The 57,671-nt window shown below is 38.6% G+C and carries 59 protein-coding genes (2 of these 59 only partly in view); 39 read left to right on the forward strand and 20 right to left on the reverse strand.

Annotated features, from left to right (window positions below; genetic code table 11):
• The 5 genes from SHI21_RS04500 to SHI21_RS04520 form a co-directional block, all read left to right on the forward strand.
• Positions 1 to 646 carry the 3' end of a hypothetical protein gene (locus SHI21_RS04500; protein ID WP_323574997.1) on the forward strand. Its footprint begins 866 nt before the window's first position, so 646 of the gene's 1,512 nt are visible here — the last part of the coding sequence; its start codon lies off the left edge, out of view; it ends in the stop codon at positions 644 to 646.
• Positions 647 to 732: 86 nt separating this feature from the next.
• Positions 733 to 1,605 carry an AAA family ATPase gene (locus SHI21_RS04505; protein ID WP_323574999.1) on the forward strand — a complete coding sequence of 291 codons (873 nt, stop codon included), beginning with the start codon at positions 733 to 735 and terminating at the stop codon, positions 1,603 to 1,605.
• Positions 1,606 to 1,623: 18 nt separating this feature from the next.
• Positions 1,624 to 2,409, forward strand: a complete 786-nt coding sequence (locus tag SHI21_RS04510) for a FliA/WhiG family RNA polymerase sigma factor (protein WP_102244737.1) — start codon at positions 1,624 to 1,626, stop codon at positions 2,407 to 2,409.
• Between the two features lie 2 nt (positions 2,410 to 2,411).
• Entirely contained in the window at positions 2,412 to 3,350 is a 939-nt protein-coding gene (locus SHI21_RS04515) for a hypothetical protein (RefSeq protein WP_323575001.1), read from the forward strand.
• Positions 3,351 to 3,377: 27 nt separating this feature from the next.
• Positions 3,378 to 5,741 carry a hypothetical protein gene (locus SHI21_RS04520; protein WP_323575002.1) on the forward strand — a complete coding sequence of 788 codons (2,364 nt, stop codon included), beginning with the start codon at positions 3,378 to 3,380 and terminating at the stop codon, positions 5,739 to 5,741.
• A 58-nt stretch (positions 5,742 to 5,799) separates the two neighbouring features.
• Here SHI21_RS04520 and coaE read toward each other — a convergent pair whose 3' ends face one another.
• On the reverse strand, positions 5,800 to 6,441 hold the full coding sequence (coaE, locus tag SHI21_RS04525; protein WP_323575003.1) for a dephospho-CoA kinase: 642 nt from the start codon (positions 6,439 to 6,441) through the stop codon (positions 5,800 to 5,802).
• Positions 6,422 to 7,237, reverse strand: coding sequence for a nucleoside triphosphate pyrophosphohydrolase (gene mazG, locus SHI21_RS04530; protein WP_323575005.1), 816 nt, complete (start codon positions 7,235 to 7,237; stop codon positions 6,422 to 6,424). The genes coaE and mazG overlap by 20 nt, the downstream gene beginning before the upstream one ends.
• A gap of 47 nt (positions 7,238 to 7,284) precedes the next feature.
• On the opposite strand from mazG, the gene ybeY reads away from it, so the two are divergent.
• The 16 genes from ybeY (at position 7,285) to SHI21_RS04610 (ending at position 24,089) form a co-directional block, all read left to right on the forward strand.
• On the forward strand, positions 7,285 to 7,794 hold the full coding sequence (ybeY, locus tag SHI21_RS04535; RefSeq protein ID WP_323575006.1) for an rRNA maturation RNase YbeY: 510 nt from the start codon (positions 7,285 to 7,287) through the stop codon (positions 7,792 to 7,794).
• Between the two features lie 20 nt (positions 7,795 to 7,814).
• Positions 7,815 to 8,940 (forward strand): peptide chain release factor 2 gene (gene prfB, locus SHI21_RS04540; protein ID WP_323576257.1). Its coding sequence is split into 2 segments (ribosomal slippage): positions 7,815 to 7,886 and positions 7,888 to 8,940, totalling 1,125 coding nucleotides; the frame shifts between segments, so codons are not numbered across the junction.
• Entirely contained in the window at positions 8,927 to 10,129 is a 1,203-nt protein-coding gene (locus SHI21_RS04545) for an ABC transporter permease (RefSeq protein WP_323575007.1), read from the forward strand. Before prfB ends, SHI21_RS04545 begins: the two co-directional genes overlap by 14 nt.
• On the forward strand, positions 10,126 to 10,797 hold the full coding sequence (locus SHI21_RS04550; RefSeq protein ID WP_323575008.1) for an ABC transporter ATP-binding protein: 672 nt from the start codon (positions 10,126 to 10,128) through the stop codon (positions 10,795 to 10,797). Before SHI21_RS04545 ends, SHI21_RS04550 begins: the two co-directional genes overlap by 4 nt.
• 81 nt (positions 10,798 to 10,878) lie before the next feature.
• Positions 10,879 to 13,173, forward strand: coding sequence for an outer membrane protein assembly factor BamA (bamA, locus tag SHI21_RS04555; RefSeq protein ID WP_323575009.1), 2,295 nt, complete (start codon positions 10,879 to 10,881; stop codon positions 13,171 to 13,173).
• Positions 13,174 to 13,192: 19 nt separating this feature from the next.
• Positions 13,193 to 13,699: an OmpH/Skp family outer membrane protein gene (locus SHI21_RS04560; RefSeq protein ID WP_323575010.1), complete on the forward strand. Its 507-nt coding sequence runs from the start codon at positions 13,193 to 13,195 to the stop codon at positions 13,697 to 13,699.
• Between the two features lie 85 nt (positions 13,700 to 13,784).
• Complete coding sequence (lpxD, locus tag SHI21_RS04565) at positions 13,785 to 14,819, forward strand: UDP-3-O-(3-hydroxymyristoyl)glucosamine N-acyltransferase (RefSeq protein ID WP_323575011.1); 1,035 nt, start codon at positions 13,785 to 13,787, stop codon at positions 14,817 to 14,819.
• Positions 14,820 to 14,829: 10 nt separating this feature from the next.
• Positions 14,830 to 15,321, forward strand: coding sequence for a 3-hydroxyacyl-ACP dehydratase FabZ family protein (locus SHI21_RS04570; RefSeq protein WP_323575012.1), 492 nt, complete (start codon positions 14,830 to 14,832; stop codon positions 15,319 to 15,321).
• Between the two features lie 99 nt (positions 15,322 to 15,420).
• Positions 15,421 to 16,212, forward strand: coding sequence for an acyl-ACP--UDP-N-acetylglucosamine O-acyltransferase (lpxA, locus tag SHI21_RS04575; protein ID WP_323575013.1), 792 nt, complete (start codon positions 15,421 to 15,423; stop codon positions 16,210 to 16,212).
• Between the two features lie 8 nt (positions 16,213 to 16,220).
• A complete protein-coding gene (locus SHI21_RS04580) occupies positions 16,221 to 17,171 on the forward strand; it encodes a Gfo/Idh/MocA family protein (RefSeq protein ID WP_323575014.1) in 951 nt (316 codons plus the stop codon).
• Positions 17,171 to 18,322, forward strand: coding sequence for a lipid-A-disaccharide synthase (gene lpxB, locus SHI21_RS04585; protein ID WP_323575015.1), 1,152 nt, complete (start codon positions 17,171 to 17,173; stop codon positions 18,320 to 18,322). Before SHI21_RS04580 ends, lpxB begins: the two co-directional genes overlap by 1 nt.
• Positions 18,294 to 19,364 carry a tetraacyldisaccharide 4'-kinase gene (gene lpxK / locus SHI21_RS04590; RefSeq protein WP_323575016.1) on the forward strand — a complete coding sequence of 357 codons (1,071 nt, stop codon included), beginning with the start codon at positions 18,294 to 18,296 and terminating at the stop codon, positions 19,362 to 19,364. Before lpxB ends, lpxK begins: the two co-directional genes overlap by 29 nt.
• A gap of 9 nt (positions 19,365 to 19,373) precedes the next feature.
• Entirely contained in the window at positions 19,374 to 20,492 is a 1,119-nt protein-coding gene (locus SHI21_RS04595) for a DUF3108 domain-containing protein (protein WP_323575017.1), read from the forward strand.
• On the forward strand, positions 20,493 to 21,659 hold the full coding sequence (locus SHI21_RS04600) for a glycosyltransferase (RefSeq protein ID WP_323575018.1): 1,167 nt from the start codon (positions 20,493 to 20,495) through the stop codon (positions 21,657 to 21,659).
• A 122-nt stretch (positions 21,660 to 21,781) separates the two neighbouring features.
• Positions 21,782 to 23,497 carry a 30S ribosomal protein S1 gene (locus SHI21_RS04605; RefSeq protein ID WP_323575019.1) on the forward strand — a complete coding sequence of 572 codons (1,716 nt, stop codon included), beginning with the start codon at positions 21,782 to 21,784 and terminating at the stop codon, positions 23,495 to 23,497.
• Between the two features lie 178 nt (positions 23,498 to 23,675).
• Complete coding sequence (locus SHI21_RS04610; RefSeq protein WP_323575020.1) at positions 23,676 to 24,089, forward strand: hypothetical protein; 414 nt, start codon at positions 23,676 to 23,678, stop codon at positions 24,087 to 24,089.
• 32 nt (positions 24,090 to 24,121) lie between these two features.
• Here the strand turns inward: SHI21_RS04610 and SHI21_RS04615 are convergent, their stop codons facing one another.
• From SHI21_RS04615 to SHI21_RS04645, 7 genes are all read right to left on the reverse strand, one after another.
• Positions 24,122 to 24,730 (reverse strand): hypothetical protein, encoded by a 609-nt coding sequence (locus SHI21_RS04615; protein WP_323575021.1) that lies wholly within the window; start codon positions 24,728 to 24,730, stop codon positions 24,122 to 24,124.
• A 67-nt stretch (positions 24,731 to 24,797) separates the two neighbouring features.
• Entirely contained in the window at positions 24,798 to 25,370 is a 573-nt protein-coding gene (locus SHI21_RS04620) for a hypothetical protein (RefSeq protein WP_323575023.1), read from the reverse strand.
• A gap of 22 nt (positions 25,371 to 25,392) precedes the next feature.
• Positions 25,393 to 25,992, reverse strand: a complete 600-nt coding sequence (locus SHI21_RS04625) for a hypothetical protein (RefSeq protein WP_323575024.1) — start codon at positions 25,990 to 25,992, stop codon at positions 25,393 to 25,395.
• A gap of 205 nt (positions 25,993 to 26,197) precedes the next feature.
• Positions 26,198 to 26,470 (reverse strand): hypothetical protein, encoded by a 273-nt coding sequence (locus SHI21_RS04630; RefSeq protein ID WP_323575025.1) that lies wholly within the window; start codon positions 26,468 to 26,470, stop codon positions 26,198 to 26,200.
• A 147-nt stretch (positions 26,471 to 26,617) separates the two neighbouring features.
• Complete coding sequence (locus SHI21_RS04635; protein ID WP_323575026.1) at positions 26,618 to 27,307, reverse strand: L,D-transpeptidase; 690 nt, start codon at positions 27,305 to 27,307, stop codon at positions 26,618 to 26,620.
• Between the two features lie 185 nt (positions 27,308 to 27,492).
• A complete protein-coding gene (locus SHI21_RS04640; RefSeq protein WP_323575028.1) occupies positions 27,493 to 27,870 on the reverse strand; it encodes a hypothetical protein in 378 nt (125 codons plus the stop codon).
• A gap of 356 nt (positions 27,871 to 28,226) precedes the next feature.
• Entirely contained in the window at positions 28,227 to 28,739 is a 513-nt protein-coding gene (locus tag SHI21_RS04645) for a hypothetical protein (RefSeq protein WP_323575029.1), read from the reverse strand.
• 295 nt (positions 28,740 to 29,034) lie between these two features.
• Here SHI21_RS04645 and SHI21_RS04650 point away from each other — a divergent pair, with 295 nt between their 5' ends.
• Genes SHI21_RS04650 through SHI21_RS04660 form a run of 3 tightly spaced genes read left to right on the forward strand, consistent with a single transcriptional unit; the run spans position 29,035 to position 32,061 of the window.
• Positions 29,035 to 29,835: a TIGR02147 family protein gene (locus tag SHI21_RS04650; protein ID WP_323575030.1), complete on the forward strand. Its 801-nt coding sequence runs from the start codon at positions 29,035 to 29,037 to the stop codon at positions 29,833 to 29,835.
• Complete coding sequence (locus SHI21_RS04655) at positions 29,822 to 31,639, forward strand: hypothetical protein (protein ID WP_323575031.1); 1,818 nt, start codon at positions 29,822 to 29,824, stop codon at positions 31,637 to 31,639. Before SHI21_RS04650 ends, SHI21_RS04655 begins: the two co-directional genes overlap by 14 nt.
• On the forward strand, positions 31,639 to 32,061 hold the full coding sequence (locus tag SHI21_RS04660) for a hypothetical protein (RefSeq protein WP_323575032.1): 423 nt from the start codon (positions 31,639 to 31,641) through the stop codon (positions 32,059 to 32,061). The genes SHI21_RS04655 and SHI21_RS04660 overlap by 1 nt, the downstream gene beginning before the upstream one ends.
• A 42-nt stretch (positions 32,062 to 32,103) precedes the next feature.
• Here SHI21_RS04660 and SHI21_RS04665 read toward each other — a convergent pair whose 3' ends face one another.
• A complete protein-coding gene (locus SHI21_RS04665; RefSeq protein ID WP_323575033.1) occupies positions 32,104 to 32,913 on the reverse strand; it encodes a polysaccharide deacetylase family protein in 810 nt (269 codons plus the stop codon).
• A 213-nt stretch (positions 32,914 to 33,126) separates the two neighbouring features.
• On the opposite strand from SHI21_RS04665, the gene SHI21_RS04670 reads away from it, so the two are divergent.
• Genes SHI21_RS04670 through SHI21_RS04680 form a run of 3 tightly spaced genes read left to right on the forward strand, consistent with a single transcriptional unit; the run spans position 33,127 to position 35,696 of the window.
• Complete coding sequence (locus SHI21_RS04670) at positions 33,127 to 33,474, forward strand: hypothetical protein (RefSeq protein ID WP_323575034.1); 348 nt, start codon at positions 33,127 to 33,129, stop codon at positions 33,472 to 33,474.
• Positions 33,471 to 35,000, forward strand: coding sequence for a hypothetical protein (locus SHI21_RS04675; RefSeq protein ID WP_323575035.1), 1,530 nt, complete (start codon positions 33,471 to 33,473; stop codon positions 34,998 to 35,000). Before SHI21_RS04670 ends, SHI21_RS04675 begins: the two co-directional genes overlap by 4 nt.
• Positions 35,001 to 35,009: 9 nt before the next feature.
• Positions 35,010 to 35,696 (forward strand): class I SAM-dependent methyltransferase, encoded by a 687-nt coding sequence (locus tag SHI21_RS04680; RefSeq protein ID WP_323575036.1) that lies wholly within the window; start codon positions 35,010 to 35,012, stop codon positions 35,694 to 35,696.
• Here SHI21_RS04680 and SHI21_RS04685 read toward each other — a convergent pair.
• Positions 35,689 to 36,345 carry a M24 family metallopeptidase gene (locus SHI21_RS04685; protein ID WP_323575037.1) on the reverse strand — a complete coding sequence of 219 codons (657 nt, stop codon included), beginning with the start codon at positions 36,343 to 36,345 and terminating at the stop codon, positions 35,689 to 35,691. The two genes, SHI21_RS04680 and SHI21_RS04685, sit on opposite strands and share 8 nt — an antisense overlap.
• Positions 36,346 to 36,633 carry a hypothetical protein gene (locus SHI21_RS04690; protein WP_323575038.1) on the reverse strand — a complete coding sequence of 96 codons (288 nt, stop codon included), beginning with the start codon at positions 36,631 to 36,633 and terminating at the stop codon, positions 36,346 to 36,348.
• A 28-nt stretch (positions 36,634 to 36,661) separates the two neighbouring features.
• On the opposite strand from SHI21_RS04690, the gene SHI21_RS04695 reads away from it, so the two are divergent.
• The 6 genes from SHI21_RS04695 (at position 36,662) to SHI21_RS04720 (ending at position 44,415) form a co-directional block, all read left to right on the forward strand.
• Positions 36,662 to 37,009: a response regulator gene (locus SHI21_RS04695; protein ID WP_323575039.1), complete on the forward strand. Its 348-nt coding sequence runs from the start codon at positions 36,662 to 36,664 to the stop codon at positions 37,007 to 37,009.
• A gap of 73 nt (positions 37,010 to 37,082) precedes the next feature.
• A complete protein-coding gene (locus SHI21_RS04700; protein ID WP_323575040.1) occupies positions 37,083 to 38,309 on the forward strand; it encodes an MFS transporter in 1,227 nt (408 codons plus the stop codon).
• Complete coding sequence (locus tag SHI21_RS04705) at positions 38,306 to 39,472, forward strand: GNAT family N-acetyltransferase (RefSeq protein WP_323575041.1); 1,167 nt, start codon at positions 38,306 to 38,308, stop codon at positions 39,470 to 39,472. The genes SHI21_RS04700 and SHI21_RS04705 overlap by 4 nt, the downstream gene beginning before the upstream one ends.
• Positions 39,459 to 40,625 (forward strand): LuxE/PaaK family acyltransferase, encoded by a 1,167-nt coding sequence (locus tag SHI21_RS04710; protein WP_323575042.1) that lies wholly within the window; start codon positions 39,459 to 39,461, stop codon positions 40,623 to 40,625. Before SHI21_RS04705 ends, SHI21_RS04710 begins: the two co-directional genes overlap by 14 nt.
• Positions 40,625 to 43,156, forward strand: coding sequence for an acyl-CoA reductase (locus SHI21_RS04715; RefSeq protein ID WP_323575043.1), 2,532 nt, complete (start codon positions 40,625 to 40,627; stop codon positions 43,154 to 43,156). Before SHI21_RS04710 ends, SHI21_RS04715 begins: the two co-directional genes overlap by 1 nt.
• Positions 43,157 to 43,158: 2 nt before the next feature.
• Complete coding sequence (locus SHI21_RS04720; RefSeq protein WP_323575044.1) at positions 43,159 to 44,415, forward strand: phenylacetate--CoA ligase family protein; 1,257 nt, start codon at positions 43,159 to 43,161, stop codon at positions 44,413 to 44,415.
• Between the two features lie 218 nt (positions 44,416 to 44,633).
• Here the strand turns inward: SHI21_RS04720 and hflX are convergent, their stop codons facing one another.
• The 5 genes from hflX to SHI21_RS04745 are packed head-to-tail and all read right to left on the reverse strand — an operon-like array spanning position 44,634 to position 49,317.
• The gene (gene hflX / locus SHI21_RS04725; protein ID WP_323575045.1) at positions 44,634 to 45,968 is read right to left on the reverse strand and encodes a GTPase HflX; all 1,335 of its coding nucleotides are present in this window, start codon (positions 45,966 to 45,968) and stop codon (positions 44,634 to 44,636) included.
• Between the two features lie 5 nt (positions 45,969 to 45,973).
• Positions 45,974 to 46,837, reverse strand: a complete 864-nt coding sequence (panC, locus tag SHI21_RS04730; RefSeq protein WP_323575046.1) for a pantoate--beta-alanine ligase — start codon at positions 46,835 to 46,837, stop codon at positions 45,974 to 45,976.
• A gap of 2 nt (positions 46,838 to 46,839) precedes the next feature.
• Positions 46,840 to 48,066, reverse strand: coding sequence for a bifunctional phosphopantothenoylcysteine decarboxylase/phosphopantothenate--cysteine ligase CoaBC (gene coaBC, locus SHI21_RS04735; protein WP_323575047.1), 1,227 nt, complete (start codon positions 48,064 to 48,066; stop codon positions 46,840 to 46,842).
• A gap of 36 nt (positions 48,067 to 48,102) precedes the next feature.
• The gene (locus SHI21_RS04740; protein WP_323575048.1) at positions 48,103 to 48,369 is read right to left on the reverse strand and encodes a hypothetical protein; all 267 of its coding nucleotides are present in this window, start codon (positions 48,367 to 48,369) and stop codon (positions 48,103 to 48,105) included.
• 51 nt (positions 48,370 to 48,420) lie between these two features.
• Positions 48,421 to 49,317, reverse strand: a complete 897-nt coding sequence (locus SHI21_RS04745; RefSeq protein ID WP_323575049.1) for a radical SAM/SPASM domain-containing protein — start codon at positions 49,315 to 49,317, stop codon at positions 48,421 to 48,423.
• A 23-nt stretch (positions 49,318 to 49,340) separates the two neighbouring features.
• Here SHI21_RS04745 and SHI21_RS04750 point away from each other — a divergent pair, with 23 nt between their 5' ends.
• The 3 genes from SHI21_RS04750 (at position 49,341) to SHI21_RS04760 (ending at position 53,289) form a co-directional block, all read left to right on the forward strand.
• Positions 49,341 to 50,261, forward strand: a complete 921-nt coding sequence (locus SHI21_RS04750; protein ID WP_323575050.1) for an SAM-dependent methyltransferase — start codon at positions 49,341 to 49,343, stop codon at positions 50,259 to 50,261.
• A 175-nt stretch (positions 50,262 to 50,436) separates the two neighbouring features.
• Positions 50,437 to 51,102: a DedA family protein gene (locus tag SHI21_RS04755; RefSeq protein WP_323575051.1), complete on the forward strand. Its 666-nt coding sequence runs from the start codon at positions 50,437 to 50,439 to the stop codon at positions 51,100 to 51,102.
• 54 nt (positions 51,103 to 51,156) lie between these two features.
• Positions 51,157 to 53,289 (forward strand): phospholipase D-like domain-containing protein, encoded by a 2,133-nt coding sequence (locus SHI21_RS04760; protein ID WP_323575052.1) that lies wholly within the window; start codon positions 51,157 to 51,159, stop codon positions 53,287 to 53,289.
• Here SHI21_RS04760 and SHI21_RS04765 read toward each other — a convergent pair.
• Positions 53,284 to 53,784 (reverse strand): methylated-DNA--[protein]-cysteine S-methyltransferase, encoded by a 501-nt coding sequence (locus tag SHI21_RS04765; protein WP_323575053.1) that lies wholly within the window; start codon positions 53,782 to 53,784, stop codon positions 53,284 to 53,286. The genes SHI21_RS04760 and SHI21_RS04765 overlap by 6 nt on opposite strands.
• Positions 53,785 to 53,885: 101 nt before the next feature.
• On the opposite strand from SHI21_RS04765, the gene SHI21_RS04770 reads away from it, so the two are divergent.
• Both SHI21_RS04770 and SHI21_RS04775 read left to right on the forward strand, forming a co-directional pair.
• Positions 53,886 to 54,965 carry an OmpA family protein gene (locus tag SHI21_RS04770; RefSeq protein WP_323575054.1) on the forward strand — a complete coding sequence of 360 codons (1,080 nt, stop codon included), beginning with the start codon at positions 53,886 to 53,888 and terminating at the stop codon, positions 54,963 to 54,965.
• A 92-nt stretch (positions 54,966 to 55,057) separates the two neighbouring features.
• Positions 55,058 to 56,095: a hemolysin family protein gene (locus SHI21_RS04775; RefSeq protein ID WP_323575056.1), complete on the forward strand. Its 1,038-nt coding sequence runs from the start codon at positions 55,058 to 55,060 to the stop codon at positions 56,093 to 56,095.
• Positions 56,096 to 56,097: 2 nt separating this feature from the next.
• On the opposite strand, the gene SHI21_RS04780 is transcribed toward SHI21_RS04775, so the two are convergent.
• Entirely contained in the window at positions 56,098 to 56,502 is a 405-nt protein-coding gene (locus SHI21_RS04780) for a hypothetical protein (protein WP_323575057.1), read from the reverse strand.
• Between the two features lie 101 nt (positions 56,503 to 56,603).
• Entirely contained in the window at positions 56,604 to 56,864 is a 261-nt protein-coding gene (locus SHI21_RS04785) for a GlsB/YeaQ/YmgE family stress response membrane protein (protein WP_323575058.1), read from the reverse strand.
• Between the two features lie 157 nt (positions 56,865 to 57,021).
• Between SHI21_RS04785 and SHI21_RS04790 the strand changes: the two genes are divergently transcribed.
• On the forward strand, positions 57,022 to 57,671 hold the 5' portion of the coding sequence (locus SHI21_RS04790) for a phosphatase PAP2 family protein (protein ID WP_323575060.1). It continues 34 nt past the right edge of the window; the window shows 650 of its 684 coding nt (coding positions 1–650); its start codon is at positions 57,022 to 57,024; the stop codon falls past the right edge of the window.

Genomic DNA, 57,671 nt, shown 5'->3' on the forward strand with positions numbered 1-57,671 from the left:
TCGTGAAATGATGAGTACAGTAAGCACGGCAATGCCACTTTTCTCCAATGCAGACGCGAAAAAATCACCGGTCATCACGGTGTTTTTATCAGAGTCTTCATGTGGACAAACATCAATGGTTCAAAAGATTGCAACAGCTAAAACAGACGCTGTTATTATCAAAAATGCGATCACAACAATTAATCCAAAAATGGAAGCAAAAACACCATTTGCTGAAAAGATTTTTGGTATGAATGTAATTAAAACAAATTCAATCGCAGAAATGGTTGCTGAATGCCGTAAGGCCTTAGAAAGTGGCAAGTCAGTTTTCATCGATTACAAATGTTCAGAAGCTGAAGCAAATGAAACGAAAAAATTCATCGATGGATTAAGACGTGCATTTTCAAAAGTGGAAGTATTGATCACTCTTTCAGCAATTCACAGCGAATTGTACAATAGAAAAATCCTTGGCACGTACAGAAGACTTTCTGATGGTGCGGTAGTTTCACACGTTGATGCGTGTTTAAATTTTGGGTCGCTCTTTAACATCACACAAGATATTAAAGATCTTCCTTACAAGTTTTTTGGTACTGGAGAAGTGTGTCCAGACGATCTTGAGCCAGCGACAGCAGAGAGATTAATGGCAGGGATTTTTAAGTTAACGTAAGCAGTTTTAACATTTAAAGAATAGTAAATACCATGATGGAATTTACTTAAAGTTACGAAAAGAAATCTAAGGGAGACAGGAAGTCCATGCTTAGTTTAAAAAGGCCCAGTCCAAGTGATTGGCTAGTTTCTCAGAACAAGTACTCGTCAAAAAAGACGTCGCAAAAAGCAAAAACCATTTCAGTCACTGCTGGAAAGGGTGGAGTAGGAAAAACATCTGTAGCCGTTAAAATGGCAAAGATTATGGCCTCTCAAGGATATAAAGTTTTACTTCTGGACTGTGACACTAACCTGTCAAACACAGTAGTTAAACTTGGTCTTCCTATCACAAACTATTTCTATGAATTAATTTCAGCTCAAAGAGAATTTGATGACTGCCTTCACAAAGACGGCAATCTTCATTTACTTGCTGCTTGTAACGGCAGCATTGATATGTTCAACAGAAGCCTGGAAATTGATCGTCTGATCATCGATATTCTCGTTAATCACGAAAAGGATTACGACTATATCATTCTTGATTGCCCAGCGGGAATCACAAAAGAAACACTGACATTGAATGCTTACAGCGATTACCGTTTTGTGGTGGTAACTCCTGATAAGTCATCTGTGACTGATTCATACTCACTGATTAAGATTTTGAATAAAGAGTTTGGTGTTAATGACAACCATCTTCTTATCAATAAAACTTCTTCAGAGCCTCAGTATCAAAGAATGATTAAAACACTAAGTGAAACAGTTGAGACATTCCTGAAATGTCGTCTACACATCCTTGGTGGAATCAAAAAAGAAGACGTTGCTGAAGATCGTTTTGATACAGTTCTACTGCAACAGGAAAATAATTCCCTACACAAGAATTTTGTGAACATTATTAACAAATTTACCGATGAGATAGAGAGCGCGAACGTGCAGGACATGCAGTTCAACCCACGCTTGGATCAATTTGCAAGTTTAACAGTATAAGTAAAGGGAGCACTTTAGATGTCAACTCTATCGAAAAAATTAAAGAATCTTAAAGACTATCGCTCAACTGTTGAACCGAAAGTTAAAGATGAAATCATTGTTGAGTACGCACCGCTGGTGAAGTATATCGCACAAAAGATTGCATCAAGACTTCCGTCAAACATTGAGTTAGATGATCTTATTTCATGTGGTGTAATCGGGTTAATGGACGCTATCGAGAAGTTCGATCCAAACCGCGATAATAAATTTAAAACTTACGCTGAATTCAGAATCCGTGGAGCAATCCTGGATGAGCTTCGTGCTCAGGACTGGGTTCCTAGATCAATCCGTGAGAAAGCTAAGACTGTTGAGCGTGCTTACTCAAAACTAGAAGCGAACCTTGGTCGCCCGGCAACGGACGAAGAAATGTGTTCAGAGCTAGGGATGAATCAGGAAGAGTTCCATGACCTTCTTAATAAAGCGAAGTCAATTTCTCTTCTAAATATCGATGATTCAGCAAGCTTCAATAAAGGCGATAAAAAGCTTATTTCAGAAGTAATGGAAGACCATAAGGCCCTTAATCCGTACACGACAGTTTCTCAAAAAGACTCTCGCGAAAAGATTAAAGAGGGGATTATGACTTTACCAGAGAAACAAAGACTTGTTCTTTCTCTGTATTACTATGAAGACTTGAACCTTAAAGAAATCGGACAGGTTTTAGATGTTACTGAGTCTCGCGTTTCTCAACTTCACACGCAAGCGATCCTGAAGTTAAAAGCGAAACTACGTACATTATTTGAATCATCTGAGGATTTAGCTGGATAAAAATGACAGATAAAGATTACCAATCTGACTATGATAAAAGTCTGAGTACTCTGGAAGACATTCAAATGCTTTCAGAGTTTTCAGTTTCTCCTTTAGTGAGCCACGCGTATTACTACCTTTCTGAAATGAAAAGAAAGGCCGATGCTATCTCTTCAGGGCAAGTTTCACAGTTCGACCAGGTCGGAATGGTGTTGGATGAAAAGCTAACGTCAATCGTTTCTGAGTTCTTCGGAAACAAGTCACGTTTCAAAGAATTCTCTTACAACAAATGCACAAACAAGATTGATCTGAAAAAGTGGAATATGGTTTTAGAGACTATTCCAGAAATTCTCTCTGTGGTGACATTATTTAATTACCATGGTGGAGCAGATGTACGTTTCGATGAAAATCGCTTCAGTGTATCGGGTTTAATCCTTCAGGATGGGAACCTAGAGCGCAATAGAAAGCTGATTTACGTCCTAACTAAAAAACTTTTACGAAATAAAGTTCTCCTGACATTTAATCTTGAAAGCACGGCGAGAACTGGATTATTTAAGTTGGATTTAAGAGCTGACCTTTCTCACGATGAGTCTCTAAATTACAGAGTGAACTTCAAAGTGGACGGCGAGCACTACCTGATTGGGTTTTCCAACGTCTTTTGCCATTACAGAAGCAGCCTTGAGGATGTAAAACTTACAGGCGATCACAACATTATCGAAATCAGATCTGACTTATCGGTACACCATCGTTTTGGAATACCAGAGTTAACTCGTATAGAATCCGCCAATAAAGAAATTTTACACTTTCCCTTTTTATTTCGCCCACTTTCCATCATACTACCTATGAAGGGCAATCTTGTTACGACAGGCCTTTCACGTAGTCTGGATGACGACAACAAGAGAAAACAGGATGTTTCTAAGCACTTTCGCACTATCGATTTTTTCTCACTATTTAATCTCTAAAATTTTTTTTAGGACCGGGGAGCTACTATGCGTTTCACTCTAGGAAGGGCCGTACACTTTTATTATGTAACAGTGTTGGTTGCCATTACTACTTTGTTTGCTTACGGAGTTAAGCACTACTGGGATACGGGATTACTGAACATTGATTATGTGAGTAACTTGTATGATGGAACCAGCAAAGTTAAAGCGGTTAAAGAAAGAAATGATGTTGATGAACTTAAAAAATTCGTTGATGGTGACCGTATTAAAGACGCGAATAAAATCTTTACTCGTCTTGAATCAGACATCCAGGATTTAAAATCAATCAAAGCAATAGATGAAAAAAGCAACTTTGATGACAACTTGAAAACAGTGAAGTCATCTCTGATCGCTTTCCAGTCAGGCCCAGAGCTTTCAACGATTCTTAATAATCTAAACTCAAAAGTTTCAATCTTCGAAGCTTTCGTCACAGAAAAGAAATGGCCGACGCTAACAAGAATGTCGATCAACTTAAGAATGAGACTTTCTCCAAGCCGTTTAATGAATGGTGGCCTATATAACTTTGAGAAAACTCAAAACCTTGCCATGTCAGTTAATAACGATCTTGAAGCGATGACTAATTTTACTGAGTCATCAGGGCTTCAACCGGACATTAAACTTGCAATCATCAATAGAATTAAAACTCTTAAAAATGAATCAGCTAACCTGACAACATACCTTGAAGCACACACAAAGTTTAACCGCACATATAAAGAGTTTGCAGCAGGGTATTCAGCGTGGTTTAAACTTGTTGAGCCAGAAATCGCTTACAAGAAAATCCAGTTCGAAAAAAGCTCACAAACAGTATTCTATTCATTGATTGCAGTCTTCTCAGGACTCGTGGCCTCAGTGATCATGGGATTTGTTATTTATAACTTCTCAGCAAAACGCTCTGCCGGGAAAACTGAAAAACTAGTCATCGACACAATTAAAGATGGTCTTCTTCCAGTTGAATCAAAACAAATTGCCAACTTCTCTCAAGAGTTCCAGTTAGAATTTGATAAATATAGAGAGTACGCTCACAAGAGAATGGCCTTCGGATCAATCTTCCAGGAAGCAGTACCTTTTGCAACAATTCTTCTGGATTCAAATCTGAACATGGTTTGGGGTAACTCGCACTTTTATGAGCAATGGCAACTTCAAAACTTCAAAGAAGATGAAGAGTCACTAACATGGGATTTCCTACAAAGATTTACAAACCTTGAAGACAATAGCTCAATTCTAAGTGCCCTTCGTATGAGTACATCTGGAGCTTACAAGATTCAGGTTAAATCAAATACGATGTCGGCAGCTATGCCTTACGAGATGTACGTTTCTCCGGTTGAGTACTCAAATCAAAAACGTATTATGGTGATCTTTTACCCAAGAGTAGAAGCACAACAAGATTTAATTGATCAGAAAATCGCCATCACAACGACAATTATGCAAGCACTAGACCTGCAGATTGAAGAGAAGATGACGACTGAACATAAAAATGAACTTCGTATCGCTTCTGAAAAAGCGGGTGTATCGGATGTTTATTCAAAACTCACTCAGTACATTGAAAAAGCAGAGTCTATCCAGGACGAGCTTAACAATGAAATTGAAACACTTGAAACGAAGTGTGCTGATCATAGAAATACTTCAAGTGAGATGAGAAAGTCATTGGTAGCTTCTTTTGAAACATCAAGAGCTTCAGTTGATAGATACAATCAATTTAAAAACTCAGTTTCAATGGTATTGGATTCTCGCGATCAATTAGAAGAGCAGTTTAAGTTTGCTATGAACTCTTCAAGAGAGATTTTCAAGGATCAAGGACGCATTCTTTCATCAGCTGAAAAAGCGGAGAAGAATGTTGATGACTACATCAGAAGCTTAAGAACGATTACGGTACTAAAAGGTGAATTTAAAGAATTAAGATCAAATGTTGAAGAGTTCAAAACTCGCATCGTTCAGGCCCTTGATCAACTTCTAATTTTCCAAAACCACGAAAGTGACACTCAAAGAGTGGATCAATTCTTAGGGAAAATAAAATTTGAAATGAAAGGATTTGAAAAAGTTCTTTCTAGCTTTGGTGAAGTTGTGACTCAACTTGATGTTACGGTGACTAAAGTTGATATGATGTCTGAATCAAGAGAGAAGGTTGACTTAGATAGCATCCGTTACAGAATGGAGTCCCTAAAGAACAATCTGGAGAACGTTCAATTCTCAGCAAATAAAATCACTCAGACAGCTCATTCAAAAGATGAAGAGATGATTGGGGCGTTAAGAGTTTTAGTTGGTAACTTAAAAACTGAAATGAAACGTATCAATGAAATGTGCAGAATGACGGGGATGAGTACAGAGCATTTAAATGCGATCTCTCCAGGTCAACAACCAGAAAATCAGGTTTAAGTTTAGTAAAAAACCTAATAAAAAAAGGCCCACTCTGTGGGCCTTTTTTATTTCTAAATTAGTTAGTTAGTTCGTGTAATACCTTAATGAAGTTGTGATTAAGATCTGTATGTGTCCCAATGTTCTCAATAAACAAATCGGCCTTCTTTTTCTTTTCTTCAATATCCATCTGTTTAGCTAAAATCGTCTCAGCTAATTCCAGGCTGATATTATCTCTTTTCACTAAACGCTCTAATTGAATTGAGCGAGGCGAGTAAGCACAAACCGAAACATCAGTCTTAGAATGAAGACCTTTTTCAAATAAAAGAGGAACGTCGTAAACGATATACTTATGCGGACCAAACTCATTGTAGGCCGCTTTAAAAGCATCTGGCATCTGAGCGTAGATAAACGTTTCAAGCTTCCCTTGATTCTGAGGAGTCTTAAATGCAAGCTCTCTAAGCGTCTTAAAGTGAATCGTATCATCAATAATCGCTTCAAGAAAATGCTTCTGAACAAAATCAAACGACTCTTTCTTCTGATAAATACTCTTCACCAATCGATCAGCATCAATCACTGGTATATTTTCATCTCTAAACATCTGGGCAATCGTCGTCTTTCCAGTGGCAATACCACCAGTCAGTCCTACAATAGGCACTGGAATGTTATAGAGTCTTGTCGTCGGATCTTTAGTGATCCACTTACTTGCTAGCTTTTTCATGTACCTTAGCTTGGTTCCAGTAAACATCCATCTGCTCTTGATTCATGCTCTCAAGTCGTTTACCACTTTTTTCCATTAGGTCTTCCATTGAATGAAAGCGTCTTAGGAATTTTTTATTGGCAGCGTGAAGGGCAGCATCAGCGTCCATATCAAGGTGACGAGCAAGTTGAGCGATAGAAAACAATAAGTCTCCCATCTCTTCAAACACAGCATCGCGATTAATTGGTCTATGAGGAGTTAATTCTTCTTTAAGTTCCTGCCACTCTTCTTCAACTTTGTAAGCAACCTGAGTGTAGTCATCCCAATCAAATTTTAAATCGTTCGTTTTCTTACCAATCTTTGTCGCTGCAAGAAGAGAAGGAGCATTTAAAACGGATTTCTTAATTCTATGGTGAGTCGCCTCGCCAGCTTCGCGTAGTTTTTCTTCAGCCTTAATCTTTTCCCAGTTAAGTACAACCTGATCAGCTGTTATTGCAGTATTTTTGTTTTCAAAAACATGTGGGTGACGGCGAACAAGTTTTTCAGTTAAAACTTTTGAAACAGATTCAATATCAAATTGATTTTTCTCAGAGGCCAGTTGCGCATGCAATAATACTTGCATTAAAACATCGCCAATTTCCTCTTCCATTTTCTTTGGATCTTTTTCTTCAACGGCTTCAACAAATTCGTATGATTCTTCCAGAAGATATTTAAGAAGACTTTCGTGAGTTTGTTTCAAATCCCAAGGACAGCCATCGACTGGATCTCTTAGAGCAGCGATTACGTCTTTTAGTTTTTCGAAATTACTTTTATTCATTTGCGGCACCTGTTAAATTTTGTTACCTTTTTAGAAAGGACAGAGACATGAAACTTACAATATTTTACCAGAATAGTGGAGTAAAGAAAGACACTAGCAGCATGGAGAGCGTGATTTCTGCTCTACAGAGTGTTCTGGCAAAAAACTTAACTAAAAATCCCCATTTCGCAGGTGTCAAAGAAGTCAGCATGACAATGACTCTTTGTGGAAAAACCAAAATCCGAACTTTAAACAAACAATACCGTCAGAAAGATTATGTGACGGACGTTCTGTCATTTCCCATTTATGACAATCTTCGCCCTGATAAGAAGCCCCGTGGCCGCAATCTTTCGCAGATGGACTTAGGTGATTTGGTTATTTGTAAAGAAAAAGCATTGTCCCAGGCCCGTGAGTTTGAGATAACTTACGAACAAGAAGTTGTTCACCTCGCAGTTCACGGTTTTTTACACCTGATCGGCTTTGACCATGAAATCTCGAATAAAGAAGAGAAGATCATGGAAGCTCACGAAAACGAGCTGGTGGGACAAGTTTACAAAATACTTAAAAAGAAGAAATAAATATGAATGAGCAAATTAAAATCGAACTCAATGAAAAGCGTCTGAGTATTAAATCCTACGCAGACAAGCTAGACCTTTTACGGAGGTCGCTTTGAAATTGAGAAAAAACAAGGTCGCTTAGGAGAAATCACTCGCATTGAAGCGATGGATGGATTCTGGGATGACGCTCCCAATGCTGCCAAAATTCAAAAAGAAAAATCAGTCCTTGATGAAGTTGTAAAAACTTATCTGCATTTAAAACAATTATACGATGACTTCGATGTGCTTTGGGAATTCGCCAGCACTGAAAACGATGAATCATCGGCCGTAGAAGCGATTGATTCTTATAAAAACTTTCTCGTTGAATTCAATCTTGCCGAACAAAAAGTTCTGCTTTCAGATGAACTCGATCCAAACAACGCTATCGTCACAGTTAACTCTGGTGCCGGTGGAACAGAGTCTTGCGATTGGGCCTACATGATCATGCGAATGATTATCCGCTGGGCAGAATCTAAAAAATTCAAAGTGCAAATTTTAGACACTCAAGAAGGGGATTCAGCAGGGATTAAGTCGGCAACGATCACGATCACCGGGAACTACGCTTTCGGTTTACTAAAATCAGAATCAGGTGTGCATAGACTTGTTCGTCTCTCACCATTTGACTCTGCCGGAAGACGCCACACTTCGTTTGCTTCACTCTTTGTTTCAGCTGAGATCGACGACACAGTTGAAATTGATATTCAGGATAAAGATTTAAGAATCGACGTTTACCGCTCAGGTGGATCTGGTGGACAGTCCGTTAACACGACTGACTCTGCTGTTCGTATCACTCACATTCCAACTAATACAGTTGTTGTTTGTCAGAATGAGCGCTCTCAGTTGCAAAACAAAGCGCAGGCCATGAAAGTTCTTCGCTCTCGTCTTTATGAGCTAGAGATGGCAAAAAGAAGAGTCAAAGAAGCTGAGCTTGAAGCGACTAAAAAAGATATCGCATGGGGAGCACAGATCAGATCATATGTTCTTCACCCATACAAACTAGTCAAAGATCACCGTACAGATTTTGAATCTTCACAAGCTGAAAAAGTTCTCGAAGGAGACTTGGATAGTTTTATTGACGCCTACTTAAGATGGGTTGTTGAAGAGGAAACTAAACGTGAAGTCCACTAATAACTTTCGCATTTTTCTGACTCTATTTTTAGATAGCACTACTAAAAAATTCTTAGTCGGAGTTCTGGTTGGACTCGCATTTTCTATTGCCGTGATTCTCTCGACTGTCGGAATTATGGATGGGTTTGAGCGTGCTCTTCGCCACGGTTTAAAAAAATCGGCCGGCGATATTACGATGAAATACTCCAATGGCTTTTTCACGGTTAACGAAAGACTAAAAAAAGAACTTGAAGATGCTGAAGTTAAAAACTACGCACCTATGATTGAGACAGAGAGTTTTCTAATCTTCAATGATGAATCTCGTGGTGTGCAGATTAAAGCTATTAATCCAGTTTACGGACGAGTGGTTGGCATTCCTTTAAATCTTGAACCTCATACCGTTGGAATCGGTTCAGAAATCGCTCGCATTAATAAAATCGCTATTGGCGATGAAATTGTTTTAGCTTTTGGAAAAGGCGGTGATGAATTTAAAAACATGCCGACTCTGAAGCGCTTTAAAGTTGCTCAAATTGTCACTCATGGTGTATTTCAAAAAGACGCCCGTATTGTCTATACTCGTTTAGATGAAGTGCAAGCGCTGCTTGGGCTTGCCAGCAAAGTGAACATTATCGCTTTTAACATTGATCGCACCAAACTAGGTTCAGGCAATGACCTGCAAGCAATTGAAGCAAAATTAACTGACTTAAGAATGCGTTTTGAGCCAGAGTTTTACTTCAAACCTTACTGGAGAGAATACGGTTCTCTGATTGAAGCGGTTCAGGCCGAAAAAGTTCTTATCAGCTTAATCCTACAATTAATCGTGGTGATCTCAGTCTTCAACGTTTTAGCTTTAATTTATTTTATCAATGAGAAAAAATCAAAAGAGCTTTTCTTATTTAAGGCCTTGGGCCTTTCTAAAAAAAGTATGAACAATCTCTGGATCAAATTAGTGATGATGATGTGGGTGGTAGCTTGTGTTTTATCAATCGCATTTGTTCAGCTGTTTCGCTTGATGCTTTTAAAACTTCCTTTTTTCGCATTGCCTGCGGAAGTTTACCATATGCCGAGAATTGATATTTATTTGTCACTCTTTGATTACGTAATGGTTTTTGCCCTAGCTTTAGTATGGATGCTATTAATTACTTACTATCTTCTGAGAAAACTAAGAAACAAGAGTTTACTAGAAGGACTTCGCCAGGAATTTGCATGAGTTCGAACGTTATTATTAAAATTGAAAATGTGAAGAAAACTTATACTAAGTCACAGGCATTAAGAGGCGTAAGCTTTGTAATGAATGAAGGTGAGGAGTATTTAATCCGTGGTGCTTCAGGCTCAGGGAAATCAACTCTTCTTTATCTTTTGGGTGGGCTGGACCGTCCAACTGAAGGACGTGTTATTGTTAACCAAAACAACCTTGTAGATTTATCTGACGAAGACTTAGCTTTATATCGCAATCGTTATGTTGGTTTCGTTTTCCAATTTCACTTTTTGCTTTCATCAATGAACTGCATGGATAATATTCTTCTTCCTGCAAGATTGGGTGGAGTGGAAAGCGATGAAGTTGTTGTACGAGCAAAAAATTTGGCGAAACTTTTAAACGTTGAGCACTGTTTGGAAAAATACCCCTATGAACTCTCAGGTGGGGAGCAGCAAAGAATTAACATCATTCGCGCATTGTCATTAAAACCGAAACTACTTCTTTGCGATGAGCCAACTGGAAATCTTGATTCGGAGAACTCGCATAAAGTGATCCAGCTTTTAAGAACTCTTGCGAAGGAATTCGGGGCCACGTTAGTTGTTGTCACTCACGATCCACAAATTGCACAAAGTTTCTCCAATCAACTTGTCATGAAAGACGGACTGCTTATAACGCAATGAACCTGATATAAAGTTCTTTGCACCAGAAGCTTTTCTTGTTACTTTTAATGCCTTAGTTTTTTAATCGGACACTGGAGATTTATGTCTCTGAGATTTATCTCTTTATTCATTTTTTGTTTTGTCACTCTAGTGAACTCTTCTGCATTTTCGGCCGACGATATCGGCCCGCGTGTGGACTTATTTAAAATCGATCGCATTGATGTTGTCGGTAATAAAAAAGTAGAGAAGGAAGCTATCTTAGAAAAAATCGGGTCGAAGCCTGGTATGACTCTGGATAACTTTTTACTTAAGAAAGATTTAGAAAAAATCTATTCAATGAAATACTTTGAAAACGTTGAAGCTCATCAGGAAACTGAGAAGGGTTTAAACATTCTTCAATTCAAACTGAAAGAAAAACCAATCATCACTAAGATCACTTTCGAAGGAAACGATGGTCTGTCTGACGATGATCTTAAGGGTCAGGTTAAATCAAAAGTTTTTACAATCTTGGATACAACGACAGTTAAGGCCGACGTTCTGGGACTTCTAAAGTTCTATGAAGAAAAAGGTTACTTTTTAGCTTCAGTAGATTTTCAAGAAAAAAAGTTAAACGAAGAAAATATCGAACTTATTTTTAACATCAAAGAATACGATAAAGTAAAAGTTAAGAAGATTAACTTTTTAGGTAACATCGCTTTCAAAGATGAAGAGTTAAAAAGTATTATCCAGACTCAGGAAGATACACTGTTTTCTTTCATGTCAGGATCGGGGAACTTCAAAGAAATCAATTTCCAAAATGATATTGAGAGAATGAAGTATTTCTATCGTATGAAGGGTTACCTTCAAATCAATATTGGAACACCGGAGATTACTGTCTCTGAAGATAAAAAATGGGTCTTCATCACAATGAAGCTTCAGGAAGGTCCTCAGTTTACGGTTAACAAAATCACGTTCCAAGGCGAAGTGCTTTTCCCGGAAACAGAACTTCATGAAAAGATGGTTCTAAAAGAAAACGAAACTTATTCTGAAGAATCTCTTAGAAAAGACATTCAGATGCTTACGGAAATGTATCAGGATGAAGGGTATGCGTTTGCCAACGTTATCAGAAACCTGAATGTTGTTCCGGGCGAAAATAAAGTTGATGTAGAGTTCTCATTCGAAAAAGGTAAGATCGCTTACTTTGGAAGAATCAGAATTAAAGGGAACCCGAAATCACGCGATAAAGTTATCCGTCGTGAAATCACTATTAAAGAAGGCCAGAAGTTTAACGGAACAGATCTTCGTCAATCGAAGGAAAATGTTCAACGTTTAGGTTTCTACGAGCCGGAATCAATCGTATTCAATACTGTTTCTCCAAAAGATAAAGAAGATGTTCTGGATGTTGAAGTTTCAGTAAAAGAAAAGAACACTGGGCAAATCTCTCTTGGTGCTGGTTACTCGACAGCAACTGGTGGATTCTTCCAGGCTTCAGTGACTCAATCAAACTTTAGAGGTTTAGGTCAGAACTTATCATTCAGCTTAAACGTAGCTAAGACTTCAAATACTTTCAGTATCGATTTTACTGAGCCGTATTTCTTAGACACAAAGTGGTCGCTTGGTGGTGGGGTTTTCATTTCAGAAAACGATACGTCATCTTCATATAGTGAAAAAAGAAAAGGTGGAAACATAAGAGTTGGTTACCCAATTTTTACTTTCACAAATCTTTATATGACTTACAAACTTGAAGACACGAGAATTAAATCTGTAGACGATCCGTCTATTGATATCTCGCTTGAAAATGGTTTAGCTTCTTCTATTCAGACATCAGTAGTTCACGATAAGCGTGATGACAGATCTGACCCAAGAAAAGGTTACTTCCTAAGTTACTCAACAGAGTATACTGGTGTTGGTGGCGAGAAGAAGTGGATTAAAAACGAAGCTGAAGCACGTGGTTACTATCCGGTAGTAGGGGACTTAATTTTAAGATCTCGCTTCTATGCTGGAAAGTTAGACCAGGTTGAATCACGCAAGATTCCACGCACAGAGAAATTTACTTTAGGTGGATCTAGAAACCTTCGTGGATACTCATTTGAGGATATCGGACCGAAGAAATACTTAAAGAGAACTGACGGGTCAGGAATTTCTGAAAACTTCAATATTGGTGGAGAGTTCATGACTTTTACTAACGTTGAATTCCAGCATCCACTTTCTAGAGAAGCTGGACTAAAATGGGTTGTTTTCTTTGATGCAGGTCATGCAGGTGACGTGGATAAAATTAAAGTTTATACTGACTATGGTTTTGGATTTAGATGGTTCTCACCAATCGGAGTTTTACGCTTTGAATTCGGTTACCCATTGACTGGAGAGTTTAAGGAAAAAGGCTCTCAATTCCATTTTGATATCGGACAAGTGTTTTAATAATATGAAGGAGTATTCGATGAAAGCAATGATCGCAGTTTTGGCCCTTGTTATGACAAGCTCTGCATTTTCAGCTGTTAGTGTTGGAAAAGTAGATGTTCAAAAAGTTCTTATCACAGTTAACCAAGGTGTTGCTGTTCGTGACCAATTAAAAAAGTCATTCGATGAGAAGCAAACAATTCTAAAGAAAGAAGAAGATGCAATTAAAAAACTTCAAGATGATTACTCAAAGAAAGCTTCTGTAATCAACGAAAAAGAAAAAGCTAAGAAAGAAAAAGAAATCCAAGAAAAAATCATCGCTATCCAACAAAAAACTTCTGGTTTCCAAAAAGAAATTCAGGATATGGAACAAAAACTTAAAACTCCAATCTTAGAAAGAGTTAAGACTATCGTTGATGAAGTTTCTAAAGCAGCTGACGTTGATCTAGTTTACGAAGCGGCTACAGCGCCAATTCTTTACGCTAGAACAGAAAAAGATTTAACTGATGAAGTTGTAAAAGCGTACAACAAAAAATTTGCAAAATAGTTAAGTAATTAAAAATATCTAAAGTGAAGGGATCCGTTAAAGTGTTAAAGCTTGGCGGGTCCCTTAACTATGTAAGGGGAACCTAATGAAACTAGGAAGCCTAAAAAATTTCGATCCAAGTTTTCAACTGATCACTGATAGTGACCAGACTTTAAGTGTTGAAGGAATCACTGATACCAGTGAATTTTTACCTCATCATATCCTTTTTATTAAAAATAAATTCTTTTTAAATGAATACCTGCAAAGCGCCTTTGCTGATCATTTGGGAATTATTCTTGATAAAAAATTCCAAGAGACGATGACTCCGGAGCAAACCGAAGCAACATCACAAAAAGCGTTATGGGTTGGGGCCGTTCAAGATGTAAATCTTGCGATGTCGTTCTTATCAAAACCTTTTTACGATGAAAAAATCGGCAACCCAAATGACATGGTCGATGGCCGTCAGATGGGAACGGCAACAGTTCACCCAAGTGCATGGATCGCTCAAGGCGTATTCATCGGTGAGCGCGTAACCATCAATGCTAACGTTAAAATCCATCATGGTGTCACCATCATGTCTGGAGCAATGATTGATGAAGGGACGGAACTTTTCCCCAATACAACTATCTATAGAAATGTAAAAATAGGAAGCAATGTTCGCATCCATGCTAATTGCGTGATCGGTGCTGACGGATTCGGATACAACTTCTCTAAAGGCGTTCACCATAAAGTGTGGCACGTTGGAAGTGTAGTGATCGGCAATGATGTTGAAATCGGTGGCGGTACTTGTATCGACGGCGGAACATTTTCTCCAACATACATCGGCAATGGATCGAAGATTGATAACCAGGTTCAAGTTGGACACAATTGTAAACTTGGAACAGGCGTTGTTCTTTGCGGCCAGGTAGGTATCGGTGGAAGCACTGTGATTGGTGACTATACAGTTCTAGGCGGAGCTGCAATGGTTGCTAATGGAATGAAGATCGGTAAAGGGGTGCAAATCGCTGGAGGATCTGGAGTCACTGGGGCAATTGAAGATGGAGCTGTTGTCGGAGGATTTCCTGCACGCGATATTAAAGAATGGTTTAAAGGAGTGGCATACGTCAGAAGACAGTCGCTCGCAAAAGATAAGAAAGATTAGGAGTATTGAAATGTTACTGAACACAGAACAAGTTAAAAAAATTCTTCCTCACCGTGACCCGTTTCTTTTTATTGATTCAGTTGAATCAGTATCAATTCCGGGACAAGAAATTGAAAAAGGAAAAGTATACGACATCAAAGAACTTCAAAACATGGAAGTTGTCGCTCACTATACAACGAAAAAAGATCACAATATTTTTGCAGGACATTTTCCTGACTACCCAATTCTTCCGGGAGTTGTTCAAGTTGAGATGATGGCTCAAGCAACAAGCTTTATCGTTCTTCTTTTAAACCAAGATCCATTCAGCATGAAAATGGACGTTGCTCTATTGGGAATCAATGAAGCTCGCTTCAGAAAACCCATTTTCCCAGAGATGGAATTAAAGATTGTAACTAAGACTCTTAAAGTAAGAGGCCCGATGATTACAAGTGAATGTAAACTGTATCACAATGATGTTTTAATGAGCGAAGCGACGGTTCTTGCTTCGTTGAAAATGACTTAGTTTGTGGAAAAAATGCTCCAGTGGAGCATTTTTATTCCGCAATGAAAAATAGAAAAGGCGAACTCTTTAATTAGAGTTCCACAAACAAGGAAGTCTCATATGAGTAATGTTCACCCAACGGCACTAGTAGATAAAAATGCAAAAATTCACGAAACGGTTCAGATCGGACCTTTTTGTATCGTCGGCCCGAATGTTGAAATCGGCCCGGGAACAGTTCTTCACTCACACATCGTGGTAGATGGTCACACAACAATTGGTGAGAACAATAAATTCTTCCAAGGTTGTTCTATCGGAGCTCCACCTCAAGATAACTCTTACAAAGGTGAGCCAACAAAAACGATCATCGGTAACAACAATACTTTTAGAGAGTACTGCTCAGTTCACCGTGGAACACTTAAAGAAAACTTAGAAACAAAAATCGGCGATAACAGCTTATTCATGGCCTACGTTCATATTGGTCACGATGTTGTTATCGGAAACAACTGTACAGTTGCTAACTCAACGAACTTTGCAGGACACGTAAAAATCGGTGACCGCGTAATCATCGGTGGTGGAAGCCAGATCCAACAATTCGTAAGTCTTGGACGTGGATCATACATCGGTGGAGCTTCAGCTCTTGACCGCGACATCCCATCTTTTTGTACAGCAATGGGGAACCGTGCTTACTTAAAAGGGATCAACATCATTGGTATGAAACGCCAAGGTTACAGCAAACAAGAAATTTCTGAAGTTGTAGATTTCCTTAGAACAATGGAAACAGCTAACATTTCACCGCGCTCATTCGTTGAGAACGCTGAACTGATGGCAGAATATAAAGACAACAGAGTTGTTATTGAAATGGCAGACCAGATTAGAAAAACAGAAATCGGAATTGCACCTTTTAATCCATAGGTATTAACGTGAATAAAATTAAAGTAGCAGTTATTGGATATGGTCACTTAGGAAAATGGCACGCTCAAAAAGCGGAGAGTTTTCCTGAGTTGGCAGAACTAAAATATATCGTAGAAAAATTCCCGGCAGGGCAGGAAGCTGCAAAAAAAGCTCACCCGAATGCGACAATTGTCGACGATATTTCAAAGTGTATTAACGATATCGACGCTGGATTTGTTGTCACTCCGACTTCATTTCACTACGACATCGTTGAGTATCTTCTAAAAAATAAAAAACATGTCTTCTGTGAAAAACCAGTCACTGAAACAACGGCCCAAGCTTTAAACTTAAAAGAGTTACTAAAAGCAAATCCAGTTGTTCTTCAAGTTGGTCACTCGGAACGTTTCCACCAAGCGTGGGAGCAGAAAGAGACATACGCTCAATTTTTTGAAGCGCCTTCTCACATTACGCTAAAGCGAGTGGCACCGTTTAAAGGCCGTGCAACTGACGTAGACGTTGTTCAGGATTTAATGATTCATGACCTAGACCTTCTGGTTTATCTCTTCAATGAGAAGCCAATCAGCGTTGATGCTCAAGGTTTTAAGATGAGAACAAGCCGCTACGATTATGTAACAGCAAACTTCAAATTCGAGTCAGGTAACCGCGCTACAATCACTGTAGGTAGAAACCAGACGAAGGAAGTAAGAGAGCTGGAAATTTCAAACAAAGCAGGAACACTTTTAGTCGACCTGATGAGAAATGAAATTTCAGAAGCACTTGGATCACACCCAGGGCCTGAGTTTGTTAAGCTTGAGTCTTATGAAAAACGTGACCATTTACTTCTTGAGCATAAAAACTTCTACAACTCGATCATCAACAAGACTGCACCAGTTGTAACATTAGAAGACGGATTAACTGCTGTTCGTTTAATCGATCAGGTTTTAGAAAGTGTAAATAGTGGGCGCGAGGTAATGTTATAATGGTTAAGAAGTCATGCTTGGTTATCGCAGGCGAAAAATCAGGCGAAGAGCATGCTATTAGCTTTTTTAGTGAACTAAAATCATTCACACCTGACACTGAATTCTTCGGTGTCGGTGGAGATGATTTAAAAAAAGAAGGATTAGAACTTCTGTACCATGTGAATGATTTTTCATCATGGGGTTACAGTGAAGTTATTACAAAAATTCCTTTTTATATCAAAGCAATGAATCATATCGTTGCTGAAGTCCAAAGACGTGGCTGCAAAACGGCCATCCTGGTCGACTATCAATCATTCAATTTAAAACTCGCTGGAAAGCTTAAAGCAATCGGCGTGGAAGTTCTTTATTACGTGGCCCCTCAAGCATGGGCATGGAAAGAGTACAGAGTTAAAAAACTAGCAGCTTCAGTAAACACACTCTTCACGATTATTCCTTTTGAAAAAAAGTGGTTTCATGACAGAGGTGTTAAAAACGTAATCAGCATCGATCACCCTTTATGGACAACTTATAAAAATGATCTGGAGAGTTTAAATAAACCGGTTGAGATTCAGTCTCCGCTGCAACTTTTACTTCTTCCAGGCTCACGTAAGTTTGAAGTGGAAAAACTCCTACCGATTTTTATTGAGTCAGTAGTTGAACTAAGAAAAATGATGCCGGTGGAAGTCTCGATTGTTAAATCGAATTCAGTTCCAGATGCGCTCTATGCACCATACGATTCATTTATTAAGTACGAATACACCAATGAAAACCTGACAACAGCACTTAAGAAAGCAGACTTCGCTCTTGCTGCAAGTGGAACTGTGACATTGACATGCGGCCTATACGAAGTACCAACAGTTGTTTGTTATAAAACATCACTTCTAAACCAATTTATTTATGAAGTACTGGTCAGCTACAGATGGTTCATCAGTCTTGCCAACATTGTACAAAATCGCTCGGTCTTTCCTGAGTTACTTCAGGATCAAGTGAGCGCTCACAATATCGTGTCGTATTTAAGGTTTTGGTATTATAATAAACCTGACTATCTTGAGTTGAAAAAGAAGCTTAAAGAAACAAAAACATTGGTTCGTGGTGAAGCGCTTTCGATACCAAAATACATGGCAGATGTAATAGAAAAATCTTATGGAAAAAAAGCAGATACCTCTACTTAAAAGAATCTTTTTTTCACCACTGTCGTGGGCATGGGAGCTTGTCTATTTTCTTCGTCGTGCCTGTTATGACTACGGAATTTTCAGACAAAGATCATTTCAGGTTCCCATCATCTCAATCGGAAATTTAACTTTCGGAGGCACTGGTAAAACTCCTTTTACTTTGTGGCTTGCTGAATACCTTCACAAAAAAAATAAAAGAGTGATGATCCTCATGAGAGGGTACAAAGGTAAACTTGAAAACTCTTCAGGTCTTATCAACTCTGGAAAATTAATGACTCCGGATCCAGTTGATTACGGCGATGAAGCTCTGTTATTTGCCAGACGCCTTCAAGACGCCACGATTGTGGTTGGAAAAAATCGCAGTGAAAACTTAGGATTCTATTTTCCAAAAGTAGAGCCTGACGTTGTACTCCTGGACGATGGTCACCAGCACATCAAGATCAAACGTAAACTCAACATCGTCCTCTTCGACGCTTCAATGCCTATGTCACGTTATAGAGTGGCACCATTGGGTTATATGAGAGAAGGCTTCCAGGCCTTAAAAGACGCCGACCTGGTAGTCATCGGTAGAGCAGACGTTGTTTCAAAAGAAAAAGTCAGTGAGCTTAAAAAATTTCTTCAGCCACATCTTCCACTGGGAGTTGAGTTTGCAGAAATGGGATTTAAGCCCAACGGATTTTATAATGCAGCTAACGATTTAGTTTTAACTGTTGAGCAAATCAGAGGTAAAAAAGTTATCCTGGTTGCCGGAGTAGCTAATCCAAAATCATTCTTTAAATTACTGGAAGAGTTGGGAGCGGAAGTTATCGTCACTGAATCTTTCCCAGACCACCATTATTTTAAGCCGGATGAAATCAACGCTTTACTATCTTATGCTAAAAGCGAAGACGCTCTTTTAGTTACAACAGAAAAAGATATGGTGAGAATTAAAAAAATTGTTGAAGACGATGCGATCGTTTTTCTGGAAGTTGATGTACGCTTTTTAAGCGGAGAAGCAGCGGCCACTAAAGTTATCGACTCTTGCTTCCAGAATCTTTATTAGGATATTAAGATGAAAAATTATAAATCAATTTTACTTCTAGCTTTCACGCTTGCCCTTGCATCGTGTGCAACAAACTACGAAGAAGAAAAGTCTGTCTTATTATCAAAACCAGAAAGCACAGATCTGGTAAATCAATTTGATGCTGAAAAACAACAAGAAGAAATTTATAAAGCAGATGAAGCAGCAAAAGCTGAAGAAGCAAAAGTTGCAGCTGCCGCAGCTAAAAAATCAAAGAAAGAAAAAACAAAAGTTGTAAAAGAAACAAAAACTGAAGTCGCGACAAAGGCTCCAGCTGCACCAGTAGCTAAAGCGGCAGACGCTCCTAAGGTAAGTATCGCAAAAGTTCTAGCTCTTCCAGCAGGCTACCCTGAAGAGTACAAAGCATACGATGCTAAATCAAAAGAAGCGTGGGCAAAGTTCAATCCGGTTTTCTACCAGGGCGAACAATCAATCATGGCCGTGACTTACTTAGGTGTGACAGCAGGATACATTACAATCATGTCTAAAGAAGTTGTGGCGTTAAATGGAAAACAGGCCTTCCATTATTATGCACGTTTCAAATCAAGTGATTCATACAGATACTTCTACTGGCTTGATGACAAGCTTGATAGTTACGTAGAAAAAGAGACTTTCCTTCCAATGAAATACTCTCTGGTTCAAAGAGAGAAAAAACAAAATGTTGATGACCTTCAGCTTTTTGATTTCAAAAAGATGATGACTTACAACTGGTACAAACGAGTTAAAGAAGGATCAAATAAAGACGAAAAAGGTGAAGCAATGATCCCAAGTCTTGCTCAGGATTCTTTCTCAGCTCTTCAATTCGTCAGAGGTCTCCCGCTTATTAAAGGCGATAAATATGAACTACCGGTTATCACTCGCGGTAAATTCTGGATTCTAAAAGTCGAAGTTATGGGTGAAGAATCGACAACTGTTAACGGTAAGGACACTCAGGCAATCAAGATCAAAGCAGAAACAAACTTCCCAGGCGTTCTTAAAAAGAGCGGGGACATTAACTTCTGGTACGGAACAGACCCTGAAAGAAGGCTGCTAAAATTCCAGGCCAAAATTAAACTGGGATCTCTTTACGGAGAAGTGGTCGAATATAAACCTGGGATTAAGGTTCAATAATTGGGTAACAAGTACGCCAGAAATATTCTCTACGTCCTGCCAAGTAAAGGATGGAACACAAAAGAGCGTTTTGCTTTTAGGGATATCGCTCAGGCCAAAAAACACGGCTATAACATTTATATCTGCACGTACGAAGACTCTTTTGCGGCAAGAATGGCAAGAAGCTTTGAAATCGAAGTTATCCCGTACAGACCCCATTTCTTAAATCGTTTTTTTAATTTCCATAAGCATTTATCACTAAGGCCAGCTTTTAAAAAAGCTCATATTGATATCGTTCACTGCTACAATTTCAATTTATTATTCTCTTTGAGCATCCAGCTTAAGAGACAAAATATAACTGCACTTGTACTCACACAAGACTCACCAATCGATAAGCCATTGCAACGTTTTTGGTATAGACCTCTGATTTCGAGAATCGATTCTTTGATCATCGCCAATAAAAACTTATTGCAAGATGCTCTTGGAAATTTAGGTTTACCATTGAAGAAAGTAGAGTACTTCGGCCTTGGGATTAAGTATGAAGATGCGGTAAATCCACTTCAGATCGCTATCAATTTTGATTTATATAAGGATTATTTCCTAACTGGAACTTATGTTTCTCCAGGATTAAATGATCACAAAAGATTGATCCCGGTTTTATCGGCCTTGAAAGTTATCAACGAAAAAAATCCTGGCGGAAAAAAGAGTAAGCTGGTTTTAATCACTCCAGTTGATTTCCAAAGCATGAGCTGGCTTCCAAATTTAATGAGAAACATTCAGGAGCAAGATCTTCAGGAAGACGTTCTGTTTGTCACCACTCAGGATATTATCGGAGTTATTTCACACCTTGATCTTTGGATCAGTAATGCTCCGGATGAATTGATTGAAGACTTTGCCATCAGCGCCCTTGTCCATGAAGTGCCGGCGATCCTTGCTCGCAACTTCTGTAGCAAAGATTTACTGGAAGAATATGAAGGAGTAGGTGAGACCTATAAGCTTTTTGACGCACGTGAACTTCGCGACAAGTGGGAGAAAATCATCCTCGGTCAGGCCATCTATAAAGAGAAAACAAGACTCTATAAGTATTTTATTGAGAGAGAGCACTCGCATAAGAGCTACAAAACACAACTAATGAACCTCTATTCGAAGTCAGTCCAAAGAAGAGTTCGTCTTTTCAGGAAGAAATAGACCCGCCCCCTCGACAACGCCGTGTATTCCTTGTATATTTGCCTCTCAAATCTAGTAACTCTTTTTTAAGGTAGAAGCTGGGGCCTTTTTTTAAAAGGTAAAAAAATCTCTCGAGGTATATTATGGCTCAAAAACAAGAACTAAAACAAAGTTGGATGAAAGGTTACGACGTCGTCATTGGTGAAGACGTAGAAACTAAAGTTGCAACGGATTTTAGCGCGCTACTGGACAGTTCGATTTCTAAGAATTTTGAAGAAGGTGAAGTGTTCATGGGAACAATCATCAACATCGGTCAAGACTACGTAACAGTAGACATTGGTTACAAGCAAGAAGGTCTTGTATCAGTGAAGGAATTCCAAAACTACGATGGATCACTTAAAATTAAAAAAGGTGACCAAATTGAAGTTTACTTAGAAAAACTAGAATCAAACATGGGTAACCTAATCCTTTCTAAGGATAAGGCTGAAATCCTAAAAGCATGGGATAGAATCTCTCTAGCTTGCGAATCAGGTGAACCATTAACTGGTACAGTTATCGCAAAAGTTAAGGGTGGTCTTTCTGTGGATATCGGAGTTAAAGCTTTCCTTCCAGGATCGCAAATTGACATCCGTCCAACAAGATACCTTGATAAGTACATTGGTAAAACAATGGAATTCAAAGTTATTAAGTTCAACAAAAAACGTGGGAACATTGTTCTTTCTCGTCGTGCAATCCTTGCTGAAGAGCGTGGAAAAATGCGCGGTGAAATTCTTTCTCAAATTGAAGAAGGAATGGTTGTTAAAGGGATCGTTAAAAACATTACTGACTACGGTGCATTCATTGACCTTGGTGGTATCGACGGTCTTCTTCACATTACAGATATGTCATGGGGAAGAGTTAAACATCCAAGCAACATCCTAAACATCGGTGACGAAATCGAAGTTAAGATTCTTAAATTTGATACAGATAAAGAGAGAGTATCTCTTGGTCTAAAACAAGTTCAAGCTAATCCATGGGAAGAAGCTAAGTCAAAATACATCCCAGGAACTAAAGTTGCTGGTGAAATCGTGTCTGTAAAAGACTACGGTGTATTCATTGAACTTGACGATGGTATCGAAGGATTAATCCACGTATCAGAAATGTCATGGACAAACAAAATTAAGAACCCAACTAAGCACTTCAATGCTGGTGACAGAATTGAAGCTCAAGTACTAGACGTAGATGTTGAAAACAAGAGAATCTCTCTTGGTCTAAAACAACTTCAAGCAAACCCATGGGATGCTCTAGTTGCTAAGTTCAAAGTTGGTGACAAAGTTAAAGGAAAAGTTAAATCAATCGTAGACTTCGGTGTATTCGTTGATTTAGGTGAAGACATGGATGCATTAATCCACGTTTCTGACGTTTCTTGGACTAAGAAAAACATCAACGTAGCTGACGAATTCAAAGAAGGACAAGCTGTAGAAGCTATGGTTCTAGCTGTTGATAAAGAAAACCAAAAATTCTCTCTAGGTCTTAAACAACTAGAGGAAGATCCATGGAAGAAGATTGAATCAAGATTCCCAGTTGGAACAGTTGTTGAAGCAGAAGTTGTTCGTGTAACGGACTTCGGAGCATTCGTAGAACTAGAAACTGGTATCGAAGGTCTAATCCACATTTCTGAACTTTCTGACGAAAGAGTAGAAAAGCCATCTGACGTAATCAAGAAAGGTGATAAACCTAAAGCTATGGTTATTTCAGTTGATAAAGAAGCGAAGAAAATTGCTCTATCAATTAAAGCTGCAGCTCACGGTGGTGAGTACAAGTCGACTGATAAAGTAAAATCTGCAACTCTTGCTGATAAATTCAAAAAAGATCTTTAGTATTTTATAGCGAAAGGTTTAACCCACTCGTAGTTATATAAAGGAAGGCCCTCGTAAGAGGGCCTTTTTTTTGTCTAATTTTTAGACAGTCTAATTTGTACATTTTACATAAGCTCTCATCGCCACATTTTTTGGCGTATTATTCAATAATATTGAAAAATGCACACAAGGTGAAAAGATGAAAATTTTAATAAGTTTTTTTATTTTAGTTTATTCAGCTGCTTCTTTTGCAAGTTGCAGACTCGACTCAGAAGAGGGAATGAAGGCATATGACAAAGCAGATGAGTATTCTAGTTCCTCTGAAAGTAAAATAATTTCAATGAAAAGAGCACGTCAAGGCAGCGCCCTTTATTGTTCAAAGGGGCAAGAAGCTAGGATGGGTATTTTAGCTGCAGCAAATACATATAAAAAATCTTATGAGCTTTTTAATGATGTTGCAGAAAATTGTAATTTATCAAATTACTCTAATTCGCCTGGAAATGCTCAATCGGCACTAGATCAATATTATGAGCATGCAAAAATTTTAAGACAGATGGATTTTGTTATGAATAGAGATTGTGATGAAAGCCCTGTATCAATTTTATTAGATTAAAAAAGGCCCTCTTTGCGAGGGCCTTTTTTTACTTATCTTTCGGCATCTGTTGCGTTCTTGATCCTTTGATTCTTGTTATCCTCAATGCTAAACGTTTTAACATCAATATTCCTGCCTTTATTTGCAACGACACCATTACAGTCTGCAGCAGCTGATGATTGCTTACCTGCATATCTAGCGCCTGTTTTTAGAAGCTCTAAACCTCTTGATGTTTGATTACAGAGTGACATACAAGTGATATCTGCATTCTTTTTTTCTTTGCTTGCACCCCAAACCGAATCTTTATAAATCTTTTCAAGATTATCGTCACAGGCAGGTGCACAGCTTGCATGAAATTGCTCTTGAAAATCATCAATAGTTTTTAAACTTTTATCGTCTTTACAATAGGCAGTTATTTTTTCATGAATCTGCTTTCTGGTCGTATCAAAAAAATCCACTGCCTTTTTATTGTTAAGATCTAGCATCATGAAGGAAGGATTGTAATCTGAAGAGAAGGCAACGATTGAAACCTTAACTCCTAATTCCTCACAGTCTTTTGCAGACATCTTTACCTGTCCGGCGCGGAGGTATTCATTGAGTTCTGCTGTGTGTGCTACCTGAGTAAATACAGATAGTGCTAGTATTATAAATGCATATTTCATAAAACCCCATTGTTGAGACAACTTTGCTTATTTTCCAAATAGCTTTTGTTAATAGTGTTGTTGTTGCTTATTTTCCAATCGTCTTAATTGCTGCTTTGTGAGTAATACCACCAAGTTCAAGGTCACGTTCAAGAGCTTTAAAATGGCTTCTGCTTTGGTCTGAGATAGCACCAGAGCAATCTTGAGCTGATTTTTCATTAGCTGCTTTTCCCATGCGAGCACCTTGTTGTAGAGTCTGGAGTTGATCAAAGCCCTTCTTGCAAAGACTATTGCATACATCTAAAGCATCTTTCTTCTTAGCTTGTTTTCCATTAAATGTTGATACGCCATCACTACATAAAGAAGTACATGCGGCAAAATGCTTTCTCGTAAATTCTTCAATCGTGAAAGTATTTTCATTTTTTTTGCATAATTCAGTTAGATTTCCGAGAAGACCATTCATAACACCAGCGAAATATTTTGAAGAGTCTGATCCTTTATCAAGTTCATGCACTTTAAATAATTCAATGTTATTTTCCTTTAAAAAAGGTGTAACACCTGTGGATACGGCAAGATCTCGGCAATCCTTATGAGTCATTTTGGTATCGGCAAAGATTGATGTGGAAAATATTACTACTAGCGCGAGTAAGGTTACTTTCATATTTCTCTCCTTATGCTTGTTCTTATTTTCCAGAAACTTGTTTTGCAGTTTTAGTATTGATTTTATCAAGATCAATGATAATCGGTTTTAGATTGTTTCTTCCCGAATCGACAACAACACCTGTGCAATCAGGACTTGCTTTCGATTTCATCGCCATCGCCAGTCCTTTTTTCATAGCATTCATTTTGTCGTGATCTTTCTCACATATAGATAAACAGACAGCTTCAGATTTTTCTTTTGTTCTGTTTAAATCTTCAACAATTTTGAGTAGGGGAGTTTTGATTACACTAAGGCTTTCTTTACATGTTTCTTTACAGCTACTTTCTTCTTTATAAAGATCATCAAAAGTCACAGCATCTTTTTTCTTATCGCAAAGTTGATTAAGATCTTTTGAGAAACTAATTTTTGCAGCATCAAGATACTTCACAGTCTCGGCACTGAAGCGTTCAAACTTCTTCATTGAATCTAATTTCTTTTCATTCTCAAATGCTTCATCTGAAAGCTCATTTGCTAATTCATGACATTCTTTTTCTGTGAATCTGAACTGGCCGGCAGTATCTGTGGCCGCAAATGTATTCTGAAAACTAAATAATAGAGACAACGTAAGCAATGTTACTTTCATGACTTCTCCTAAGAAGCTTAAAACTCCAAAGCTTATCGGTTTAGTCAGGTATTTAATTAATTTTATTTATGGATTGTAGATATTTTGAATAGTTGCAGGAATAAAAAGGGCCTTTCTCGAGAAGGAGAAAGGCCCTTAGTCTTATTATTCAACCCTAATCAAACAACAAGGAAGAAGACTAGTATTCACAAGCTTCCTTTCTCAATTATTGGTCAGTAGCTTCTTGTTGATCCACAGGTCTTTCCCCAGGAGGAGGTCCTTTAGGTTTCTCTACACCACAAGCACTCATAGCAGCTTCCATGGCCTCTCTAGAAGGCCTGTTTCCACCATCACGAGCACCAAGCTTGCCTTCGAGACAAGTCTTCTGAGCGTCGGTTAACTGAGGCCCACGATGGCCATGCCCTCGTTGTTGATCAGCTGCAATTGCAAACGATATCGATAAGCTCAATAGGAATAACATTGGTAGTTTTTTAATCATCTTCGTACCCTCCGATAAAGAGAGTGTAGGAGTGAAATATTGAAGAAATGTGGAAATGGTGAAAAATCTTGAAAAGGTAGAAATAGCAGAGAGTTAAAGAACCCTCTCACGATGAATGAGAGGGTTTATAAAAGACTAATTAGCTAATTAAAGAACTTTGTTTTGAACAACAACTAGAGTTCCGTACCCTGGGTTTTGTGCATACATTTGGTTTCCTGATTCATCTAACTTTGCAGTTCCGTTAACATTGAATCTTGGGTTTTTAGCTCCAGAAGTTTCAAGTACACGGTTGAAAAGTTCTTCAGCAAATCCAGCTGGAAGACGAATACATCCACCTGAAGCTTTAGTTCCAAGTTGTCCTTCAGTTCCACCTGGTCTTTCGTGCAACGCGATTCCACCATTGAAGAAGATAGCGAATGGCATTTTAGTTCCACCAGTAAGCCATGAGAATTTTCCACCGTAAGCAGAAGACTTATGAAGTCTAGTTAATGTAACCGGAGTGTAATATCCAGTTGGTGTTACAGTCCATGAATCTCTCTTAGAGTGGTGTTCACCTTTTCTTTCGAAAGCGTCGCGACCTGTTGATACTTTTTCAGTTCTGATTAATTGTCCGTACTCATAAACTTTTACTGTTTGAGCTTCTGATCCAGTGTTCGCCTTGTTAACAACGATCACGTAACGGAATTCTTTAGTCCATGGTTGAGACTCGAATGTGCTTTGGTTGAAAGTCACGTCAACATCAACGGGTCTTCCGTTAGAAACGATTCCTTCGTCTTGTGAGAAAGCTACACTTGCAGATACTGCGAATGCGAAAATGATTGGTAATAGAGTTTTCAATTAGTATCCCCTTGTTGGTTTGGAGGGGATGTAACATCGCAGTCACGGTATTGCATCATTTAATTTTTAAAGGAATTTAGTGAAGTCATAGTAAGTCATAGAAACTAGTTCGCATCTCGTTATTGTCTAACGGAATATTTCTAGCGACTCTGTGCGCATACTTGATTGCGCACAGAGCATAATAATTAGAATGAATAACCTAAATAAAAACTTAGTAACGTCATAGTGAGAGCTTTCATTGGAGCGTGAGTTTCAATAGGCCCGAGACTTTTTTCTTGGAAATTAATTTTGGCCGAAGTGAGATTTAATCCAAACCAGTCGCAACCCATTGTGAAGTTTTCCCACTGCCATTCATTACCTATACGAATACCTGTTCCGACATCTTCATAGACAAGATTATTGGATCCTACGACATTACTAAACTGTCCTTCTTGATAAAAGTCGCCCGTGTTTCTTCTGTAGTAAATCGTTGGCATGATGTTGAAGCTGTTTCCTAAAAAGCGTCTATACCCAATAGTCACAGCTCGCATTTTGTAAGCACCATACTCATCACTACTATTCAAATTTGTGTAACGAAGAAGTAGGAGTCCGTCTGGATGAATAAAATATCCCGCAGAAATAGTAATGGGATATTTAATGTATTCGATTCCAATAAATGGAACTGTTAATTGATATTTCAGATTTCTTCTATTGCTCTGGCTTGATCCATCACGGACTTCAATTATTTTTTCTTCTGATTTTTTATTTTTATCAGGAGCTTCAGTGTTGGTAGAGAAAGAATTGATTTGTGGTGCAATGGTTTGGGCAGAAACAACTGGCAGAGTAAAAAGCAGGACCAGGAGAGTGATGAATGTCGTTTTTATAAGAGGCTCCTTAAAGCTGTGCGCATTTTGAACTGCGCACAGAATGTTGTAGATTTTTAGAAAGTGTAACCGATGTAAAAACTAAGCATCGTTATCGTTACGTCTTCTTCGATACTGAACAAGTCAAAATCGCCGCTGCCATTGTGTTTTTCTTTGTTGAGTTGAATAACTTTTGCATTGATACCGAACCAGTCTGTACCAAGAGTAAAGTGATCCCATTGCCATTCGTTTCCAATTCGAAATCCAACACCCACGTCTTCATATATTAAAGTTGATCTCTCAGCTGCTCCTGTAAAAAAAGCAGTTTTATAATGTACTGAATTACTTCTTCTGTAATAAACAGTCGGCATGATGTTGAAGCTATTACCGGGAAAATATCTGTAACCTAAAGTGAGTGAGCGCATTTTAGTGGCCTCATCACCATTAGTTCCGTTCTGGTTAGCGTACTTAAGCGAGAGCATACTCTTGGGACTTAAAAAATAACCTAATCCAACAGTGGCCGCTCCAATTCCTACGTATTCAACACCAGCTAAACCAGCATTGAATTGGTATTTATAATTTCCTTCCATACGGTTAGTTTGGCTTGTAGCTGTAGTTGATGTCGTTGAAGTTTCTACAGTCGCAGGTGTTTTTGTTTCTGTTTCTGCCCAAGTTACTTGAGAAGAAAATAAGAGTGCGAGGAGAGTGATAGTCGCTTTAATAAAATGCTCCTGAATAGTTAATGACTCAATTATAAGGTAAACGAAGTTTTTTTGTTAAATATCTTCGAGTGTAACCTGATTCAATTTGTCGGATGTTGCCATTAGGTAACAGATTGTTGCCAAGCCCCTATGATATTTTTTAGAAAGCGCGATAATGAATTTCATGGAAACAAACACTACCGAAAATAATCATTCCCAGCTTTGGTTAGAAAATCTCATCGCTGAAAAGATTAAAAAGAATCCGCAATTTTCTCTTCGTGCATTTGCTCGAATGGTTGATGTGAGTCCGGCGGTGTTATCAAGAATTCTCTCTGGCAAAAGAAAACTCACTTTCAATCTTGCCACGAGAATTGCTGATGCACTTGTTCTGGGGCCAGTCGAGCGCGACACACTTTATTCTTTCTTTTTGAGTTCTTCATCAGAGGAAAAAACTGAAGAAGAAAAAGTGCAGAAGGAATTAAGCATTGATTGCTTTAATGCCATGAAGGAGTGGTACCACTACGGTATTACTCAGCTGCTCTACATTGAGTCGTTTAAAGAAGACTCAAAGTGGATTTCAAAAATGCTTTCGATTACAGAACTGGAAGCAAAGATGGCGATTGAAAGACTCCTGCGTCTGGAGATTTTAGACCGTGATGAAAATGGAAAGCTCTATAGGACCGCTACGCATTTATCGACAACGACAGATATTGCTTCAGCGGGGATAAGGCATTTTCAAAAGCAGATTTTAGAGAAGTCGATTGAGTCGTTGGAAAAAGATGATGTACTCGAAAGAGATATCACGTCTATTACGATTGCGATTAATGAAGATCGACTGGCCGAAGCGAAATTAGAAATTAAGAAATTTAGAATGAAGATGTCGGAATTTTTAAGCACTGGGGAAAAGACGCGAGTTTATAACCTTGGTGTGCACCTTATACCTTTAAGTAAATCTGTAAATGGAGATATGAATGAACTTAATTAAGAGCTTGATGATCATAATGGTTGTCGTGATGAGTACGAAGTCTTTTGCCAGAGGCGGAGATGATGTTGGGAATGGTGGATTTGCTTATAAGCAGTCGGTAAATATTTTAAAAATGGCCACTGAAGCATTGGAAGAAAAAATCAGAGTGTCTGAGCTGCCTGATTTGGTAAATCATCCGGAGTGGAGAGCAATATTACAAGACACTCTTGGATATGAAGACCTGGATAAGTTATCCAAGAAGAATAGATACCGTGGCGGTAGAAAACTTGCGATGGACTACATTGTAAATCCTCCGACTGTTATTGTTTTGAAACCATACTTTGAAGCCTTTATGGGCAAAACTGATACGGAGCTTGAAGATGCTTCTTTAGAAGTTCAAAAAAGATTAGTTCATGAAGCTGCTCATATTTGGGGATTTAAAGAAGACGATGCAGATAAGTTTGCAGTAGCCTTCATGAGAAGACCAGCAGCGGACGCACAAAGACCAAATCATGATATCTCAATTGATTCTAATTTTTGTTCTTGTAGAAATGGGAAGTCAGATATCATTAATAACTGCGATGCTTTTTGCGCAACTAAGCCTAAGAATGAGCAAGCTATTTTATATGTAAACACAATTCTTGGTGAGAAAACAATTAACCATCCTAAACTCGGAAGTCTTTATAAGTGGTGTGTAGTTCAACTCTCACAAGATGAAACAACTCCACAATGTTCATTAGTCGCAAATGATGGAGAAGATGAAGTTAGTTTACCGGTGGTTATAAATTCAAAAAATAATTCTTTTTCAGCAAATATCTCAGCTCTTAGTAAAAATAGAACTTGGATATTAAAATTAGCTGAAACGAAAACTGGAAATGAAGCACAGACAAAAGAATTTCAAATTACAAGAGTAAATTCTAAACCGACAATGCCAGGTGGAGCTTTAAATGTTTCAAAAGTGAATCAATACACATGTTTATTCTTTGGTGGAAAGACCAATTCAAATGGAGATATCATTAGGGATTCTTTTATCAGATTATTTTATTACTACCCAAATCTGGAAGATCCATTACCAATGCCTCCATCTAATGGCCCGGCATCAGTTTTATGTCATGATGATCAATTAAATCCAGGTAATGACAGTCCGTTTTATGAGCGTTTGGAAAATGTAAAAGGACATGTCAATTTATGGGATAAGAATGATAGACGTTTTGGTGCAAGTTCAGCAAATGGCGGGCAACTAAATATCGATAAAGAGATACAAGATAGATTATCATCTGAATATGGAATTGAAACGAATATAAATCTATTCAGATCTATTTCTTTTGCGAGTAGTCCAAAGCAAGTAAATACTATTCTTGGGTATATGATGATTCCTTTTAGTATTGGTGAATCATCTAATGCATTTTGCCCGACGTCTGATGCCTATACAGGTAACTTACCGCTGATGAATCTCTTAGGAGAATATATGTCTGATACAGAAGCTTTGTATGTAGCAGAGAAAGAAGGCGAGTACATTTTGGATGGAATCAATTATAAAACGTTGTATGGAACAATGTTAGTGCGAGAAAGTGTTATTAATAAATACGGATTTTATGTTTTAAACGGACTTAAGGTTAAAGTTACAGAGGAAGCAAAACATAACAGAACAATTTATTACTACTGGCCGTTAAGCCAAGCACTAGACCCAATGACATCTGGAGGTAGAAAATTATTTACCATTCGAGATATTGATTCACTTAACGGAAACAAACCGAATGGAATTCCATCTTATCATACTAGTGATAAGCGAATTGGATGCATTCCAAAAGGAGCAGAGCTATAATGAAAAAACTATTTTTAATTTTAGTAACATGCTTTTTTATGACAACGGCCTTTGCAGGCCTTGAAGAAATATTTGGGAATGCAGATGTTGGCGATAGTTGCCAGAGTGACTACCAGTGCGCAAGTTTATGCTGCAATAATAAGAAACAATGTAGTGAGCATGGATCTAATGGGCAGAAATGCAACAAGGTGCCCGGAGAGAGTTGTGTTACAACTGAATTCTGCAAACCTTACTACGTTGAGACTTGCAAGCTAGTTAAGACGGGAACAATGCCAAATGGAAAAGTTGGTTGCATCCTGAGATGCCCTGCTGTCGAAACACCTTCTTCATGTGTGAACTCGGTATGTGTCGCTCCATCAGTGCCACCAGTTCCACCTTTTGATCCAGCAGATCCTGATTGCTCAAACGCAGTTGACCCTTAAAATAAAAAAGGCCCTCTTACGAGGGCCTTTCTATTTCAAAAATTATTTCTTTCTAGCTGCCCAGTCTACATCATCCAAAGTCTTGAATGAGAAACCATTTTTCTGAAGAGCTGGAATAAACTTCGCAAGCATCTCAGCTGATTGGTGACGAAGATCGTGCATTAACACAACTCCACCTTTTTTAGCGCGAGCTTCGTAAAGGTATCCAGATAGACAGTCATCAACAGTAATTTTCTTTGACCAACATGCCCAGTCTGCGGCTTCAACGAAAGCACCATTAGCATTCATTCTTAACTCACCACCGATATCCCAAAGGATTGGTCCAATGTATTGTTGTCCGATTGAATCTTTGTTTAAAAGATCAGCAAACTTACTATCCCATGCTCCTTCCGGTGCACGGTAGTAGAAGTGTTGTCCGTTTGCCATGTAAGGACCAAGGATTTCGTGAGCTCCTAAAACTTCAGTTCTTACTAACTTTTTCCAATTTAAGAAAGTGATGTTTCCATCGTTTAAAGCTTTGTGAGTAAGAGAGTGGTTACCAACAATGTGACCTTCATCAAGGATTCTTTGCATAAGTGCCGGAGCAGCTTTTGCTTTTTCAGCGATAACGAAGAACGTCGCTTTTGCTCCGTATTCTTTTAATGTATCTAGAACTTTTTCAGTTACACCTGGAGTTGGTCCATCATCGAAAGTTAGGATGATTTCACTTGTACCAGTGTGAAGTCTTTCTTGGTTTCTTTGGTTGAAAGCTTTGTCTTCCGTTCCATTGTCCTGACCTAAATTAGTTTGCGAAAAATCAGCAAATGAATTGGCCGACATAAGTAATAGCGCTGCCATTAAAGTAGTCTTCATATTTGAGTCCTTTGTAAGTGTTTGAACATGGCGCTTTATACTCCTTTCAAAAAAATTAGGGGGTTTCTTGAAAAATTTTCATGGGTTAAGAGATCTTTAAGAGGTTTGATATTGGAGTGTCTTAGGTGGGTACTATTTAACTAGGCTAAATTAAAGAAATCGGGATTTACCTCCGAAAAGTGGGAATAGATCTTCCTAAAGGTGAGAGGCAGTATGAAGCTCGTTATATTACTATTTTTAAACGCACTACTTGTAATGCCGGTTGTGGCCGGAGAGAAGTCTCCTTATAAAGTGATTATTCTCGATAACACTGTTGATGCTTCAAAGCTGGGCCCACATCAAGTCGAAAAACCACATAGATCAAAAGATTTTCCAAGTATCGAAAGAAGAAATAGCGACTTTCTAAAAGCTGGGATTGTTTCTGACAAATCTGAAGATGAGTTAGATAGAGATTTACTTTGGATTAGTGCAAAACATTCAAGCTTAAGTGATCTACAGGAAAAATACCCTAAAATCCCCAAAGAGAAATTGATCTTACTTATGGGATTAGTGAAAAAATGAAAAAAATATTTGTTCTCTTTTTTTTCTTAATGTTAAGCACTTCGAGCTACGCTGCTTGTAATAAAAAAATTACTTCGAAAGATGTTATCTTTTTCGTTGATTTAAATGGTGGAAATAAAGAAATAGAAGAAGCACAGAAAGCGGCCTGTGATAAAGGTCAAAAACTTGTTATTTACCCAGAGCAGACAGCGGCGATTTATAAACTGACGAACGATAAGTCTTTTTATGAAAATAGATATAAAGCACTTACATGTGATAAGACTCCGACCAAAAAAGGTTGTGCCGAAGTCCGTAAGAAAAAAGATGAAGTGATGAGTGAGCTTGAGGAGAAGGCCGTAAAGTTTTCGATTCCAGTCATGAAAGAGACACTGAAGAAATTAAATAGTGAAGAGGGCCGCAATGTTGAAAGCCTCGTGATCTCAGGACACAGTAATGGGAAAACTATTTTTGGTGTTTACGGGACAACTCAAAGAGATGCAATTCAAACGACCTTTAAAGATTTACCTGATGAAGGGAAGTCTGTCAGCTCGCTGGTTATGCTTGCTTGTTATTCGGCCAATCCATCAACCATTTTAAGCTGGAAAAAGAATCTTCCAGGATTAAAGATGATTGCAGGATCTGATGCCAGTGCCTCTGCTTCAGATCGTCCGGCAGGATTAAAGTATTTGAAAGACCTTTTGATGAAAGTGAAAGATCTGACTGCAGATGCTGATCAAAAAATGTTAGAAAAGCGTTTGAAAGTTTTAATTCCAACTCTTAAAGAAGTGAACTCTGCTATTTATATAGATTCTAATAAGTGTGGAGAGAGTGTTGGAGATAAACGTTTCTTCTACAGTAAAAGTTCAGGTGGGTTGAATGTTTTTAATCCTGAAGCCTGTGAGAAATCAATTGCTCAATATAAAGAAAAAGAAGAAGACATTGCTGGTTACATGGAGGGGATAACACCTATTCCAGTTGAAACTCATGGTACACCTTTAAGAGAACTTTATAGTTTTCTAAGACAGAATGCTCATTGCCTTGAGGCGGGGCAGGCCCAATACACAGCAGATATGCTCTACGGTCTTCTTTTTTACCATCAGGTGAAAATCAATGCGATTAGAGCATTAAAAAAAGAAGCTGATGAAATCAATGCTGTCCTTGTAGATTTTGGAGTAGGAAGAATCTGGCCTTTGACTGAAGAGAATATTAAAAATAAAAGTCGCAAAGAAATTATAGATAATTTAGACGCGATATTTGATGTCTTACCAAAGATTAGCGGAAATTCAGAGCTTTTAGAAGATATAAAAAAGCTCGAAGGCTCGCTAAAAACCATGGCCTGTGTTTCTCCAGAATGGCATGATATTCAGACCAACCCACGTGCGCCAATGTGTTCGACTACCAATTGGGATAATGTCATGACTATCAATCCTCAAGCATTAGGTGTAGGAATGCCAGGAAGCAGTGGGACTGGTTTAGGTGCAGGACTTGGTGGCTATAATGGTGGTGGATCATTTAGTGGCGTAGAGCAAAGTGAAGAAGAACAATAGCGAAGAATAATGAAAAGTACTTTCGGTTATAAATACCTAACAAAAAATATGTCAGTTCTAAATTTAGAAATGACAACCATCCGCGACTTGGATGAAAGCATCGATATCCTTTGTGAACACTTCGGTGAAGAGGATCAGGATCAATCTCTGGCCGAAGAGCACTGCCCTTATTTTGGAGTGATGTGGGAAGCAGGGATCGGTCTTAGTCAGTTTCTCACTCGTGAGATGTGCGAAGGGAAAAAAATCCTTGAAATCGGCTGTGGACTAGCTCTACCGAGCTTTATCGCCACTCGCTTTGGTGGAAATGTCATTGCGACAGACTTTCATGCCGACGTCCCTTTATTCTTACAAGAAAATCAGGAAAAAAATAAAATCAATTTCGAGTATCAAGTCATGAACTGGAGAAATGAAATTGAACGCACAAAGACGTCTCTAGGATTGTTTGATCTGGTTATTGGCTCCGACATTCTCTATGAAAGTCAGCATGCTGATCAGGTGGCAGAGGCCTTAATCGCTTTTTTAAAACCAGGTGGAAAAATTCTTCTTTCCGATCCTGGACGGGCCTATGTTCAAAAGTTTATTTCAGCTATGCAAAAGTTGGGTTACCCTGAGAAATTCACGACACAAAAAGTCCCGGCGCACCTGACACCAAAAAATATCGACCGCGAAATTTATCTTTTTGAATTTTCTAAATAAGTAGATCTTCGAAAAAAGAACCCATTCCCAATTCTTCATCAATCACATGAATTTCTAAAATCCATAATTGTGGAGTTGGAGTGAAGTCCAGGGCCCCGAGTTTTGCTCTGGAATGAACGGCATGAGGAAAGTCTCCCATCCTGTGGCCATACATATTACTGTTGAGTTTTAGATTTAATTTTTGTGCTTCAAGATCAGCGTATTCATAAAGCTCAATACCTGTAAGCTTTTTTTCTTTCCAGACTTTAAGAGTAGAGTTGAAAATTGTTTTAGAAGCTTCAGCTAATTTTTTTAAACGCGGATCAGATCCCAGTGTAAATGTCTCGCCGTAATCACCTTCGTGATTGCAATAAACCGGCCCGATATCAACAAAGAAAATATCGTTTTCAGTTAGTACGTGAGGGACAGAATCATCGCGGAAATTTTTTGTCGTATTAGGTCCGATTCTCATTTTGCTGGGATGCCAGCGTTTTTCCAGTCCAGATTCATCAAGAGTTTTTTCAAGCAATGCTTTTGCTTCAACTTCATTGATGCCAGGTTTAAGCATTTTAGAAAAAGCTAAAACCACTTGTCTGGTTTTTTCCTGAGCACGCAAATAATCTTCTAAATTAAATTGCTCACCAAGGTTCTCGTCTGGATGTGTAGTCATTTATTTTTCTGTAGATGGAGGAGCACAGATGCCACAGCCGTAATCTGAGTCGTCATGCTCATCAATTTCGTCTTGCAAACTTTGCTTATATTGATTAATTTCTGTTTCGTCAGCACCAAGAGACTTGATAAGAGTTTCGGCAAGACCAGGGGCCTTGATTTCAATATCTAATCCTGCTTCTTCCATTTGTGTGGCAAAGGCATAAGCATCGGCCATCTTTTCAATAGATGTTTCGAATAGGACAGTGCCTGAAATAGAATCTATAACTCGTACTTGGTTGTTTGACATTTACCAAGACTAACAAGAGAATGCTCCCATGGTAAAGAGAGTTTTTTATATCGAAAAAGAAAAGTTTTTGCGTTCAATGATGGAATTGGCCCTGCGAGCTAAAAAGGCAGAAGTCTATACTGTTGAAACCTTGGCGGAGAACTTTTATTTGATCGATGATCTGAAACCAGAACTGATCATTTTTGATTTAGACACGGCCCAGGCTAGCGGACCTGAGGCCCTAGAAAAGCTTTATTCATATGCGACTCATGCCAAATTAATCATGACCGGAGCACCAAGTTCAGAGAATTCGATGAACAAAATCGTGTCTGGATTCATCCCAAAGCCCATTGTTGCCCATAATCTGGCAGAAAGGGTTCTTTCTTTAATTGACTAAAATTGTTTTAGAGCAATTTTTGTCCTATTTTCAAGTGCTTTGCGACTCCAGCGATCCCTCTTAAAATAGAGGAATGGTAAATATAAAATCTGGCATTCTCGGTGACTCGAACGCGTACACTGTTTTTATCTCTCAACTCATGTCCACCATCTGCGACAAGATGATGTCCATTGGTCTTGTGTGGTATCTCACAACAGAGTACTCCATAAATATTGTTCCATGGTTTTTAGCAGTCAGCTTTTTTCCACACATTTTCATGTCATTTTATTCTTCGAAAATTATCAACAGACATGGAACTCTAAGAACTGTTATCGCTACAGAGTATTTTAGAGGAGTCGTTTTATTAGCACTTTTTGGAATGTTATTTTTTATTCCAGAAAAAAGTACAATGTTTTTATCAGCACTTTTTTGCGCTTCGTTTTTAGTAGGGATTGGATCAAGTGTTTTTAATCCAGCGATTTTATCTCTTCCTCCTATTTTAGTAGAAGAAGACAAAGTTCCTGCACTCAATGCACTTCTTGATACAAGTTTTTCTATTTCAAATATTCTGGGAGCGGCCTGTGCGATCGTCTTGCTTAATATTTTTGATATCAAAATTTTAGTTTTAATAAATGCTCTTAGTTTTTTTGCAGCGGCGCTTTTACAAGGCAGAGTAAAACTTAGAAACCAGGAATCAGCTGTTGTTGAAGATTCAAGAAAATTAGGGCCAATGGCCGTGCTGAAGAAATACCCGGCGATTATGAGAATGCTTTTGAGCTTCTTGTTTATCAACGTCGTCTTCACTCCCATATTGGTTATGATTCCCTGGTATGTAGAAAATGTTTTCAAAGGAAACGGAAGTGACCTGGCATGGATTGAAGCGGCCATGGGAGCGGGGGCATTCCTGACCGGGATGTATTTGTCCCTGAGTGCTTTTACGGTGAGAGCAGAAAAGCGTATTGGGATGATTGCGATTATTTGTTTTTTCTTCGGACTATTTTTTCAAGTCTTCTCATTTTCAAAAACGACAGTAGAAGCTTCATGCTTATTATTCTTAATTGGAATCCTGACTACTTTCTTAAACGTTCAGGTCTTAACTTATTTTCAAACGTCACTTCACGAACACGAAGTCCCTTCGATCATGGTGGCCGTTAATATTATTTCAGCTGCTTCAATGCCTTTATCTTTTGCGATCTCAGGAATTCTCTTTCCAGTCGTTGATATTCCAAGATTTGCGCTTATTTGTGGGCTTCTTACAATGTTGATTGCTTTTGCCCTCCCAAGCTTTTTAAAAACAACTCCTCAAGAAGGTGATGCATGAATTTTGGAAATAATGAAATCATTGACCGCGCCAATGTTAGTGACGTAAACGAGATTATTAACCTATATCGATTGGTGTATGGAAAAAAATATCCGATTTCATACGGGACTGACCCGGTTCTTTTAAAGAAATCAATTAAGAATGAAAAAACTCACTTAGTGGTTGTGGCCCGTGATTTAAATCAAAACGTCATCACAGGTGTACTGATCACTGAAATTGACTCTGAAAATAAAATCGGAAAACTTGTTGGTCTGGTTGTTCATCCTACCTTTCAAAAAAATAAGATTGGAAATTACCTGGTCGAGTATGTAGGAGATCACTTTCTTGAAAAAGGAAATGTGGTGAACTCTCTTTATGCAACGACGAGAACAAACACAGTTGGGCCTCAGAGAGTTTTTATTAAGAATCAATACCTGCCATTGGGGATTTTTCCCAACGCCCACCGTTTAAGCCAGTATGAAACGGTGACTCTATTTGCAAAATTTAGAAAAGGTTTATTGGAGCAGAGAGTGCCGACCAAAGAAGTGGCCCCCTCGTTAATGCCGATGTACCAGATCCTAAAAAATATAGTTCCAGAACTTTCTATTCCAGAGGCCGCAGAAGTTTATGTGCCTCTTATTCCACCTAATAACGATGCATGGGAGTTTGAAATTATCCGTGCTCCTAATTATGTATACCGTAAATTTTTAGAAACATTTCCGGATCCAAAGGACCGCTTCTTTCCTTTTCATACGCCGAACATGCTGATTGCGGATAAAGAAGGGCGCATTGAGATCTTTGCTTATTTCAGTAAGCGAGATGGTTACTGCACATTAATTAAAGCGACTAAACCCATTGCTGAGTTGAGTGGAAGTTTAACAAGTTTATATATGCAGCTCGATGATATCGGTGTGTCTTATATTGAAGTTCTAGTGAATGTAAATCTGACTCCTTCTATTGGGCCTTTATTAACAGGCCAGTTCGTTCCTTCGGCCATTTACCCGGCAATGAGAGAAGTGGATGGAAAATTTGAAGACTATATTGTTTTAAGTAGAACGATGGAACCTCTAAACTTCAGAGGCATGTCAGTTATTTCTCAGTTTAAGCCATTCATCGACTTATATGTTGATACATGGAAACAAGTTAACCTGGATACGATTGAGGTTATTTATGGAAGTAAATAAACTAAAAGTCCCCGATGCTTTGAAATTAAAAAATGTTCAGGCCCTTTGTGATCAAACAGATCCTTATGCAGACTTTTTAGAAAGTGATACCGCTTTTTTAAATGCAATGAAAGAAATCAGTTCATGGCATATGGAAAAAAGCCCTTTCTATCGTGGCCTGGCAAAATCTCAAAATTTTAAATCCGAAGACGTAAAGTCATTGGAAGATTGTTTGAAAATACCTCATCTGTGGGCACACTTTTTTAAAGGAAATGAAATCCTATCAGTTCCTCCGTCAGAAGTGTTTTTGCACCTGACGTCTTCAGGGACAACTGGACAAAAATCTCAAATCTTCTTTGACGAATGGACGATTCGTTCGGCCCAAAGAATGGTGGACTGGATTTTTGAAAAATATAACTGGGTCACACCAGATCAAAAATGTAATTACATTCTTTTTAGTTATCAAACTGAAGAGAGTTCAAAATTAGGAACGGCCTATACAGATAACTTCTTATGTAAGTACGCTCCAGTGAATGAAGTTTTCACTGCTCTAAAGTTAACTGGGAGTGGTGGGCATGAGTTTGATTGTTTTGGAACAATCGATGCTTTTAAGAGATTCGCTGACCAGGGTTTACCTGTAAGGCTCTTTGGTTTCCCGGCATTCTTTTATTTCGCATTAGAGCGCATGAAGAAGTTAGGACTTCCTCCTTTAAAATTCCACAAAGACTCAATGGTCTTTTTAGGGGGAGGTTGGAAAGGAAACGCTGATAAACAAATTGAAAAAAATGATCTGTATCGTCTGGCAGAAGAAATGCTGGGCATTCCAAACGAACGACTGCGTGATGGATTTGGTTCAGTTGAGCATTGTATTCCCTATGTAGAATGCGCTCATCATGAATTTCATGTTCCCGTATGGTCGAGAGTCTTCATCCGGGATGTTGAAACTCTAAAACCACTTGGATTAAATGAAAAAGGATTTTTGCATTTCATTTCTCCATACATTACAAGTATGCCGGCCCATTCAGTGATCATGGGGGATATGGCCTCTCTTCATAAAGACTGCCCGTGTGGAATGAAAACTCCGTATTTTAGAATTCATGGAAGAGCGGGAGTTTCAAAAAATAAGAGTTGTGCGCTTGCGGCTTCAGAACTTTTAAAAGGGAAGGCATCATAATGAGTGCAAACCTTTGGAATGGAAAAATTGTCAGTGATAGCGAATTTAAAAATTCAATAGAAGAGAATTTAAATAACCCGATGTTTTGGGCCAAAGCACCGCTAAGTCATTACGTGCTCTTTGATGTGATTCAAAAAATCCAGACTGAACTTCTAAAAAAAGAAAAGTTTTATATAAAACTCGTTCTCGATTTAAAACAAAGAGAAGACATCAGTAGTGATGAAGTCGAAGCTTCAATGAATGGACTGATTGATTTTTTAAGTGTTGACCAGTTGAGAGTGAAACTTAAAAGAGAACTTGGAAGCGAGCAGCCTTTTGAATTAAAAAGACAGACGGCAAGAGCTAATCACTTTGAGGCCTGGTATCCATTGGGAACATTGGTTCATGTCACACCCAATAACTCACCACTCTTAGGAGTGTTAGGAGTGATGGAAGGACTTTTAAGTGGAAACGTAAATATCTTAAAGCTCGCAAGAAAAGACAGCGCCTTTGCTGCAATTTTCTACGAAGAGTTATGCAAACTAGATACAACTGGAACAATTAAAAATTACGTTTATATCGCAAAAATTAGTTCAAAAGAAAAAGACTACTTAAAAAGTGTTTTAGGTTTAGCTGATGTGATCTCTGCCTGGGGTGGAGAAGAAAGTGTCCAAAGCATTCGCGAAATCGCGCCTCGTGGAGCGCGCATTGTTGAATGGGGTCATAAAATTTCTTTTTCTTATATTACGAGTGCAAAAAAATCTGATGCTGAAGTCTTTAAGAGTCTTGCTTATGAAATCTGTCTTAATGAACAGATGGCATGCTCAAGTCCTCAATGCGTATTTATCGAAGATGCAAGTTTCGAAGAGTTAAAAGAGATTGCGGTCACTTTATCAAATGCTCTCAATACTGTTTCACCAACGATTAAGCGGGTTGTTCCTGGAGTTCAGGAAATGGCCGAGTTAATGGTGACTAAAGAGCAGGTGAGACTGAAATCCATTTTAGGCGGGAGTGAATTAGTTGAATCGAAAAATCACGACTGGCGCATTTATGTAGAAAATACTCCTGCACTTAATTCTTCCCCTTTATTCAGAACGATCTGGCTTAAACCAATGCCAAGATCAAAAATGATTGATCACTTAAGACCTTTGAAAACATATTTGCAGACAGCAGGGATCGCTGCGACTTCTTTAGAAGTTGAAGCACTCTCTCGCGATTTATTTATGAGTGGTGTTCAAAGGATTCGTGCCATCGGGGAAATGACTGATAGTTATATTGGTGAGCCTCACGATGGTGTATATGCACTCGAGCGCTATTGCCAGCGAATTAATTTTCAGGACTCCCAAAAAGTCATGATGATGAAAAATAAAAGTTCATTTGAAGATGAAAAAGCTCCTTCTCCTGTGAGAGCAACTCCGATTATGGAAAAGGCCGACTTTCAACTCCAAACCGTTAAAGATGAACACTCTGATTTATTCTTTTACAGTGGAGGAAGTTCAGGTGAGCCAAAACTTTCAATTTTTACTTATGCTGATTACCACAGACAAATGGAGCTTGCAGCAGAAGGTTTATATGCTGCTGGATTAAATCCAGCGACCGACAGGTGTATGAATCTCTTTTATGCCGGATCTTTATACGGCGGGTTTGTAAGTTTCTTCACTATTTTAGAAAAGCTTGAGGCCGTTCATTTCCCAATGGGAGCAAGTACTGAGTTTGGGATGGTGGGAAAAACGATTATTAAAAATCGCGTGGACACTCTTTTAGGAATGCCTTCTTATCTCATTCAGCTCTTCAAAGAAAATCACGAAGACTTTAAAAAATACCGTGGAATTAAAAAGATCTTTTTCGGCGGTGAGCATTTCAGTGAAGCACAAAAGACTTATTTAAAGCGCGAGTACGGAGTCGACATTATCCGCTCAGCGGCCTACGGCTCTGTCGATGCTGGCCCACTTGGTTACCAGTGTGAATTCGCCGTTGGTGGAATGCACCACTTACACGAAAAACTTCACGACTTAGAATTTGTCGATCTGGAAATTGATGAACCTGTCAAAGCAGGGGACGTCGGAAGAATGCTTTTTACATCCAAGGTTCGCCACGGACAAAAGATCGAGCGCTATGCTATCGGAGACGTCGGTAAAAAGCTCGAAGGGCCTTGTGCCTGTGGAAGACAGGGGGTTCGTTTTGAACTCTTAGGTCGTCACGGTGACGTCTTTAGAATTGGAACCACATTTCTAAGCTACCAGCGTTTTCAAAAAATCTTAATCGATCAATACGAATACGAAGGATCAATCCAGCTACATCTTTATGCAGGGGACGGAATCAAAAAAGACAAAGTCGTCTTAAAGATTGAAAACCTTTTCAGCGATCAATATAAAGATGCCCAGATTCCTGAGCGACTTAAAAAAATGTTCCTGGCACAGTATGCGGATTTGAACTTAGTTGTGAACACCGATTTGGTATTGGATTTTGATGTGGAAGTTGTTGAGAAAACTCAACTAACTTTTAGCGCGAGTACCGGCAAGTTAAGAAGTGTTATCGATCATAGGAATTAACAATGCAAAAATGGCCTTTGAAAGAAATTATCGAACACGCGAAAGCACATTCACCGTACTATCGTGAATTGTATAAAGATATTGATACGAGTGATCTTGCGAAACTGCCTATCATTGATCAAGTGAAGTTTTGGAAGGCCGAGGTTCTCACCAGTGCTGATCCGGATGGAATTGTTTTTAAAAGTGGAGGAAGCACAGGCGCTCCCAAGTATTCTTATTTCACCAATCAGGAATGGGAAAGTTTTTGCACCTCTTTTGGATTGGGAATGGCCGAAGGGATTTTAGAAAGTGGTGATCGTATCGCCAATCTTTTTTATGCCGGTGATCTTTATGCTTCTTTTTTATTTATCAAAGATTCACTGCAGGCCATTCCAGCAGAAAAGAAAAAGTTATCGATGTTTCCCATCGCCGGGCAAACAGACCACCTGCAAATTTTGAAAACGCTTGATGAATTTAAAATTAATACGATTGTAGGAGTGCCTTCTGCGATTTTAATTTTATTGGAAAAGTATTCATTCAATAAAGCGAAATACCCCAATATGAAAATTGAAAAACTTCTTTTTGGTGGGGAAGCTTTATATGACGATCAAAGAGAGGCCTTATTAAACTTATTTCCAGATGTTCAAATCTCATCTATTGGCTGTGCCAGTGTTGATGGTGGGCTCATCGGTTATTCAAGTGCAGACTGTGAAAATGGTGAGCATCGTGTGTTTGATGGCTCTCATATCATCGAGATAGTTGACCCTGATACTTACGAAGTTATCACTGAAAAAGATAAAGTCGGAAAAATACTACTCACAAATCTTTCCAGAAAACTTATGCCTATCATCCGTTATCCTGCAGGAGACCTGGCCGCGTGGATAGAAGATGAAGGAGTCCCTAACAGGAAGTTTAAACTTCAAGGGCGCTCTGAAGAGGCCGCTCGCCTGGGAACATTGAGTGTGTATTTTGAAGACACTCGCGACATGGTGATGAAAACCTTAGGTGACTGCAAAGGGATCCAATTCCAGATGATCTTGTATCACTTCAATCACAAAGATGAGTTAACAATAAAAATATCAGGGCCAGACTTAGAGCAAAAAAATAATGTTAAACAATGTATTTTAGATACATTTATCGCAGAAAAAGCAGGTTACTCGGATTTACTTGCGAAAGGTCTTATTCATCCGCTAAGGATTGATATTGTCAGGGCAAATGAGCTTGAAAGTAATGTGCGAACAGGAAAACTCAAGCGTATCATTGACCGACGGATAAAATAAAGTGGAAGAGGGGCTGGGCCCTACATTACGAAAAATATCATTGAAGGCCACGGCGGGACGATTACTGTTGAGAGTAAGCCCGGACATGGCTCAAATATAGTTTAGACTATAACTGCAGCTACACTATAAAAGGAAGGCCATGGATAAAGATGCTAAAATTATCGTTTTCGGAATCATTCTCACAATTGCTATTTTTGCAGCTTCCGTCTATTTCAAACTTAAATCGTAGTCCAGTCAGTCTCTTCTAATCGAGGGTCGTTAGGCCCTAGGATATATTTCTGCACGCCTAAATTTCCAAAAATAAAATCTGGAACTCGGATGCGATAGAAAATCCCTTTTTCATGATTACTTGTATTCACCACGTTGGTCTTTGACATCACTGCAGAGTGAGCAGCTCCATCTTCATAAGGAATGAAAAGGTCAAAGTGCTCTTGCTTGGCAAGGAAGTACTCAACGATGTGCTTTCTTAGAGCTGTCATGTCTTCCGGATCATAACTAGAAACTAAAAAGCTTCCAGGATATTTTCTTAAAACAATCTTCTTCAGTAGTTCATCATCACATTGATCTTTTTTGTTAAAGACAATAATCGTTTCTTTTTCTTCAACTTTTAGTTCTTTTAAAACCTCATACGTCACACTCAATTGCTTTTCGTAGTGAGGGTCAGAGATATCACAAACAATAATTAAGAGATCTGCTTCCAGAGCAGACTCTAGAGTCGTTTTAAAACCATCAATAAGAGTGTTGGGAAGGTTGGAAATAAATCCTACCGTATCAATCATAATCATTGGTGGTTTCGTATCAGGGTTCAGCATTCTGTATGTTGAATCAAGAGTTGCAAACAGTTTGTTTTCTTCCAGAATTTCCACGCGGCAAAGACGATTCATGATCGAAGATTTTCCAGCGTTGGTATAACCGACAAGTGCAGCTGTAACGGCTTGATTCTCGCGGCGTTTTTTTCTTACCTGTCTTTGTTTTTCTAAGGTCACAAGTTCTTCTTTATAGAACTCGATGCGGTCACGAATGATACGTCTATCTAACTCGATCTGCTTTTCACCCTCTCCACCAAGAACACCAACACCACCACGCTGACGGTTTAAATGGGTCCAGAATCCGGCAAGGCGAGGAAGCATGTATTGAAGACGGGCAATTTCGATTTGGATTTTTGCTTCTTTAGTGCGAGCGTGTTTAGCAAAGATTTCTAAAATAACGTGAACGCGGTCAACGACAGATAAACCAGTTAGTTTTCTGATATTCGTAATCTGACGTGCCGTTAATTCAAAGTCGAACACTAAAAGTTTTGATCCATCAGCTTCTGCAGCTTCTGCGATCTCTTTTAATTTTCCCGACCCTAAAATGCTGGCAGGATCAATTTCTTTTTTATTCTGAATATGAGCTTCACCGGTCTGAAGTCCAAGCGTTCTTAGAAGCTCTCTAAGTTCGTTAATAGATCTTCGCGATTCACTTTCCGTCTGATGATCAGGAAAGCTTGGAGACACTATAGACACCAGTGTCGCGCGGTAATCGGGATCAATATTAAATTCGTTATCCATCATAAAATTTATTTTCCTGTAGAAGCTATAGTGACCAGGATATTATCCAATAGTCTCGCTGAACTCATTCTATAAGCTGCCACAATGACGACTTCTTGAGTTTTATCTGTGGGCATCTCTAGATTTTTTGAATCCAGAATTTCTAAGTAGTCCCATTTTTTATCATTCGCTTTCGCTTCATAGACAAATGTTTTGTAATCTTGTTTCGTGCGAATCAACTTCTCAATTTTCTGCAGAGTATGAGGTAGCACAAGAGCTTCCACTCTTTCACTCTCACTTAAATACTGATTGCGAGATGAAAGAGCTAATCCTTCTGAGTTTCTGATAATCGGCATGATGTTGATCTTGATTGGGATCTCTAGATCATGAACCATCTTTTTAATGATCAAACACTGCTGAACATCTTTTTGTCCAAAGTAGGCTTGGTGAGCTTTCGTGATCGTAAACAAGCGGTACACGACAGTTGTCACACCATCAAAGTGAGTAGGGCGGACAGCTCCTTCAAGCTTCTGAGTCATGGGTCCCATGGAAATGTTTGTTGAAAAACCTTCAGGGTAAATACCTTCGTCAGTATTCGGAGCATAAACGACAATTTCTTTTTTCTTGTCTAGTAAAAGCGCCACTGCTGAAATCTTGGCGATGTCATCATCAAGCGTGCGTGGGTATTTATCAAAATCTTCGTTCGGTCCAAATTGTTTTGGGTTCACGTAAATGGTCACGATGGCCACATCGTTTTCTTCGATAGCTTTTTCCAGAAGTGAGATATGACCTTTATGCAAATTCCCCATCGTTGGAACGAGTCCAATAGATTGAGTCGTAAGCGAGTTTCTAAAGTAATCAAAATCTTTTCTGTTATTGAATAATTTAATCATAGTTAATTAGGTGGGAAAAATTGAAGGATAATCTTGTGGGCCAGTTCACGTTTTGTGAGGATCCCTTCAAAAGTAAATCCTTTAGGTGACAGGAGTCTGTATTCAGCGAAGTCTACATTGAAACCAGTAATTTGCTGATCTTTTGTCAGACCATTATTTACTTTCGTTCCCACTAAAAGATCCACTGGTTTTGATTGCATCTTTTTATTTAAGACAGCATCACTTGGATCTGTCTCAGCAGCAAAACCTACAATTTTTAAAGTAGGAGATTTTTTTTCAATAACAGTTTTTAAAATATCACAGGCCGGTTTAATTTTTAAATGATCGCCCATTGTATCTTTTTTAATCTTCTCGTCTGAAACATCAAACTCAATGTCTGAGATCGCAGCAGAGCTGATGTAGAGGTCAGCATGAGGCAGTTCAGCTAAAACAGCATTCTTCATATCTTCAACAGTCTTTGCTCTCACTAGTCTAAAGTTAGGATGCTTAGAAAAAAGATTAAGCTTCGCTGTCGAGTGTGCTCCAGCGATCATAATCACTTTATGACCTTCTTTCAGTGCCGCTTCTGCCAGATAGAATCCAGTAATTCCTGATGAAGAGTTCGTTAAGTATCTAACCGGATCAAGAGGAACAATCGTCGCTCCAGTTGTCGCCAGAATTGTTTTTTGAGTAGGAAATTTTAATGGCCTGATCATTGTCGGAATCATCTCAATAATTTCATCCACACTTGGAAGTTTTCCAAGACCCACTTCTTCACAAGCAAGAATACCGGCGTCAGTAGGAGAAATAAAAAGATTATTAAGTGTTCTGAGTTTTTTAATGTCTTCAAGATTTTGTTGCGTGAAAGGATGAGCGAGCATCACAGAGTTCATCGCTGGAAATAATAAAACATTTTTATGGGGCTCAAGCGCAAGAAAAACAGATGACAATAAATCATCCGCGCGCCCCTGTGCTAATTTCGAAAGTGTATTGGCCGAAGCTGGTGCTACAACAAAAACATCACACCATCTTGCAAGATCAACATGCAAAACATTTTTGTGAGAGAAATCATCTTGTGATTTATAAACGTCTTGCACGCCTAGGTAAGTGAAGACTTCCGGGATAACAAATTTAAGTGCACCGTTAGTTAAAATAACTTTAACTTCGTGCCCGTTTTTGAAGAGCCCTCTGGCAATGTCCAATGCTTTATATGCGGAGATTGAGCCGCTTACGCCTAACAATATTCTCATTGGGAAAATATTCCACAAAAGAGTCAGTTGTGCAATTTAAGGCATGACCATCGAGACGATTTTCTTAGTGTGCGGGATGTAACTAAAGATGAAGAGACTGCAAAAGAATAGTAAACAAGTTGCTTGGGTCACAATGAGAAACCATCCCATTTTTCCAAAGCTTTTATCGACGACTTTAACTGTGTAGTTAGTTTTTAGAACCTGCTGACGGTACTCGGCAACGACACTGTATTGTGAAATCTTCCCGGCCACTTCTTGGTCGCGAAAGTCTTGTCTTTTCCGTTGGAGTTCTTCTTCTGTCATTGATGCCTCTTGAATAACCTATAGTTCTTATCGGTTATTATACTAGAAAGCTTAAATAACGTGTTGTTGAGACTTAACTGATTGAAATCTCTTTATAAAGGTACAACGCTGGCACAAATCTTCGACCAGTTTTTTTTGCGCAAAGCCTTCTCTCATGTTTCTGGCCCTTTGACCCATAAGGATCTCGGATAGGCTTTTTTCTGGCATTTTCCCCAGGTCAAGGCGAGCTTCCTTATCAAGACAGCAAGCAACCACTGTCCCATCAGCATGAATCCCAACGTGAGAGGTTACACCATGGCAAAAACCAACTTCTGATTGTTTCGGCATAAGTGGAGAAGGCCACTCAAAGCGCGAGTCAAAATGCAGGTAAACGCGCTTATAAATGCGTTTACTTTTAATGGATCCAACATCGATATCTTCTTTGATTTCAACTTCAAAAAAATTAGCGATGGTTTTTAAAATATCTGAGTTCGAATCATTTTGAGTTGTCGTTTCAAAGATGTTCCATAGGCGATAATTGATATAAAGCTCAGGACGAAGCTCTTGGGACTCCTTCGAGAAATTCAAAATATCGAGTAAATATGGATTGATATCTTTGTTTTTAAAATTGTCTTTAAAAGCATGAATTGAAAAATTGATTTGGTGGAAAGCAGGCGACGTTGATAACAATTTTTTGTAACGGTTTAATAAAATTCCGTTGGTCGTAAGATTGATTTTCACGCCAGCTTTTTCACAATGCTCGATGATTTTTTCAAACTCAGGATGGGCCAGAGGTTCACCCATCAGGTGTAAACAAATTTGTTCTGTATGTGGGGCCACATCATTAACGATGCGCTCGAACATTGACTCGTTCATAACTTTCTTATCGCGATCTACCACAGGGCAAAAAGAGCACTGAAGATTGCAAATATTACTGATCTCAATATAAACGCGTTTGAATTTGTTCATTTTAATGTTATCTAGCACACTATATGTCACAAAACCAAGAACAAGCCGCTCCAAACTTTTACTATTTCCTGTGTAATCCAGGTTCAGAAAAATTCTTAAAAGAAGAGATCAGGCTTATTTATCCAGAACTTGTTTTCGCCTACTCAACAGAGGGGTTTGTGACTTTTAAAGAAACCAGACGCTTAGGTAAAACACTGCGCCCGGTTTTCTGCCGCCACTTCGGAAGATTCCTAAAAAGAGGGTCTTTAGCTGAGGTTAGCGAGGGGGTAGGTAAACATCTTTTCTATTCACTTCAAGGTGAAATTTTTGAAACATACCCGTACCAAAATGGTGACTGGGTTACTGAAATTATCAAAGTTTCTGAAACTCAATATTACTTAGGTGAATTCAAGGCCAGCATCCTGACAGCTCCATCTGCAGGTGGATTTTCAACTGCTACATTGCCAGAACAATCTCCATCGCGCGCTTATTTAAAAGTGATCGATGGAATGAATTATATGGGATTAAAACTTCCCGCAAATGACTACGCTCTTGAAGTTGGATCTAGTCCTGGTGGAGCAACGTATGCACTACTGGAAATGGGTTTAAGAGTAGAGGGGATTGATCCAGGTGAGATGGCACCGATTTGTTTAAATCATCCAAAGTTTATTCATCATAGAGAATCAATTCAGGATTTTCATGTGTCTTCAATGAAAGATCATGTTCAATGGTTGTATGTTGATATGAACCTTCCACCAGAAGGATCGTTACGTGAAATTGAAAAAGTAGTCGATGCTATTAGACCTTCTTTGAAAGGTGCTTTCATTACGCTTAAGATGACAAAATTCGAATTAGTTTCACGAGTACCGATGTATTTAAACATCATGGGAAAGATGGGACTAAAAGTTGTTATGGCAACTCAGCTACCTTCGCATAAGCAAGAGTTTTTAGTTTATTGTGAATAACTAAAAAAACCGCAAAGCACAAAAATATTTTTTTGATAAAAACATCGTTCATTAATACGATTATGACTTTTTACGCACTTCGAAAGGTTGTCTACCTAATATTTATAACCTATCATTGGCCGATTCTTTGTTGGATTAACGAAAGGCTAAAATGTTTCCATCTGATACAGCAATTATGACATTCTTTGCGCAGTATGCGCATTCTCCATTACTCATCTACAGCATCGTTGCAACAATGATGTTCCTGTCGAGTTTTGGATTACCTCTTCCGGAAGAAGTCACTATCGTTGCATTAGGCCTTATGGTTCACATGGGAAAATACCCAGACCAATATCCGCCACCTCCAGGTATTTCAGTTCAACCTCTCAATCTTTACACTGCCATGGCCGTCTGTTTTTTCTCCATAATGGTTAGCGACAGCATCGTCTATTGGGTCGGACGAAAATTTGGTGCAAGTCCTCTTGTTCATAAATTATTCAGAAAGTTTTTAGGCGAGCACTCACTTGAAAAATCTCGTACGATGATTCACAAGCATCGTTTTTTAGTTCCTGCCATTTTTCGTTTCACTCCCGGTGTACGTTTCCCCGGACACTTAAGCTGCGGGATGATGGGAATTTCGATTTGGACATTCCTTGCGGCCGACGGTCTTGCTGCTCTTATTTCAGTACCAACACAAGTCTATCTTTTTGCCACATACGGTGAAGTAATTCTGTCGACTATTAAGCAGATCAAACACTATGCACTTATAATTGCATTGATCGCTGTTGCAATTTTTATAGTCGTAAAATTGAAACAAAAGGTATTCGGCAAAAAGGATCCAGTTCCAGAGGCCGAAGTCTAAAAGACTTATTTTCTCCTCATATTTCCACGATAAGTACCTTTAAGAGGGATACTTATGACAAAAAAATTAAATTTAACAGCAGTCTGTCTTTTGGCCGTGCTTACTGGTTGCGCAGTCACACCGGTACACAGAGACCCGAGTTCAACCATCTCATCTAAAAGTTGGGAAGAGCTTCGCGATCTTAAACAAAGAAAAGTAGAGTTGTCTGCCCTCAGCGTACATTTTCAAAAAAAGAAAAATGAAGTTCAATTGAAAAAGATTCAAAGTGAACAAAAAAATATCGATCAAAAGATAACTGAAATCGAAGGGACAATGACGGCCTTTGAAGACAGGTCTCTTCACAGTATTCCAAGCTCATCAGTAGACTGGCGTGGAGAAAAAGAGAATCTGGAGCTCTCTGATTTACGTTTATATGAGTTGAGTAAAAATGTTCAATTCTCAGTTTCAACTTATGAAGCTCGCGAAACTACAGTTAGGATTTCTCACAAATTTTTCACGAAATTAGGAATGAAAAGAGAGGATGATGGAAAGCGCGGAAAAGCAGCTGACAATAATCCGAAGAAAGAAGCTCCAGTGATAAAATTCACTATTAAGTGTGATGCACCTTCTGAAGTAAAACTTGGGGGCCTGACAAAAAAGATAAAGGCCAATAGCGATTTTTCATTTGTACTAGCTGATACAAAAATGTCTCAAGGTGGAGCGAAAGAATTCAAATTCCATAAAGACATGAACTCATGCGCTGTTAGGTTTGCAAGCTCATTAGATAATTCTAAAAAAGAATATGGCTTTTCTATTGTTAACGAGACGAAGAAATTAAAATCTCTTGAGTCTCTTCTTCGTACAACTGAAGTCTGTTCACTTAAGAGTGATACGGGAAAATTCATTGATACAACTGAATTTACCAGTATGACTTGCCCGAAGAAATACGACTCAATTAAAATTCTTCCAGAGCCGGAAGACAGTCTTCATGCCAGAGCGATTGCCTTAACCGGAAAAGATTTACCGGAAGATTTCGTAAAAAATGGTAACCCGTATGCTGAGCTTGATTTTTCCAAGGCCCCAAAGTTTGATGCCATTTTAGTTTCATACCTGGTGTTCCGTGCAGACTTCTATGGAACGCTTTTGGGAAGACTACTTGCTTACCACGCTGATCGTGGAACAGTTGTTCGTATTCTTGTTTCAGACGTAATCGCTCTTGATAAAGACTCTGCCATGTTTGAAAAACTGATGGCCGAACACCCAAATATGAAAGTCGTAAAATACAGATTCGATACATCTGAACAAGGTGGAGCATGGATTTCTGAATTCCACCGTACAAACCACGTTAAGATTTTTGCTGGTTACTCAAAAGAAAATCCACAAGACTCTTTTGCGATCGTTGGTGGACGTAACATTCACGATGGTTTTGTTTTCAAAAAACCAGTTGATGTTTCTAAGTTTCCTGAAATCGTAAGTTATCAAGAAGGTGGAGATGAATCATGGGCCTATTGGAGAGACTTTGAAATGGTCATCCACGGTCAGGATTTTATCGAGAGTGTAGTGAGAAACTACATGAACTTCTACCACATCAATAAAGACAACTTAACAATGAAGTTATCAAGTGTGGCCATTCAAAAGGCCAATGCACAGGATGCTGAAGAAGAAAGTTTAAGACACTATGTTTCGATTCCTTTTAAAGATGAGCCGAACCTGAATTTATTTTATGCACGTATGGTTGATACTGCTAAAAAGAAAATTCTCATCAGCTCACCGTATTTTAGACCGGTAAAAGAAATCGGTGAAGCATTAGACCGCGCGATTCAAAGAGGAGTGGATATCACAATTATCACTCGCCTTGACCTTGAAGGGGATACTGCTGATTTTATTTTAGGCGCTGTTAATAAAGATGGTGTGAATCGTTTCTTGGATAAAGTAAAAGTTTACGAGTATACAGAGCCGAAAGTTATTCTTCACTCAAAGCTTCTAATGGTTGATGATGAATTCTCTTTTATCAGTTCAGTTAATTTAAATAAGAGAAGCTTCTATCACGACTTAGAAAACGGTGTAGTGGTTAACGATAGTAATTTTACTAAACAGATGGGATCTCTTTATAAAGAGTATATGAAAATTTCTCGTCAGTTAACTGAGCAGCAGAAGATTGTATTTTGGAAGAAATGGATAATTACAATATTTGATAAGGTTTTATAATATCTTCAGGGCATCAGCATCAACCTGATGCCCTTCAAGTTTTAACAAGTAAACTTTCATACTCATCCCACCTGAAAAACCAGTCAACTTTCCCGTTGAACCAATCACGCGATGACAGGGAATAATCACCGGAATTGGATTTCTCCCATTGGCACCACCAACAGCTCTTTGGGCCTTTGGCGCTTTTAAATACTCGGCCTGTTTACCGTAGCTCCATATTTCACCATAAGGAATTTTCAATAGGGCACTCCATGCTTTGCTCTGGAATTCTGTACCTTCAGGATTCAAGGGAAGTTCAAATGTTTTACGTCGGCCGTCGAAGTATTCGTTCAATTGTTGTTCTGCAAGATTCAAAATTTTATGGGCATCATTCTTCTTTGCGAGATCCTTTTTTGGCATTAACTCATCATTGCAGTACAAGGCAACAAGCGCTTCATTAGAAGAGACTAGAGTGATTTTTCCAATGGGAGATTTCATCGTTTTATAATGCAACATATAACCTTATTTTATTCTTAATTAATTAATTTGGCATAGACTCTTTTTATTTACTGCGGTACTGATTTTAGCAGAATTTTTTTTATTCAAGGAGAAAAAAGATGTTTAAAAAAATGGTAGCGGTGCTTGCACTAACAGCAGCATTTGCACAATCGGCTTCAGCTTACGATTTGTCTCATAAATTTGGACTTGGTATTTCTGGTGGGTACTCAATTCCAGTTTTCGGAAATCCATTTAATTCATCTGCAGACGCTGACATTAATTACGGTGTTTATGGGCGTTACCACTTCAATGATTCTTTCAATTTGGAATTTGGTGTTTCTCGCTCTGAGTTCGATAAAACAGATGTTCGTTTTGATAACATCAATCTTCTTGGTGTTTGGAGACTTGCTGGAAGCAGCGATATTACTCCAATCGCAGGACTTGGGGTTGCTGGAACAAGAATTAAAAATTTCACACCAAAGAGTATGAAACTTTCAGGCCTTGCTCGTCTTGGAGTTGAATTCGGTATCACTCAATGGTTCTCAGTTGGTCTACTGGCAGACTACCAATACGTTTCAAAACTTATGGGTGATATGCCAAATACAAAAGCACACGTAGTAACTCCACAACTTGCTCTTACTTGGTACTTCGGTGGAAGCGACAACTCTGCTTCTGCTTACAAAGAAGCTGAACCAGCTCCAATGAAAGAAGAAGTAAAAGAAGCTCCAAAAGCAGCAGCTTTAGTTGATGAAAGCCAATTAGACTCTGATGATGATGGTGTAAAAGATCCAGAAGACAGATGTCCAAGTACTCCAATTGGATCAAAAGTTAATTCTATTGGTTGTTCAGTTGAAGAAAAAGCAACGATGACAATCAATGTAGAGTTCGGGAGTGGAAAATCGACTCTTGCTCCAAAATATAACGATCATATGAAAGAAGTGGCTACATTCTTAAAAAAGTACAGCGAAGTTAACGTTCAAATCGAAGGTTACACTGATAATACTGGGTCAGAGAAAAAGAACATCGCTTTATCTCAAGCTCGTGCAAACGCTGTTATGAACGCTCTTGTAAAACAGGGTGTTGCAAAAAGTCGTCTAACTGCTAAAGGTTTTGGTCCAGCTGATCCAATCGCTGACAACTCTACGGCAGAAGGCCGACAAACAAACAGAAGAGTTGTTGCTGTTTTATCTTCAAAGTAATTTTTCCTAAGAACCAATAATGAGAGAAGGGCCCAGAATTGGGCCCTTTTTTTATAGTCTTTCCACGGATTCCCATCTAGACTAATTTTATTATGATCAGTGTTCTAGTTGTCTTCGCCTGCCTATTCCTAAATGCAATTCTTTCATGCGCTGAAATGGCCTTTGTGACCATTGACGATAAGCTTTTACGTAAAAAAGTTTTAGCGGGTGATAAAAACGCCGTTTATATAGATGAGATGGGAAAATCTCCCGAAAGAATTCTTTCTGTCGTACAAATTGGAATCACACTTGTTGGTGCGATCTCTGGAGCTGTATCAGGTGCTGGTGCGGAAGAAGTTCTAGGGCCAAGATTCATGCAACTCTTTGGAGTGAATGAACAGATTGCTGCCACTATGGCGATTACTATCGTTGTTGCTCCCTTAACAATTCTTTCAGTTGTGATCGGTGAACTTGTTCCCAAGTCACTGGCGATCAGATTTGCTCTGCCTATTATTCTAAGGCTTGCTCCTGCACTAAAAGTGGCAGAGAAAGTTTTAGGGCCATTGGTAAATCCAATGGAAAAAGCAACCGACTTCATTATGAAATTGTTGCTAAGGTCTCGTCCTAACGCAGAAGAATCAAGTGAAGCAGAAGAGCTTTCATTAAAAGGTCTTCGTACTGAATACAAACAATACTTTCACAATCTTTTGGATCTTGATTCAAGAAATGTTGGAAGCATTATGGTTCCCTGGGAAAAAGTCGATCACTTAAGCTCAACAGCTGAGCCAGAAGAAGTGTCGGCACTTATTTTAAACACTAGAAGAACCAGAATTCCTGTTTTAGACGCTAACGAAGTTTACGGCTACCTTCACTCAAAAGAGTTCGTTAACCTTTCTCAAAGTGGTGTAGGGGATAACTGGCTTAGTTTCGTTCGTCCTATTCAAGCGCTTACTCAAGATACAAAAGTTCTGCATGCACTTCGTACAATGCAAAAAAAGAAAGCTCACTTTATGATCGTAGGAACTCTGGAAAAACCAATCGGAATCATCACACTGGAAGATATTCTTGAAGAAGTTTTTGGGGATTTCATCGATGAAGATGAAGACGAAAAAGTAAAACTCTTTCTAAGACGCACGAAAATTTTCAAATAAATTTATTCAGCTTTAAATTCATTCGCATAAATAATCTGATTGTCATCAGTGATGCAAATGTTTTCAAAAATCTTAACTTTACGGTTCAGGTGATTGATTAATTCTGTGAAGTTCACATTGTCTGCAGAGATATTAGCTTTACCACTTAATAATGATCTATTTAATCCAAGTGTCACATTCAACATAACTTGAACTTGGGCCTTGCGATTTTCAAAATCCACTTCCAGGTTTTCAAATGAAATACCATAGACATTTTTTGAGTAAACCACGACTTCATTTTCTTGTGCTTGATCTGTATTAACAACTCTATATAAATTACAAGACTGATTTGAATCGTAAGATTTATATACAGCAGAGAATGCCGAAGATGAAATAACGAAAAGTCCGATTACTAGAAGTGTTTTCATATGCAGGTTGCCCGGTAGATGGTTGAGTTGGCCGGACAATAACAAAGGCAGTGGCATCAGTCACTATTTTTGAAAATCAAATTTTTGCACATCAGTAAGTACTAAATTTTAGTCGCTTTTTTGTAGTACAGGCAATATGCGGTAACAGCGATAATTGCACCGATCAGAGAAGCGATAAGTCCGTCGGTCTCACCAAAATTGTAAAATCCGATTCGTCCACCAAGCCATCCAAAAAGAACTGAACCAATAAGCCCGGCAGTCATTGTGGCGAAGACTTCTCCTTGTTTCATTCTACGAAAGAAAAACTTGGCCAGTGCTCCGACCAGGAAACCAATCATTAGAGTCCAATATACGATACCCATAACCATAGAAAACCTCCTTTGGTGAGCTCGTACTCTTAATCATCACTGTTTTTAGAATTTTTAGATAGACGATAAAAGCCAAGGATTGCTTATCTTTTATCGAATGATTGTTTCATAGGTACTAGTAATTCGGTAATCAAGTTAATACAGTTATCTGATGAATATTATAAAAAACTTATCACAAAAACAAATCCGCATAATTATTATGGGTCTCGTTATTCTTTTTTCTATCATCATGTTTGGAAAAGTCGTTCATGAAGTTTTTTATGAAGCTAAAGCAGGGGATTTGGAAGCTATTGCTTTTGATAATAAAATTTTAAAAAAATTCCAGGAAGTGAGAAGCAGTTCGCTGAATCAATCAATGATTGATATTACGGCCCTTGGATCTTTTAGCGTGATTGTTTTATTCACCTTTTTGATTATTACTTTTCTGCTAGTTTACAGAGACTGGAATGGACTAATGTATCTTTTTGTTATTCTTTTGGGCTCTAGTGTACTTCCCGGATTTATCAAAAATTATTTCATGCGAGAGCGCCCCGATATTCTCGGCCGTCTTACAGAGGTAAGCAGCTCTTCATTTCCCAGCGGACATTCTTTCGGCGCGACGGTGTCGTATTTCTCACTGGCCTTTCTTTTATCCAGAGAAGTCAAAAATATCAGGCTCGAAATTCTCTATTACGCTCTGGCGGCCATAGTCGTTGGAATGGTTGGAACTTCTAGAATGTACCTAGGCGTTCATTATCCAACAGACGTCGTAGGTGGAATTTGCTCAGGTCTAATATGGTTTTCGATAGTATCCATTCCATT

Origin of the sequence: Bacteriovorax sp. PP10, from assembly GCF_035013165.1 — a bacterium.
In the GTDB taxonomy this organism is placed as follows: Bacteria; Bdellovibrionota; Bacteriovoracia; order Bacteriovoracales; family Bacteriovoracaceae; genus Bacteriovorax; species Bacteriovorax antarcticus.

Coding starts and splice junctions, on each gene's coding strand:
- SHI21_RS04505 (WP_323574999.1), top strand. CDS start 733: ATGCTTAGTTTAAAAAGGCCCAGTCCAAGTGATTGGCTAGTTTCTCAG.
- SHI21_RS04510 (WP_102244737.1), top strand. CDS start 1,624: ATGTCAACTCTATCGAAAAAATTAAAGAATCTTAAAGACTATCGCTCA.
- SHI21_RS04515 (WP_323575001.1), top strand. CDS start 2,412: ATGACAGATAAAGATTACCAATCTGACTATGATAAAAGTCTGAGTACT.
- SHI21_RS04520 (WP_323575002.1), top strand. CDS start 3,378: ATGCGTTTCACTCTAGGAAGGGCCGTACACTTTTATTATGTAACAGTG.
- coaE (WP_323575003.1), bottom strand. CDS start 6,441: ATGAAAAAGCTAGCAAGTAAGTGGATCACTAAAGATCCGACGACAAGA.
- mazG (WP_323575005.1), bottom strand. CDS start 7,237: ATGAATAAAAGTAATTTCGAAAAACTAAAAGACGTAATCGCTGCTCTA.
- ybeY (WP_323575006.1), top strand. CDS start 7,285: ATGAAACTTACAATATTTTACCAGAATAGTGGAGTAAAGAAAGACACT.
- SHI21_RS04550 (WP_323575008.1), top strand. CDS start 10,126: ATGAGTTCGAACGTTATTATTAAAATTGAAAATGTGAAGAAAACTTAT.
- bamA (WP_323575009.1), top strand. CDS start 10,879: ATGTCTCTGAGATTTATCTCTTTATTCATTTTTTGTTTTGTCACTCTA.
- SHI21_RS04560 (WP_323575010.1), top strand. CDS start 13,193: ATGAAAGCAATGATCGCAGTTTTGGCCCTTGTTATGACAAGCTCTGCA.
- lpxD (WP_323575011.1), top strand. CDS start 13,785: ATGAAACTAGGAAGCCTAAAAAATTTCGATCCAAGTTTTCAACTGATC.
- SHI21_RS04570 (WP_323575012.1), top strand. CDS start 14,830: ATGTTACTGAACACAGAACAAGTTAAAAAAATTCTTCCTCACCGTGAC.
- lpxA (WP_323575013.1), top strand. CDS start 15,421: ATGAGTAATGTTCACCCAACGGCACTAGTAGATAAAAATGCAAAAATT.
- lpxB (WP_323575015.1), top strand. CDS start 17,171: ATGGTTAAGAAGTCATGCTTGGTTATCGCAGGCGAAAAATCAGGCGAA.
- lpxK (WP_323575016.1), top strand. CDS start 18,294: ATGGAAAAAAAGCAGATACCTCTACTTAAAAGAATCTTTTTTTCACCA.
- SHI21_RS04595 (WP_323575017.1), top strand. CDS start 19,374: ATGAAAAATTATAAATCAATTTTACTTCTAGCTTTCACGCTTGCCCTT.
- SHI21_RS04605 (WP_323575019.1), top strand. CDS start 21,782: ATGGCTCAAAAACAAGAACTAAAACAAAGTTGGATGAAAGGTTACGAC.
- SHI21_RS04610 (WP_323575020.1), top strand. CDS start 23,676: ATGAAAATTTTAATAAGTTTTTTTATTTTAGTTTATTCAGCTGCTTCT.
- SHI21_RS04615 (WP_323575021.1), bottom strand. CDS start 24,730: ATGAAATATGCATTTATAATACTAGCACTATCTGTATTTACTCAGGTA.
- SHI21_RS04620 (WP_323575023.1), bottom strand. CDS start 25,370: ATGAAAGTAACCTTACTCGCGCTAGTAGTAATATTTTCCACATCAATC.
- SHI21_RS04625 (WP_323575024.1), bottom strand. CDS start 25,992: ATGAAAGTAACATTGCTTACGTTGTCTCTATTATTTAGTTTTCAGAAT.
- SHI21_RS04630 (WP_323575025.1), bottom strand. CDS start 26,470: ATGATTAAAAAACTACCAATGTTATTCCTATTGAGCTTATCGATATCG.
- SHI21_RS04645 (WP_323575029.1), bottom strand. CDS start 28,739: ATGGAAGGAAATTATAAATACCAATTCAATGCTGGTTTAGCTGGTGTT.
- SHI21_RS04650 (WP_323575030.1), top strand. CDS start 29,035: ATGGAAACAAACACTACCGAAAATAATCATTCCCAGCTTTGGTTAGAA.
- SHI21_RS04655 (WP_323575031.1), top strand. CDS start 29,822: ATGAACTTAATTAAGAGCTTGATGATCATAATGGTTGTCGTGATGAGT.
- SHI21_RS04660 (WP_323575032.1), top strand. CDS start 31,639: ATGAAAAAACTATTTTTAATTTTAGTAACATGCTTTTTTATGACAACG.
- SHI21_RS04665 (WP_323575033.1), bottom strand. CDS start 32,913: ATGAAGACTACTTTAATGGCAGCGCTATTACTTATGTCGGCCAATTCA.
- SHI21_RS04670 (WP_323575034.1), top strand. CDS start 33,127: ATGAAGCTCGTTATATTACTATTTTTAAACGCACTACTTGTAATGCCG.
- SHI21_RS04675 (WP_323575035.1), top strand. CDS start 33,471: ATGAAAAAAATATTTGTTCTCTTTTTTTTCTTAATGTTAAGCACTTCG.
- SHI21_RS04680 (WP_323575036.1), top strand. CDS start 35,010: ATGAAAAGTACTTTCGGTTATAAATACCTAACAAAAAATATGTCAGTT.
- SHI21_RS04685 (WP_323575037.1), bottom strand. CDS start 36,345: ATGACTACACATCCAGACGAGAACCTTGGTGAGCAATTTAATTTAGAA.
- SHI21_RS04690 (WP_323575038.1), bottom strand. CDS start 36,633: ATGTCAAACAACCAAGTACGAGTTATAGATTCTATTTCAGGCACTGTC.
- SHI21_RS04695 (WP_323575039.1), top strand. CDS start 36,662: ATGGTAAAGAGAGTTTTTTATATCGAAAAAGAAAAGTTTTTGCGTTCA.
- SHI21_RS04700 (WP_323575040.1), top strand. CDS start 37,083: ATGGTAAATATAAAATCTGGCATTCTCGGTGACTCGAACGCGTACACT.
- SHI21_RS04705 (WP_323575041.1), top strand. CDS start 38,306: ATGAATTTTGGAAATAATGAAATCATTGACCGCGCCAATGTTAGTGAC.
- SHI21_RS04710 (WP_323575042.1), top strand. CDS start 39,459: ATGGAAGTAAATAAACTAAAAGTCCCCGATGCTTTGAAATTAAAAAAT.
- SHI21_RS04715 (WP_323575043.1), top strand. CDS start 40,625: ATGAGTGCAAACCTTTGGAATGGAAAAATTGTCAGTGATAGCGAATTT.
- SHI21_RS04720 (WP_323575044.1), top strand. CDS start 43,159: ATGCAAAAATGGCCTTTGAAAGAAATTATCGAACACGCGAAAGCACAT.
- hflX (WP_323575045.1), bottom strand. CDS start 45,968: ATGATGGATAACGAATTTAATATTGATCCCGATTACCGCGCGACACTG.
- panC (WP_323575046.1), bottom strand. CDS start 46,837: ATGATTAAATTATTCAATAACAGAAAAGATTTTGATTACTTTAGAAAC.
- coaBC (WP_323575047.1), bottom strand. CDS start 48,066: ATGAGAATATTGTTAGGCGTAAGCGGCTCAATCTCCGCATATAAAGCA.
- SHI21_RS04740 (WP_323575048.1), bottom strand. CDS start 48,369: ATGACAGAAGAAGAACTCCAACGGAAAAGACAAGACTTTCGCGACCAA.
- SHI21_RS04745 (WP_323575049.1), bottom strand. CDS start 49,317: ATGAACAAATTCAAACGCGTTTATATTGAGATCAGTAATATTTGCAAT.
- SHI21_RS04750 (WP_323575050.1), top strand. CDS start 49,341: ATGTCACAAAACCAAGAACAAGCCGCTCCAAACTTTTACTATTTCCTG.
- SHI21_RS04755 (WP_323575051.1), top strand. CDS start 50,437: ATGACATTCTTTGCGCAGTATGCGCATTCTCCATTACTCATCTACAGC.
- SHI21_RS04760 (WP_323575052.1), top strand. CDS start 51,157: ATGACAAAAAAATTAAATTTAACAGCAGTCTGTCTTTTGGCCGTGCTT.
- SHI21_RS04765 (WP_323575053.1), bottom strand. CDS start 53,784: ATGTTGCATTATAAAACGATGAAATCTCCCATTGGAAAAATCACTCTA.
- SHI21_RS04770 (WP_323575054.1), top strand. CDS start 53,886: ATGTTTAAAAAAATGGTAGCGGTGCTTGCACTAACAGCAGCATTTGCA.
- SHI21_RS04775 (WP_323575056.1), top strand. CDS start 55,058: ATGATCAGTGTTCTAGTTGTCTTCGCCTGCCTATTCCTAAATGCAATT.
- SHI21_RS04780 (WP_323575057.1), bottom strand. CDS start 56,502: ATGAAAACACTTCTAGTAATCGGACTTTTCGTTATTTCATCTTCGGCA.
- SHI21_RS04785 (WP_323575058.1), bottom strand. CDS start 56,864: ATGGGTATCGTATATTGGACTCTAATGATTGGTTTCCTGGTCGGAGCA.